The organism is Niastella sp. sgz303648, assembly GCF_059587045.1.
Genome location: NZ_JCAPSW010000001.1, coordinates 1,211,098 through 1,268,768, shown reverse-complemented (window position 1 = coordinate 1,268,768; position 57,671 = coordinate 1,211,098). Strand labels below are relative to the sequence as shown.

Here is a 57,671-nt window from a genome sequence, read left to right as displayed (position 1 = left end):
TGGAAGTAAGAGATTAATGATTAGGTTTAAGTAGTCGGGTTTTTCAGACTTCAGACCTCCGGCTTCCGACTTCAGAATAAATAGAAGAAACATCAACAAATAAGCAACAAATGTCCCGCGTAGCATTTAAGATGCAATTATTCAAAGGTCATGAGGCGGAATATAAAAAACGCCATGATGCATTGTGGCCCGAGCTGGAGCAATTGCTGAAGAAAACCGGCATCAGTGAATATTCTATCTTTCTTGACGAAACCACCAACAGCCTGATCGGTTTTTTAAAGATCGATAATCCGGTTGATCTCGACAGTTTACCCGCTCATCCCGTTATGCAAAAATGGTGGGCATATATGAAAGATATTATGGAAAGCAATCCTGATAATTCGCCGGTGAGTATTCCGTTGAGGGAGGTGTTTTACTTGGCGTAAGCAGGATGCACTAAGAAGGCCGAAGTCCGATGTCAGAAGTCGGAAGTCAGAAGCTCGTAATTGGAAGTAAGAGAATAATAATGAGGTTTGATTAGTCGGGTTCTTCAGACTTCAGACCTCCGACTTCAGACTTCAGTTTCTCAAACTTCGGATCTCAGTTTTTCAAAAAAACTTAAAAACGATTGTATGTTGATCGAGAAGTACAAAATAGACGAATACAACAATAGCGTTCTGAAAGAACATAAACGCCGGTTCGATTTTGTGGCCGAAGGCGTTTCGAACGCAGATGAAATAATAAAGAAACTCATCGCATTTCAGATAGCCATACCCAGCTGGGCGCTGGGAACGGGTGGTACCCGCTTCGGCCGTTTTTCGGGTGGCGGCGAACCCCGAACGCTCGAAGAAAAGATCGAAGACGTTGGACTGCTTCATAAACTGAACCAGAGCAGCGGCGCCATTTCATTGCATATTCCCTGGGATATTCCAAAGAACGCGCAGGCTGTTAAAGCACTGGCGGCTCAACACGGGTTGCGCTTTGATGCCGTTAACTCCAACACCTTTCAGGACCAGCCCGATCAGAAATTAAGTTACAAATTCGGCTCGTTGCAGCATGTCGATAAAGGCGTGCGCCAGCAGGCCATTCAACATAACATCGAAGTAATTAAACAGGGAGTAGAATTAGGTTCTGATTCTATTACCGTTTGGTTATCGGATGGCAGTTGTTTTCCCGGACAGTTGAATTTTCGCAAGGCATTTCAGCGTACGCTCGATAGCCTGCACGAAATATATGCCGCATTGCCCGACCATTGGAAAATGTTCGTTGAATACAAAGCCTTTGAACCGAACTTTTATTCAATGACAGTGGGCGACTGGGGCCAGTCGTTATTGTATGCCGGCAAACTGGGTCCCAAAGCCTACACGCTGGTTGACCTCGGACACCATTTGCCCAATGCCAATATTGAGCAAATCGTTGCCCTGTTGCTGAACGAAGGCAAACTCGGTGGTTTTCATTTCAACGATTCAAAATACGGCGATGACGATTTAACGGTGGGCAGCATCAATCCCTATCAGTTGTTTTTAATATTCAACGAGCTGGCCGAAGGAATGGATGCCCGAGGCATGAACCATGCCACCGACCTGGGCTGGATGATCGATGCCTCGCACAACGTAAAAGATCCGCTCGAAGATCTGTTGCAATCGGTAGAAGCTATTAAAATTGCCTATGCGCAGGCATTGCTGGTTGATGTAAAAGCACTGGCAGCCGCACAGGAGACTAATGATGTAGCCAAAGCGCAGGAAATTTTGCAACAGGCTTACCGCACCGATGTACGCCCGCTGGTAGCCGAAGCAGGATTACGGGCAGGCGCCGCTTTACATCCGTTGCAATTGTTCCGTCAGTTAAAAGTAAGAGATCACTTAATAAAAGAACGTGGCGCGAAAACTGTAGCCACAGGATTATAAAACGGTTACAAGTTACTGGTTCCAGGTTTCAGGGTACATCTGTGGTTTCCCTGTAACTTGTAACCTGCAACCTGCAACTTTTGTACTCATCCACGATGAATAAAAATTCCGTCATAGCAATATTCGACATAGGTAAAACAAACAAAAAGTTGTTCCTGTTTGATGAACACTACAACATAGTGCTCGAAAAAACGGAACAGTTTGATGAGATTACCGATGAAGACGGAGATGCCTGTGAAAACCTGACAGCGCTCAGCCAATGGGTAAATCAATGTTTACAGGAGATATTTTTTAATAAGAAACTGCGCATACATGTATTGAATTTTTCAACCTATGGCGCCAGTTTTGTACACATCGACCGCGAAGGCAAACCGGTAACGCCTTTATACAATTACCTGAAGCCCTATCCGGCACCGTTACAGGAGGAATTTTATCCAAAGTATGGCGGTGAAATAGCTTTTTCAATTCACACGGCATCGCCAACACTGGGCAACTTGAATGCAGGCATGCAATTGTACCGCCTGAAACAACAGAAGCCCGAACTATTCGATCAGATACGCTATTCGCTGCATTTGCCGCAATACCTGAGTTACCTGGTTACCGGCAGGGCCTATTCTGATATTACCAGTATTGGTTGTCATACCGCTTTGTGGAACTATCCACAGAATCATTATCACGAATGGATATACCGCGAAGGGATCAATGAAAAGCTGGCTCCTATTTTTCCATCAGATCAGCTGATGTTTTCGCAATGGCAGGGCCATGCCTTATTAACCGGCGTTGGTTTGCACGATAGTTCGGCAGCGCTGATCCCATACCTGTTTTATTTTACCGAGCCGTTTGTGCTGATATCAACAGGGACCTGGTGCATCAGTTTAAACCCATTCAATCAAACAAGGTTAACCTATGAAGAACTGCAGCAGGACTGTTTGTGCTATATGGAATATCGCGGCAAACCCATAAAGGCTTCGCGCCTGTTTGCCGGATATGAACATGAGCAACAAACGAAAAGGCTGGCGGCACACTTCAATGTATCGATAGACTATTATAAAACAGTAGCATTTGATGCAGCATTGCTGACAGGTACAGCATCGGTTGCCGGGGTGTTGTCTGATGCCAAAGCCGGAAAAACCGCTATGGTACAGGGTTCTGTCTTTGGCGCACGCGACCTGGGCAGCTTTGCTACGTATGAAGCGGCCTACCATCAGTTCATGAGCGATTTAATGAACCAACAGATAGCCTCGCTAAACCTCGTTTTGAATAATAGTCCGGTTAAAAAAATATTCGTTGATGGCGGGTTCAGTCGTAATCCGATATACATGCAGTTGCTTGCCAATGCATTTCCCGGTCATGAAGTGTATGCCGCCTCTATGGCGCAGGCATCTTCACTGGGCGCTGCTTTGGCTGTACACAATGCCTGGAATAAACAAATCGCTTCGCCGGAGCTGATTGATTTGAAATTTTATAAACCGGCAGGCAGGCAACTGGCAATAGGCAATGGGCAATAGGCAATCCTTCGACCCGCCAACAGTCGGGCTGGCTTCGCTCAGGACCAAAGGCAATAAGCAAAAAGCAAAATATCCCGATAAGCGACCGGGAGACAATAAGCAATCGTTTAAGAAGTATGCGACCTGATGTCTATCGGGTCGCATTTTTTTTACTGAACCGGTACAATTTTTGTGACAGGATATAGTATTATTGCATAGTATCATAAGAAAGCAAAAAAGTTTTTCCCGCCGCGATTTACCAATCTTTCTCTTACTATTTCCTTACTATTCTCTTACTATTGTCTTGCTGCTGCCTTACTAATAATAGGGGATAACCGGGAGGCATATAGGGGGCATATAGGGGGCATATAGGAGTCATCTACGGGCGTAGTACGGCCCTGATACAGATAGGCTGCGACACATAGACATATCAGGAAGAAAAGTTTGAAACATTTAACGGGTTTGTTAATGGTGTGATGTATGATTATAAGAAAGACATGTTTTATCATACATGGGTAACACCCCAGTGCGGATTTAAGCTGGGATTAATTAAAATAAAAACAGAGTAGGTAACCGCCTGGCCAATACAGAGCGGTTTTTCTTTTTAAAGAATGATCAGTACATTGCCACTGCAGGATAGAACAGGATGAGCAGGATATGATGTGGAAGTAATTTTAACTAACAGGCAAATGATTGACTATTCACCATTCACCATTCACCATTCACCATTGACGATTCCCGTATGAAGAAAACGATTCAGACATTACTTTTCATCTCCGCTTCGCTTACTGCAGCCGCCCAGGTACCACAAAAACCGGGCAACGATGTAACCGCTCCCTTGCACGCTTTACAACCCGATTACCCCGTGCCCTATGGCGCCATGCAGGCTCAGGATATTAAAAAAGTGCTCGACAAAGTTTATAATTACCTCGATGCCGTTACTCCTGCACAAATGATCAACCGGCAAACAGGGCAGCTGGTAACCGATGCCTCAACGTTCGATACGGCATATGGTATTAAACCCGGCGATTTCAGGTTAACGGCCTATGAATGGGGTGTTACGTACAGCGGCATGTTGCTGGCTGCCGAAACCAGCGGCGATACACGGTACACCGATTATGTAAAAAAACGCTTGTCGTTTATTGCGCAATGGGTACCGGCCATCAAAAAGAAAGTGGCCGATGGTACCTTAAAAGGCAATTACGTATTGCGGCAACCCATTGATCCGCATGCGCTGGATGATGCCGGCGCTGTATGTGCAGCCATGATCAAAGCCACCAGGGCCGGTGTTAACAACGAGCTGCGCCCATTAATTGATAATTATATTAACTACATCAGCAATAAAGAATATCGTTTGCCCGATGGAACGCTGGCGCGTAACCGCCCGCAAAAAAATACATTATGGTTAGATGACCTGTACATGAGCGTGCCGGCGCTGGCCCAAATGGGAAAGCTAACCGGCAATACAAAATATTATGATGATGCAGTGAAACAGATCCGTCAGTTTGCACAACGCATGTTCGATAAAGAAAAAGGATTGTACATGCATGGCTGGGTTCAGGGTATGGAACCGCATCCTGCTTTTTACTGGGGGCGCGCCAATGGCTGGGCTATAATGGCAACTGTTGAATTGCTGGATGTACTGCCCGAAAATCATCCCGGCCGTGCCTTTGTGTTAGATCAGTTGCGTGCGCATGCCAAAGGACTGGCTGCATTACAATCAGGTTCGGGCTTCTGGCACCAGTTATTAAATCGTACCGATTCATACCTCGAAACATCTGCCACTGCTATTTATGCCTATTGTATTGCGCATGCCTGCAACAAAGGCTGGCTCGATGCGGCGGCTTATGCGCCCATGGCCATGCTGGCCTGGAATGCAGTGTCTGCTAAAGTAAATGAAACAGGTCAGGTAGAAGGTGTTTGTGTTGGCACCGGCATGGCCTTCGATCCGGCATTTTATTATCACCGTCCTGTAAATGTATTTGCCGCACATGGTTATGGACCGGTGCTGCTGGCCGGAGCCGAAATGCTGCGTCTTGTAAAGAACGATTCCTTTAAGATCAATGATAGTTCGTTACAGTACTACAAATGAAATTTTTTGATTTCGGGATTTAGAGATTTATGGATTTAAATCACAAAGTCTCAAAATCCCGAAATCCCGAAATCTCAAAATCATTCAGGTAATTCCTTATCAATGAAAGTACTTTTCACAACAATAGTATCAGGCACTCTTTTTCTCACAACCAATGCCCAACAAACTGCCAGCTTCAAATTCGATTTCGGTACAGGCAAAGCCTCCAAAGGATATATAGCGGTTACGCCATCAACAACATTTTCATATAACACTGGCTATGGTTTTGATAAAGGTTCCGAAGTAAAGGCTGTAAACAGAGGCGGTAATAAACCGGTTATCAGTGATTATATAACCGGTGACAAGCCCTTTTATTTTTCAGTAAAATTACCCGATGGCAACTACGATGTAAAAATTATACTGGGTGATATTAAAGGCACATCTGCCACCACCGTGCGGGCTGAATGCCGCAGGCTGATGCTGGAAAATATAAGGACCCAATTGGGAAAAGTAATAACCACATCTTTTACGGTACATGTAAAAGACAGTTTGATCAGAGATGATCATAATACGGTTGTAAATCATGTGCGGCTGAAACAACGCGAGGTAACTTATTTGCACTGGGATAATTTGCTTACTCTTGAATTTAATGATTCGCTGCCTAAGATATGCGCCCTTGAAATAACACCCAATACAAAAGCTACTACTGTTTTTCTGGCCGGTAATTCAACCGTTGTTGATCAGGACCGCGAACCATGGGCTGCCTGGGGACAAATGGTGCCGCGTTTTTTTCAACCCGGCGCCATTGCAATAGCCAATTATGCCGAGTCGGGCGAAACGCTGAAAGCATTTAAAGGCGAACGGCGACTCGATAAAATATGGAGCATGGCTAAACCCGGTGATTATTTATTTATTGAATTTGCCCATAACGATCAGAAGCCCGGCGGCAACCACCTCGATGCGTTTACCACCTATAAGCAAACCGTAAAGGAATGGATTGCCGAAGCCCGCAAAAGAGGCATCACACCCGTATTGGTAACTTCCATGCACCGCAGAAATTTTGATTCAACCGGTTATATCATAAACACATTGGGCGATTATCCCGAAGCCATGCGGCAAACTGCCCATGAAGAAAACGTAGCCGTGATTGATTTGAACGCCATGAGTAAAACACTGTATGAGGCATGGGGGCCTGAGCAATCACTCAAAGCATTTGTGCATTATCCGGCAAATTCATTTCCCGGTCAGGACAAGCCTTTGCAGGATAATACCCATTTCAGCCCCTATGGCGCTTATGAACTGGCCCGCTGCGTAGTAAAAGGAATGATGGAAGCGAAGCTGCCGATCACCAAATACCTGATAAAAGACGCCATTTCGTTTGATCCGGCGCACCCCGATCCGCTGCAAAACTGGTATTGGCCATTAAGCCCATCGGCCGGCAGTACAAAACCCGATGGAAATTGAAAGAGGTCCTGAGCGGAGTCGAAGGACAGCATAAAGCGTACCGAGCGTAGTCGAGGTGTGCGCAGGACCTGCCCATGCGCATTTCGACTACGCTCAATGCCTGAGACATCCGCCCTTCGACTACGCTCAGGGCTTGCCTTTTTGACATTTTTATTATTACTTTGACCCGCATATTATATTGCACATTGATTTTCAGCGGGTTTGTAACCTGCCGGCTATTTGTAATATAATAATGTGATACTTATACCGTTTTTTTATATAGTAGAAAAAACACCCATTCAATATCTTATATCGCAATATGAAAAAACACATACTTGTTTCACTGTGTGCTGGTTTGTTTGGAATAGTACAGGTTAGCGCACAAATCAAAGTAGTCAATCCACGCTGTGAAAACCTTCCCAATCCTGCCGGCATCGAAACCCTGCAGCCCCGTCTCAGCTGGCAATTGCAATCAACCGCGCGTGCCATATTACAAACCCGTTATCGTATAATCGTTTCTGATGATTCGGTACAGGCGGCTCTCAATACCGGTAACGTGTGGGATACCAAAGAAGTGAACAGCGAACAATCATTATGGGTTCCCTATGGCGGTAAGCCGCTGCAACCGTCGAAGACTTATTACTGGAAAGTACAGGTATGGGATAACCAAACCACCGCCTCGGCATGGAGCGAAGTTGGTTCGTTTACAATAGGGTTGTTGCAATCATCTGACTGGAGCAATGCCCAGTGGATCGGTTTCGATGAACTGGACCCTTCGAAACGGTATGTGCCTGGCGTGCATGCACCCATGAAAAGAAAAGAGTATCAAAACGTGGTAAGCGGTAACCATACCCTGCCCATTTTGCGTAAAACATTTGCAGTAAGCAAGCCGGTTAAAAAGGCAACTGCCTTTATCACCGGTTTGGGCCAATACGAACTGCACATCAACGGTGCAAGGGTAGGTGATCGCTTCCTAAGCCCCGGCTGGACCAACTACGATAAACGTGTTTTATACAATACATTAGATGTTACCCCCCTGCTTGCCAACGGCAACAATGCCATTGGCGTTATGCTGGGTAATGGCTTTTATAATGTACCGAACGACCGGTATCGCAAAGGATTGATCGCCTACGGCAATCCGAAAATGATCATGAAGCTGGTGGTAGAATATACCGACGGAACAAAAACAGAAGTAATAAGCGACAATACCTGGAAAACAGCGCAAAGCCCCATCACTTTTTCGAGTATATATGGTGGTGAAGATTACAACGCCAACCTTGAACAGGATGGATGGGATAAAGCAGCATTTAACGATGGCGCCTGGAAAGCAGCTATGGTTGTAAAAGCGCCTGCCGGTAAACTAATGGCAGAACCTGGTACAGCTGTTAAAGTGATTAAAACCCTGCCTGCCCAAACAGCAGTTAAGGTGAGTGACACCAGTTACCTGTTCGATTTTGGACAGAATGCCAGCGGTATTATTAAGATTAAAATAAAAGGTCAAAAAGGACAAACCATAAGATTTTATCCCGGTGAGCTGATCACAAAAGATAAAGGCATCAATCAAAAGGCTTCGGGCAAACCATACTATTTTTCATATACATGTAAAGGTACAGGTGTTGAGGAATGGGAACCCCGATTCTCCTATTATGGCTTCCGTTATGTAGAAGTGGCCGGAGCATCTCCCGACAGCATGCCCGACAAAAGAATGAAAGCCCAACTTACGGAACTGAAAATGGAGCATACATCAGAAGCTGTTTCAATAGGCAGGTTTGAGTGCAGGGATGATATGATCAACGACATTTATTCATTGATCGACTGGGCCATTCGTAGCAACCTGCAAAGCGTGGTAACTGATTGTCCGCACCGCGAAAAACTCGGCTGGCTCGAGCAAACCTACCTGATGGGCGAATCGATACATTTTAATTATGATGTATACGAGCTGTATAAAAAGCTGGTAGCCGATATGATGGCCGATCAAACGCCTGAAGGACTGGTGCCCGACATCGCTCCGGAGTTTATACAATTCGACGACGGTTTCCGCGATTCACCGGAGTGGGGTAGTGCATCGGTGATATTACCCTGGCTCATTTATCAATGGTATGGCGATAAAACCGTAATTCAGAACGCCTGGCCCATGATGACCAAATACGTAGCTTACCTGAAAAGTAAGGCGAACGGAAATATATTATCACATGGTTTGGGCGACTGGTACGATCTGGGACCCAAATTTCCCGGCATTGCACAGTTAACGCCAAAAGAATTAACCGCTACCGCTATATACTATTACGATATTAAGTTGCTGGCGCAAATGTCCAAATTGCTGCAAAAGCCTGCCGAGGCCGGCCAGTATACCGCGCTTGCAGCAGAAGTAAAAACAGCCTTCAACAATAAGTTCTATGATGCATCAAAAAAAATATATGCAACCGGCAGCCAAACAGCCATGGCCATGCCTTTATGTGTTGGCCTCGTAGATGATAATAATAAAGCAGGTGTGATGGATGCATTGAAGACCGAACTTATCACCAATGAAAGTGCATTGACCGCCGGTGATATAGGCTTTCATTTTCTCGTAAAGGCCTTAACCGATAACGGTGCATCGCAAATGGTATATGATATGAATAGCAGCGATAAGGTACCCGGCTATGGTTTTCAGGTGAAAAAAGGCGCCACCGCATTAACCGAATCGTGGGCTGCCCTTGAAGAAGTGTCGAATAACCATTTAATGCTGGGCCATGTGATGGAATGGTTTTTCAACAGTGCGGCGGGTATTAAACAGGAAGATACTTCTGTAGCGTATAAAAATATTGTCATCAATCCCGAACCGATCATTGGTTTGGATAAAGGCAATGCCACATTCCAGTCGCCATACGGAAATATTTACAGTGAGTGGGACCACCAGTATTCTTTCAGGGTATTTACCATTATTATACCGGCAAACACAACGGCAACGCTCTATTTGCCTGCGCCGCCCGATAAAACCATACTCGAAAGCAACACGCCAATGGCCATGCACCGCGAAATAAAACCGATGGGAAATGTAAATGGCAGAGCAATATTCAAAATAGGATCGGGTAAGTATAAATTTATTATTCGTTAAGGGTCCTGAGCGAAGTCGAAGGGGTTTTTATAGTGTCCTGAGCGGAGTCGAAGGATCGCAGGACCGAAATACAATCTTACAGGCGTGTCGCATTTCAAAACGCGACACGCTTTTTTAGTTCCCTGAAACCTGTAACTTGCAACCTGTAACCTGTGTAACCTGTGTAACCTGTGTAACCTGTAACCTTCAACTATGTCAACAACCATCCTCGTTCCCGCAGGCGAAATGCAGCTACTCTTCAATAACATTTTACTCAAACATGGATTTACGTTCGACAGGGCTTTGCAGTGCGCCGAAATTTTCACTGCCAACAGTGTAGATGGCGTTTACACACACGGCGTAAACCGGTTTCCGCGCTTTGTAGAGTATATTCAAAAAGGTTTTATCGATATACATGCGGTGCCTTCATTAAAACATCAATGGGGCGGCGTGCAACAGTGGGATGGTAATATGGGCCCCGGTGTGTTGAATGCGGTACATGCCACCAATAGCGCCATGCAGCTGGCGCAACAGAACGGCATTGGCTGTGCAGCACTGGCCAATACCAATCACTGGATGCGGGGCGGTACCTATGGCTGGCAGGCCGCCAAAGCCGGTTTTGTTTTCATAGGCTGGACGAACACCACCAGTTTGATGCCCACATGGGGAGCTAAAGACAATAAACTGGGTAATAATCCGCTCGTAATGGCGCTGCCTTATAACAACGAAGCTATTGTGCTTGATATGGCCATGAGCCAGTATTCGTTCGGGGCGTTGGAACTGGCCTCCATGAAAAATGAACAGCTGCCCGTGTATGGAGGTTACGATACCAACGGACAACTCACCACTGATCCGGCAGCTATTCGTGCATCACGCCGTCCGCTGCCTATAGGTTATTGGAAGGGAGCGGGCCTGGCCTTGCTGCTCGATATACTGGCTGCAGTGTTGTCGGGCGGTTTATCGGTTCATGAAATTTCACAAAAAGCAACCGAAATATCATTGTCGCAGGTGTTCATTGCGATCGACATCAGCAAGCTCGGCAATTACAGCGCCATTGCACAGGTGGTAGAAAACATCATAACCGATTATCACGGATCAATACCCGAAAATAACAAGCACATCACCTTTCCCGGTGAAAGGGTGCTGCAAACGAGGAAGAGGAATCTGGAAAAGGGGATACCGGTGGTAAATGAGGTGTGGGAGCAGATTCAGGGCCTGTAAGGTCAGGCGCCTGGTACAGGCCTTTTGATCATTCGTGTTTGTAGGGTTTAGTTATCCTCCAGCCTTTGCAACTGTTTTTCCATATAAAATCTAAAACTTTCGTACACCGATTCACCAGGCAACCATAATGCGAAATACCAGCATTCCCAATGAGCATTTTCAAGAGGTACCAATAATAATTTGTTCTTCCCGATGCCCGCCGATGATAGGCCTGGGATAGCACTTTTGACCTGTCAGGGGCCGGAAACCTACTGTTTATTAAATTGTCTACGACCTTGTATCTTTGTTATCTTACAAGTTTGACCCTTGCAGAAGCAGATATTTCCGTTACCCTGCAAGCCGGCCTCACCGGTTTATTTCACGGTCAACAGGTTCATATGGGTAGCAACGGCCATCCATTTATCATTTCTTTTTACATATATATCCTGGTAGCAGTTGTGCCCGATAATTTCTTTAATGCCTTTTTTCATAATAAAAGTTGTATAGGCAGTGAGAACCCCAACATTATCGGCAAGTATTCGTACATCAGAACTGTCGATGTTTATTGAAATGGTTTCTGATATGCTTAACAGATACAAAAAATCAGTTTTCGTCCATTTTATTCCCCTGGAATCTATATATACGTAGTCGTCTGCCAATAATTTACTCAGGGTGGTGGCGTCTTTTTTCGGGAGCGTGTTCAGCTTGTCCTGGTTAAGTTGTTTTAATGTTTCAATATCCTTGTTTTGTGCAAATGCGCTTTGAAGCGTTATGGCGAGTAAAAAGAAAAGCAATAGTTTTGTCATATAGGTTAAATTTTTAATGGTTGCAGGTAAACCGGGTCATTGGTGACCGTTACTAAATATACGAAATTGTCCTTGCTTATTGACCAGGCAAATAAATATTGCTCTGCCTGTTTGCTGTTCGATACACAAGCCCAAAACCGTATGTGCGCGATACTGTCTTTGGCCTGTTTTTTCAGAATTTTAAACGTAAATATTTTGCCGGCTTTACCGGTTTGATTAATTTCCTTAACCAGACAGTTGGTGGAACTTATAATAAATCCTCATGAAAAAAAACTGGTTTTACATGCTCTCTCCCTGCGTTTTGGCTGCTGTGGTTTGTCTTGTTGTATTTATCATCAGCTTAATTCAGATGAATAGTACAGATGGGTGGAGCATATTATATATCTATATGATTCTGCCGGTGTTAGTTTTTGTGATTATGATCGATGTTGCATTGAAGTTATTATTTAAAATGCCGGCAGGCTATATCTGGCTTACAGAAACGATAATTATTGTTCTTATCATGACTTTTTCTGATAAGATTTTAACTATAATATTTTAATAGTGAATAAAGTTTTGCTTTTCTGCCTGGCAGTGGTTGTATTTTCTTCCTGCAACAACAGTTCAGGCAATGATAACTCCGGTAAACCGGTTAAAAAAACAACTCCTGTTATCAATTATTCAGTAAAGCGGTATCTGCCGCACGATACTACATCCTATACCGAAGGATTATTGTTTCATAACGGCGCTTTGTTCGAAAGTACCGGCTCTCCGCCCGATCTGCTGCAAACCCGGTCGGTGGCTGGCCCGGTAAACCTAACCTCGGGTAAAATCGATGCAAAGGTCGAGATCAACAGAAGCTATTTCGGCGAAGGCGTCGTATTTCTGCACGATAAACTATACCAGCTAACTTATAAAGCCAAAAAAGGTTTTGTATATGATGCCAAAACTTTCAAACTGCTCGATTCGTTTCCTATAGCCAGCGCCGAAGGGTGGGGGCTTACAACCGACGGTACCAGTTTGATCATGAGCGATGGCACCAGCAACATCAGCTATCTGAACCCAACCGATTTTAAGGTTGTCAAAATACTCCGTGTAACAGAATTGAGCGATCCGGTTTTGCAGATAAATGAGCTGGAGTTTGTAAACGGATTTTTGTATGCCAATATTTATACTACAAGTAACATCATTAAAATAAATACCCAAACCGGCGAAGTGGTTGGCCGCCTCGATTGTACTTCACTCGATCAAAAAGCAAGGGACCGCTTCCCCGGCGCCATGGAAATGAATGGCATTGCATGGGACTCAACAGCACACACTTTTTATATCACCGGAAAAATGTGGCCCAATATATATGAAATAAGTTTTCCCCATTAAAGCGAACAGGAACGGAATTTGGTTTCATAAAGGAACAGACGGATGGTGTGATATTAGTTTAATTCTTAATTTAATCACTATGAAACCTTACCAGTTTCTGTTCCTGATTGTGAGCGCATTGGTTGCCTGTAACCGGAGTAGCAAAAAGCCGGCTCCCCTTCCCATTCAGGCGCCACCTGGTTTAGCCAATATTGCCAACCAGGCAGGCATGGAATCGTTCGACGAATTCAATTCTAAATTTCACTCCGACTCATCCTTCCAGTTATCAAGAATAAAGTTTCCCATCGGCGGTCAATGTGTTAATGATCTCGAGAATACCACCTGGTCAACCAAAAACTGGGAATTTTTAAAAACACCCGTGAGCCTTGACGTAGATACGCTCGATTGCAGACACAGTCTTACCATGACCGATACGCTTGTTACGGAAAAATTCTGGATAGATCAAAGCGGCTTCAAGGTTGAGCGACGGTTCAGACTTAAAAATGGTAAGTGGTTTTTGGTGTACTATGATGACATTAACATGTAAACAGCTAATCTTATTTATAAACCTTCACACCATTCACCCATGCGAAACAACTGGCCTTTTTTAGTAGCGGCTTCCTTACTCAACTCCTTACTGGTAACAGGAGCATTTATTGAATTTAAACTGCGCGGCGTTTCAGCTATTGAGCCGCACTATTCGGGAACCAATGTGGTTCAAAATTATTCTATCAACAACGGACTGTTAGCCGCCGGTATGTTTGTATTAACCTTTCTGCTCATTACTGCCATCATTGCCATTTCAAAACTGGTTACAGGCGTTATTGCAAAACTGCACGCGTTCAATAAAAGTCTTGCCAGTGCACAGGCCGCACCCAACCCCCTCGAAGCATTACATTAAAATCAGTTGCCAGATACCGGTTACCAGTTGCCTGTTACAGGTTGCAGGTTTCAGGTTACAAGGCATAGCTCTGGATCTTCAGTCTTAACAACTTTGAATTAAAGCACAGTTAATTGGTAACCGCTAACTGATAACTGGTATTCGGCATCTGGTATCCGGTAACCGGAAACTGGTATCCGGCAACCTGCAGGACGCCTCAGGATAGCTGCGCTCTCTATAACCTTTACTTTACAAGGTCTTAGATTGCTATGCCCATGATCAAGCGGTTGTTTTTATTAAGAACTTGTATACTTATTTTTATTGCCTGTAATACAATTGGTAAAGGAACAGCGCAACAGGCCATTGTACAGCAAAAAGCATCCTCTTTCAGTAATAAAGAGCCTGACTGGACCCGGAAAACAGGCGCCCGCAAGTTCCCTTCATCCCAAAAAACAGTCAATGTAAGTCAATACGGAGCGGTAGCCGACGGGCAAACCCTCAATACCAAAGCCATTCAGGCAGCCATTGATGCCTGTGCGAAAGCAGGTGGTGGCAAAGTTATTTTTTCACCCGGCAGTTATGTAACCGGCGCCCTGTTTCTTAAAAGCAATGTGCAGCTGCAGATCGATAAAGAGGTTGAACTGCTCGGCAGTCAGCATTTTGCCGATTATCCTGAGATCAATACCCGCATTGCCGGTATTGAAATGAAATGGCCTGCTGCTTTGATCAACGTTATTGATCAAAACAATGTAGCCATTACCGGCAATGGCGTCATCAATGCCCGGGGTAAGTTTTGCTGGGATAAGTATTGGGCCATGCGAAAAGAGTATGAACCAAAAGGATTGCGCTGGATCGTTGACTACGATGCCAAACGTGTTCGCACCATTCTGGTACAAAACGCTACAGATGTTTCATTGAAGGAAGTAACTATTAAAAATGCCGGTTTCTGGACAGTGCAACTACTGTATTCAAAATATATAACAGTTAACGGAATAATAGTGCGCAACAACGAAGACGGCAAAGGCCCCAGTACCGATGGGGTTGATGTTGATTCTTCGTCGTGGGTGCTGATCGAAAACTGCGATATAGATTGTAACGACGACGATTTTTGTTTGAAGGCCGGACGCGATTACGACGGATTGCGCGTGAACCGTGCAACCGAATATGTAGTGATCCGTAATTGCATTGCCCGCAAGGGTGGCGGTTTGCTTACCCTCGGTAGTGAAACCAGTGGTGGCATACGCCATGTATTTGCCACCGGTTTGCACGGCAAAGGCACCGGCAATGGATTGCATATTAAATCGGCCACTACCCGTGGCGGTACCATTGACGATATTTATTTTCAGAATATACAAATGGACAGTGTAGGCACTGCTTTTCAGTTTACCATGAACTGGAATCCTTCGTATAGCTATAGTACCTTACCCCCTGGTTATAATTATGATTCGTTACCGCATCACTGGAAGGTAATGCTCACCAAAGTAGAGCCTGCCGAAAAAGGCATACCGCACTTTAAGAATGTTTATGTTTCTGATATAAAAGCTGTGGGCGTTAAAAAAGTGATCAATGCAGCTGGACTAAAAGAATCGCTTTTAGAAAATTTTCAATTTATTAATGTAGATATACAGGGCAATGCAGCCGGCGCCGTGAGCTTTGGAAGCGGCTGGGTGTTTGATAATGTAACGATTAAGGGGGCAGATGGTGCACAGTTGCAGGTGACGAACTCAGTTGGAATGAGTTTATAGTTTATTGTTTATGGTTTATTGTTCTTTAGTTCAGGCAATCTGAGTTCAATCAATTTTATTAAAATGAAAAAAGTATTCAATAGTTTGCTGATAATAAATACTGCATCTGATCAAATTGCGGCAGCAACCATAAACCACAAACCCCGTCCGACCGGGTCATCCGGGCGGGCACAAACCAGAAACAAAATAACCTGCCTCATCTGCACATTGCTTGTTTATATAACTGCTCCTGCGCAACGTCAGATGGAATTCTTAAATCGCGGCCTTGTAGCCATGCCCGACGGAAAAGGCGCTATTTTTGTAAGCTGGCGTTTACTGGCAACAGATAGCAATAATATTTCTTTCAATATTTACCGGTCGGTCGATGGCGCCAAAGCGGTGAAAGTAAATGCAGCGCCTGTTACAGCAGTTACATCGTGGTTAGATGAAAAAACAGACTCTGCCAAAACCTATACCTACCAGGTAGCTGCCATTGTAAACGGCAAGGAACAAAAAGATACTCGCACTTATACCGTAAAAGCCGGCGCACCCGCCTATATTTCTATTCCGTTAAAAACGCCTGAAGGATATACGCCCAACGATGCCAGTGTGGGCGACCTCGATGGCGATGGCACCTATGAAATTATATTACATCAAACCGGCCGGGGAAAAGATAACTCTCAGGACGGTTTTACCGATCCGCCCATTATTCAGGCGTATACTTTAGACGGCAATTTTTTATGGCAGATCAACCTCGGTAAAAACATTCGCGAAGGAGCGCACTACACGCAGTTTATGGTGTACGACCTCGATGGCGATGGCAGGGCCGAAGTAGCCATGAAAACGGCCGATGGCACCATCGACGGACAGGGCAAAGTAATCGGCGATTCAACAAAAGATTATCGCAACAGCAAAGGCCGTATTCTTGAAGGGCCCGAATACCTCACTGTTTTTGATGGCCGCACAGGCGCAGCCTTATATACTACCGCTTATGTACCATCGCGCGGTAAAATCAACGGATGGGGCATTGGACGTACCGATAGCTATGGCAACCGGGTTGATCGCTTTTTGGCCTGCGTGGCGTATCTCGATGGGGTGCATCCAAGTCTGGTCATGTGCCGCGGTTATTATGGCCGCACCGTGCTAGCCGCCTGGGACTGGCACGATAACAAACTCACACAACGCTGGGTATTTGATACCGATAAAGGAAATGCCGCTTTCGCCGGGCAGGGCAACCATAATTTAACCGTTGCCGATGTGGACGGTGATGGCAAAGATGAAATTGTATACGGACAAATGACGGTTGATGATGACGGTAAGGGATTGTATACAACGGGAATTGGTCATGCTGACGCGCTGCATGTTTCGGACCTTGACCCTGAAAGACCCGGTCTGGAAGTGTTTTCAACACAGGAACGTTTCGATGATGCCGGCGCCAACTTCAGGGATGCAAAAACCGGTGAAGTGATCTGGAAGAAAGCATCAGTGGCAGCCGGTGAAGATGGCGAAGGTCCGGGTCGTGCGCTGGCGCTTGATATCGACCCGCGCTACAAAGGCTACGAGTGCTGGGTGGCCGGCGCCGGTATTACCGATCTGTTCGATTGCAAAGGCAATAAAATATCAGATAAAACGCCGCCCTGTAATATGGGCATCTACTGGGATGGCGATGTGCTGAGCGAAATATTGAACGGTACATTTGTTTTCAAATGGAATTATACGAACAGTACTATGTGGCGCATGTTCGATGCAAGGGATTTTAATTGTGAAAAGAATAACGGCACCAAATCAAATCCCTGTTTGTCGGCCGATATACTGGGCGACTGGCGCGAAGAACTGATCTATCGAACAAAAGATAACAGCGAGCTGCGCATTTTCACCACCACCATTCCTACAACATATAAGTTTTATACTTTAATGCAGGACCCGCAATACCGGCTGAGTATTGTATGGCAGAATGTGGCTTATAATCAGCCCCCGCATACCGGTTTTTATATGGGCGAAGGCATGAGCATGCCCCCTCGCCCGAATATAACTATTATCGAAAACAGATTGAATAACAACAATGCAAAAAATAAATAGCATGATTACTTGTCCCCCTCGCCGAAGACTGTTCCGTTTGTTCATCGCCGGCAGTCTGCTGATTGTATTTTCGTCTTTTGTATTATGGAAGTCCGAAAAACCCGTTTTATACATTATCGGCGATTCAACGGTTCGCAATGGCGATGGATCGGGTAAAGACCAGTTGTGGGGCTGGGGAAGTTTGATTGCAGCCAGTTTTGATACTACACGTATTCAGGTGCAGAACCATGCCATTGGCGGAAGAAGCAGCCGTACTTTTATAACCGACGGCCGGTGGGACCGCATACTCGAACGCCTGAAAGCCGGTGATTATGTAATTATGCAGTTCGGGCATAACGACAGCGGTCCGCTCGATGATACAGCCCGCGCCAGAGGTACCATTAAAGGAACCGGAGACGATTCGGCCGCAATTTATAACCCCATTCGAAAAATAAACGAAGTAGTGCATACTTACGGGTGGTATATGCGTAAATACATCAGTGATGCCAAAGCAAAAGGCGCTGTGGCCATTGTATGCTCGCCGGTACCGAGAAATGAATTTAAAGAGGGCAAAACCCAACGCGCCAATGGCAGCTATGGTAAATGGGCCGAAGAAGTAGCTACAGCCGGTAATGCGTTCTTTATTCCTTTAAACGACCTGATTGCCGACCGGTACGATGCGTTAGGGGCTGATTCGGTAAAACAGTTCTTTCCAAAAGATCATACGCATCCTAATAAAGAAGGATCACAGATAAATGCTGAAATGGTTGTGAAAGGCATTCAATCTTTAAAAAAATGCGACCTGAAAAAATACCTGAAGTAATAATGATGATAAAGATGTTTTCTTCGTGCCATAGGCACATAATGTCGGTAGAAAGAATTGTGGCAAATGTTTTGCCGTGCCGTAGGCTCGGAACCGGGGGCCGGGACAAACGTAGTCTTTTTAAAATCATGACATTTGCGCTAATAATATGCGCCCCGGTTATCAGCAATGCCCAATCCCTTTCCCTCGCCGGTAACTGGTTGTTTCAGATCGATCGTAACGATGCAGGCATCGGCGAGCGGTGGTTCAGCAAAAAATTAAACGACAATATACAACTGCCCGGCTCCATGCTCACCAATGGAAAAGGCGATGAAGTAACCCTTCAAACAAAATGGACGGGCAGCATATACGACAGCAGCTGGTATTTTAATCCGCGTATGGCAAAATACCGGCAGCCCGGCAACCTTAAATTCCCGTTCTGGCTTACCCCTTCAAAATATTATACCGGCGCGGCCTGGTATCAGAAAGAAGTGACTATCCCTGCTAACTGGAAAGGCAAACATGTTGAACTGTTTTTGGAAAGATGTCATACCGAAACCACAGTGTGGGTCGATGATAAGGAAACCGGTATGCAAAACAGTCTGGTAGCGCCGCATGTATACGATCTGTCATTATACCTTACACCCGGCAAACATACCATTACCATTCGCATCGATAATCGAATAAAAGAGATCAATGTAGGGCCCGACTCGCATAGTTTAACCGATCATACCGAAGGCAACTGGAATGGCATTATTGGTAAAATAGCGTTGAATGCTATGCCTCCTGTATGGGTACACGATGTACAGGTATATCCCGATGTAGCCAATAAAAAAGCGTTGGTGCAGCTGACAATTAAAAGTATGCAGGTGACAGAGGGAAAAATTTCAGTAAGTGCAAAATTATTTAACAGCACAGCACAACATATAGTGCCTGCAGTAAGCCAGTCGTTTACTGCCAGTGGCGATACGGCAAAACCGGCTGTGTTGCAAATAGAGTTACCCATGACGGAAGCATTGCAGTTGTGGAATGAATTTAACCCGGCCTTGTATACTCTGCACGTAAGGGTTGAAACGAACAAAGGCACAATGCACGAAAAAGATATTCAGTTTGCCATGCGTGAATTTAAAACGCAGGGTACCGGCTTTGTGGTCAATGGCCTTCCTGTTTTTTTACGCGGAACGGTTAACAACTGCGAATTTCCGTTAACCGGTTATCCGCCTATGGATGTTGCATCGTGGGAACGGTTGTTCAATACCGCCAAAGCGCATGGATTAAATCATATACGTTTTCACTCCTGGTGCCCGCCCGAAGCGGCCTTTATTGCGGCCGATAAAACCGGCTTTTATTTACAGCCCGAAGGACCCGGTTGGGTAAATCATGGCACCTCATTAGGCGATGGCCGTCCGGTAGACAATTATATGTACGAAGAAACCAACCGCATGGCAACCTGGTATGGCAATTATGCATCTTTTTGTATGGAAGCACCGGGAGGCAACGAACCGGCCGGCCGTAACCAGGTAAAATTTTTAACCGCGTTTATTCATTACTGGCAGGCGAAAGACAAACGCCGGGTTTACACCGGTGCTTCGGTGGGCAACAGCTGGCCGCTGGTGCCCGATAATGAATATATGGTAAAGGCAGGAGCCCGCGGATTAAAATGGACGGGCGCCCGCCCTGAAAGCGATTCGGATTATTATGCCGCCATAAAGAATTTTACGGTACCTTATGTGGTGCACGAAATGGGGCAGTGGTGTGTGTTTCCCGATTTTTCTGAAATAAATAAATACACCGGTGTTTACAAAGCCAAAAACTTTGAAGTGTTTCAGGAGGACCTTGCAGAACATGGTATGGCGGGTAAGGCAAAACAGTTTTTAATGGCCAGTGGTAAACTGCAGGTATTGTGTTATAAAAATGAGATAGAAAAAACGTTGCGTACAAAAGGACTGGCCGGTTTTCAGTTGCTCGGTTTACAGGACTTTCCCGGTCAGGGTACGGCGCTTGTAGGCATGCTGAATGCCTTATGGCAAAGCAAACCCTATGTAACTCCGCAGCAGATAAAACGCTTTTGTAATGCTGTAGTGCCTTTGATACGCACGCCATCGTTCGAGTACACGAACGATGGTACATTTACTGCCGAAGTGGAATTGTTTAATTATGGCGGCGGTGAATTAAAGAATACAGTCATCAACTGGGTATTGAAAGACAGTACCGGCAAAGGAATCGCCAATGGATCGTTTGATAAAAAAGATTATCCGCTGGGCAATTGTTTACCGGTTGGTAAAATTGAATATCCCTTGGCATCCATAAAAACAGCTACCCGTTTAAATCTCGATATTTCCGTGGCGGGTACATCGTATGGCAACGACTGGAACATTTGGGTATTTCCGGCATCAGTACCCGAAGTAACGAATACGGCGAATGTATATTATTGCGATAGCCTCGATTCAACAGCCACCGCCCTGCTGCAAAACGGCGGTACGGTATTTTTGCAGGCAGCGGGTAAAATTTTGAAAGGAAAAGAAGTCGTGAGTTATTTTACACCGGTTTTCTGGAATACCAGCTGGTTTAAAATGCGCCCTCCGCATACGCTGGGTATTTTATGCGATCCCAAACATCCGGCCTTTCATGATTTTCCGGCTACGTACCACAGCGATTTGCAGTGGTGGGATATTGTAAATAAAGCACAGGTCATGCATCTCGAAGATTTTCCAACAGGTTTTGAACCCGTATTGCAACCCATCGACACCTGGTTCATGAACCGTAAGCTGGCATTGATACTGGAAGCGAAAGTTGGTAAAGGAAAACTGTTGATGTGCAGTGTTGATCTGAAAAATAACCTCAGCAACCGTCCGGCTGCGCGCCAGTTATTGTATAGTTTGCAAAATTATGTACAATCAAAAGCCTTTAACCCTTCATCAACCGTGGAGTTGTCAGCCATACAAGCCTTATTCACGCAACCCTCGCGCGAAACCTGGAATGCGTATACCAATGGAAGTCCGGATGAATTAAGACCGAAAATAAATTAGTTTATGGTTTGTAGTTTATGGTTTGTAGTTGCTGCCGCAATTTGATCTGGTCTTGTATTTTTCTAACCTCTTTAAAATTTACAATATTGAAAGCACTTTTTACATTTATATCTATTAATTGTAACGATCTGAAATAAACAGGGATAGATCGGCCGGATGAACCACAAACTACAAACCACAAACCAGAAACATTGTTATGTTCCATAAAAAAGCACTTCTCTTAATAACAGCGATATTTATTCTCATAGGAGGATTTGCGCAAAAAGCGCCATCGAAAAAAGATGTGTTGAACGTAATGCGCCTTACCAACCAGTACTTCATGAACAAATGGCCCGATGCCGGAAAAAGCATCGTTACCAATACGGAACGCCCGAGCAATATCTGGACGCGCGCCGTTTATTATGAAGGCTTAATGGCGCTATATGCCGTCGATAAAAAGAAGGAATACTATGATTACGCGGTTGACTGGGGCGCCAAACACAATTGGGGGCTGCGCAGCGGTATTGAAACACGCAATGCCGATAACCAATGTTGCGGACAAACCTATATCGACTTATATCATATCGATAAAAAAGAAGAACGCATAAAAGATATCAAAGCATCGATCGATGCGATGAAGGCAACCGAAAAGGTTGATGACTGGACCTGGATAGATGCCCTGGAAATGGGCATGCCGGTGTTTGTACGGTTGGGCGTTTTATACAACGACACCAGCTACTTCAGCAGGATGTATGAAATGTACTCCTATACCAAATACAAACAGGGCGATAAAGGCTTATACAATGCTGCTGAGCACCTGTGGTGGCGCGATAAGGATTTTGATCCCCCTTATACAGAGCCCAACGGTAGCAACTGCTATTGGAGCCGTGGCAATGGCTGGGTGGTAGCCGCGCTGGTGCGTGTGTTACAGCAATTGCCAAAAACAGATGCCCACTATAATGAATACCTGCAGGACTATAAAGATATGTTGCAGGCATTGCTTCCCATTCAACGTACAGATGGCTTCTGGAATGTGAGTTTGCACGACAGCACCCATTTTGGCGGTAAAGAACTAAGTGGTACCGCTTTGTTTGTGTATGGTATGACCTGGGGCATCAACAATAATATGATCGATAAAAAAACATACTTGCCCGTTGCGCTCAAAGCCTGGAATGCCATGGTAACCGATTGCGTACATGCCGATGGTATGCTGGGTTATGTTCAGGGCACCGGTAAAGAACCAAAGGATGGACAACCGGTTACCTACGATCATATTCCCGATTTTGAAGATTATGGCCTGGGCTGTTTTTTGCTGGCAGGTAGTGAACTATATAAGTTTAAAAGGCATCTCCCGTAGGGACATAATGTCGGTAGAAAAGAAAAGGTCACAATTATGGAAACCATCCCGAAGGGACGGAACATTGTATAAACGATAGAGTATGAACAGAAGATTGTTGTTGTTTGTTTTTTGTGTTATCAATGCATTCGTTATTGCAGCGCAACAACCTGCGGGCAGTTATCAGAGTGGTTTTAAAAGAGAAGACAACCGTTTTTACTTCACCAATACCAACAGCAAAGTAATCATTGAGTTTTGTACGCCATCGGTGTTCAGGGTGCGAAGCAGCTGGAACGGAAATTTTTCGGGTAACGAACCCTGGATGGTTGTTCAATATAAATTTGCCCTGGTACCGGTAACTACGCAGCAAACAGCAACTCAATTTGTGTTCAGTACTTCAGCGCTTCAGGTGAAGGTGAACAAAAATCCTTTTCGCATTGAAGTGTATGACAGTAAAGGAACGTCGCTTAGCGCCGATAACCAGGGCATGTACAAAAATGCCGATACCATCGGCTGTGTAAAAAAACTAACAGCCGATGAACATTTCTTTGGATTTGGCGAACGCATGGATTTCCTTGATCGCCGTCAGAAGAAATTAACGTTGAATGTTGGCCGCGGTAAAGGATTGCCGCACATCATAGGCGCTTATAATATACTTGAAGCCAATTATTGTCCCATTCCTTTTTTCATGAGCACAAAAGGATACGGCATTTTCTTTCATAATTCATTTCCCACCCGGTGGGATATGGGCGCTTCACAGCCCAACAGCTATTCCTTTGCGGCCGATGGGGGAGAGCTGGATTATTATTTTATCTACGGCCCTTTGTTTCCTTCGATACTGGGGCAATACACTTCGCTCACCGGGCGTTCGCCATTGCTGCCGCAATTTGCGCTCGGTTTGCACGTGGGCACGTACAGTGGCGGTACCTGGGGATATGAACAGCTTACATCAGATGAATATGTGATTCAACTGGCAAAGAAGCTACGCGAAATGGGCATCCCTGCCGATCTGTTATGGCTCGACAGTACCTGGCGCATCTTTGGAAAAACGGGCGGCAAAGGCGCCACCTCATTTGAATGGCGCGAAACATTCAAAAATCCCGCTGCCATGTTCGATAGCCTGTATGCGCAACATTACAGCATGGTGGGATTGCATTTACGACCGCGTTTCGACAACGGCAGCCGTATTAAATTACTTGATACCGCACAGCAATTAAAATACACCTATCCCGAAGGCAATTATGCCGGTGAATTTGTAAACTTCTTCGATAGTAATGCCGTAAACTGGTGGTGGCAGCATGGTGTGATGCGGGTAGCTTCAATAGGGGCGAAATTCTTAAAAACCGATGAAGGCAGCGCCTTCGGCGCACTGGCCAATGAAAGCGAAAAAACAGGTCCGCAGGGAAAAGATATTCCTTCGCTGCACAATGTATTTCCTGTCGCTTATGCCAAAGCGCCCTACGAAAAATTTCAGCAATACAACAAACTGCGCGGATTGAACCATACACGCGAAGGCTATGCGGGCATTCAGCGCTATCCTTTTATTTTTGCGGGCGACTGGCCCAGTGAATGGCAATATTTTCCGGCGGTAATTACAGCCGGTTTGAATATTGGCGTTAGCGGTGTTGGTTACTGGACGCACTGCATGGGCGGCTTTGAACACAATGCCGATCCTGAATTGTACATCCGTTGGGTGCAGTTTGGTATGCTGAGTCCGCTGGCGATGGTGTTTGGTATGGACCATCCCGGTTATAAGGAACCCTGGAATTATGGCAATGATGCCCTGCGCAATTTTAAAAAGTATGATTCACTGCGATATACCTTGTTGCCTTATTTGTACAGCAATGCTTATACGCAGTATAAAACAGGCATGCCATTGATGCGGGCGCTGGTATTGCAATACCAGAATGATGAAAATGTATTCAATATTGCCGATCAGTATATGCTGGGCAATAATATCATGGTTTGTCCGGTTACTACCAAAGGGGCGCAAACCCGGGCCGTTTATCTGCCACAGGGTAACTGGTATAATTATTTTACCGGAGAACCGGTTAATGGAGGCCGTTACCTGAATGTATTAACGCCGCTCGACACGCTGCCTGTTTTTGTAAAAGCCGGCAGTATTATTCCCACGCAACCGGTAATGAAATATGTAGGGGAGAAGCCGGTAGATGTAATTACGCTCGATGTATTTCCGGGTGCTGCCGGTAAATTTGAATTGTATGAGGATGATGGAAAAAGCCTGAATTATAAGAAAGGTGAATTTGCTGTTACAACAATGAACTATGCAACAGATAGCGGTGGGCATGTAATTAAGATCAGTAAACCGGTGGGTGATTTTACGCCTCCTGCTCATAGCTGGTTGATAAAATTGCACGTGGACTTTAAACCAATGGATGTTATAGAAAATTATCATCCTGTGAGCAAAGTAACTTCAGAAAATGACCTTGATACAACTGCCGGATGGTTTTATGATGAAGCAAAAAAAGTGTTATATATTAAAACAGCTGCCGGTAATAAAAATGATCTGGGGATTAAGGTATATTAAGTCATTTCCATATCGTCCTTATACGTGTGTGAAAATCAGCGGTTTCAATACAGCAAAAGTAAAAAATGTAATCGTTTGCGGTTCCGGTCAGGGTATTGTAAAATTTAACTTATTTGGGTATTTTAGTATACGCGTGCACGTTTCTGCTGGCAAAATCAATAATATAAACTTAAATTCACATGCTATACAGGTTTAGCCTGCAAAAATGCATGAAAACAAGAACAGTGCATAATAACAAGAAGCATGTACGAAATTGCGTGATCCGGGATTTTAGAATGTTATTGATTAGTGTCAATTAATTTGATTTAATGTGACTTATCAAATTATGCACAATATTTTTGAGGCATAACGTTAATACCTAAACTCATTAATTAATACCCTAACACTGCCCTGGCTCCTATGACAACTAAAACCATAATCAGGCTAATTGCTGTATCACTCGCAGTACTTTTCTTTTATGCTGCTGTTGGTAAGCTCGATAAGTACGATCTTTTTCATTTGCAGTTACAAAAATTTTCGTTTTCAATACCTTTTATACAACAACAACCCTGGCTGGTACCAGTAACCGAATTACTGATTGCCGGTTTGTTATTGCTGCCGTCATATCGTGTTAAGGGACTATTCTTCTCGCTTTTTTTACTTAGTATATATACGATCTATCTCGCATGCATGCTCGATAATAGGTATGATCTGCCCTGTAATTGCGGAGAAGTACTGCAGTCGTTTTCGTTGCGATCACATATTATTTTCAACTTCGTTTGTGTTTTTATAACAGGCGTTGGAATTGTGCTTTGCGGAAAAGTAATGCAACCCCCTGTTACCAATAAAAGATTTCCTTTCGTTCGCCCTTATTACAAACCAGCTGATAAAGCCGTCGGGAGGATGAATTGAGAAAAGTCAGGAAGCCCGGAAGTCAGAAGTCGGAAGTCAGAAAAGCCAAAAAGACAATATTGTCAGAAATAATGGGAAAGATGACCCATGAAAAACAAAAAGTCCGAAAGAAGTTACCTCTTTCGGACTTTGCTTTATTCTTACTTCCTGCTTTTGCCTTCCGTTTTCAGACTTCAGACTTCAGACTTCGTGCTTACCAGAACTTCACATACAACGCAGCCAGCAACATTAATGTAGTTACAATTAATGCAATGGTGCGGGGCTGTAATTTGAACAGGCTCGAATCGAGAATAAATGCTTTTGGATTTACTTTCGGACCGGCTAAACTGATACCAACCATGGTAGCTACCGTAAAGAAGAACGACCATCCCATATTGATCAGGAAGGGGATTTCTGTAACGGTAAGTACTTGTCCTTTCTCCATTTTCTGGTATTCGTAAGCGGTGTATAACCAGGTTTCTTTACCAAATAAATCAACGGCATAGTTGTTAAAGAAGATGGCCAGCGCAAATCCTAATACCACACCTACCACGGCAGCAGTGCCGGTGGTACGCTTCCAAAACATACCCAGAATAAACATGGCGAATACACCGGGGCTTATAAAGCCGGTATATTTCTGAATAAAGGTAAATCCGCCTTCACCACCAATGCCCAGCAGGTCTTTCCAGGTAAAGAGGATAGCGACGATCATGGCTGCCACCACGGTGAAACGGCCGGTGATCACCAGCTTCTTTTCATTGGCTTCTTTATTGAAATATTTTTTATATACATCAAGCGTGAAGATGGTTGAAATACTGTTTGCTTTACCAGCCAGCGATGCAACGATAGCGGCGGTAAGGGCTGCGATACTCAATCCTTTTAAACCCGATGGCAAAAAGCCAAGGATGGCTGAATAAGCGCCGTCTTTGCCGCCACCGAAACCAGGAAGGTGGTTATTCTTGTACAACACAAAAGCGGCAATACCGGGCAACATTACGATTACAGGCATCATTAATTTCAACATACCGGCGAATAAAATACCGGTACGGGCAGTTTGTAAATCGGCGCCCAGTGCGCGTTGGGTGATATATTGGTTGCAACCCCAGTAGTTGAGGTTTACGATCCACTGGCCGGCAAAATACATGGCAATACCGGGCAACACCACCCACTTCTGAATATCGAGGTTCAGCGGCGTATTAATGGTGCCTGTAGTGGCCGCCGGTCTTGGCAATATCATTTTAAAATGTTCGGGCGAATCCTGCATCAGCATTTTAAAACCTGCAATGGCATCTTTACCCAGGCCAAATCTTTCGCTCACCACGGTTAAGGCGAGATAGGTTGTTGCCAAACCACCCACTATCAATACGGCTACTTGAATTACGTCGGTATAACCGATCACTTTCATACCACCGAGCGTAATTATCAGCGAAAACACCGCCAGGCCAATCATGATGGTGTGTAATATGGCCTGATACTGCGCCGAATCGTGGGGCACATCCGAAATCAGACCCGATATGGCGGTAGCGCCGAGATAAAGAATAGATGTAAGGTTTACCAGTACATACAGGAATAACCAGAAGATGGCCATGATCAGCGCCACCGTTTCGTTATACCGCGTTTTTAAGAACTGCGGCATGGTGTAAATGTGATTTTTCAAATACACCGGCATAAACCAAACTGCAATGATGATCAAAGCAATGGCTGCAATCCATTCATAGGCCGCTACGGCTGTACCTACAAAAAAACCTTCGCCACTCATTCCAATAAATTGTTCGGCAGAGATATTCGACGCGATCAGCGAGGCTCCGATCGCCCACCATGTTAAGGAACCTTCGGCCAGAAAAAAAGCCTTGGAATCATGTTCCTGGCTCTTCCTTTTTCTGTATACATAATATCCGTAACTGGCTACCAAAATAAAATAGAGCACGAAAATGACATAGTCGACTGTAGCAAGCGTATTCATAGCGGCCGCAATGTTTTGTTTGAGTTGGTTGTTTAATTTATTTAGTTCAGCAGCGAATTGCGCTTCGGCGTTTTTCAGCGCAATCTGCAGCTCCTTTGACGTTGTTCAGGATTCAAAGGAGCTGCAAGATGTGAAATTATTTTTAAATAGAATGACGATAATACAAATCATTCCACCTGAGCTGGTTTTTAATATCGTATAAATTGGAATTTTTGCCAATCAATACGTACTCGATGCCGGCCATTTCAGAAAAATCTTCCATGTGTTCGGCAGTTAAGTTCTGACTGTAGCAGGTATGGTGAGCGCCACCGGCCAGTATCCACGCTGCGCAACCTGTTTTCATGTCGGGATAGGGTTTCCATAATACACGCGCTACAGGAAGTTTTGGCAAACTTTCGATAGGATCTACTGCCACTACCTCATTTACCAGTAACCTGAAACGATTGCCCATATCAACGATCGATGCATTAATGGCAGGGCCCGAAGCCGAATTAAAAACAAGGCGTACGGGATCGGCTTTACCGCCAATACCGAGTGCATGTATTTCGCATGAAGGTTTTCCGTCGGCAATCGAAGGACAAATTTCAAGCATATGGGCACCCAGCACCAGCTGGTTGTTGGGATCAAAATGGTAGGTGTAATCTTCCATAAAAGAGTTACCGCCTTTTAATCCGGTGGCCATTACTTTCATGGAGCGTACGAGGGCTGCGGTTTTCCAGTCGCCTTCACCGCCAAAGCCATAACCTTCGGCCATTAAGCGCTGTGCTGCAATACCGGGCAGTTGCACCATGCCGTGCAGATCTTCAAAAGTGTCGGTAAAACCTTTAAAATTTCCTTCCTTTAAGAAGTTACGCAGGCCCACTTCAATTTTAGCGGCTTCGCGCAGTGAACTGTGGCGATCGCCGCCTTTACGCAGGGGAGCGGCTACAGCGTAAACTTCTTCGTATTCAGCAACCGTTTTTGTAATGGCGCTGTCGCTAACGTCGTTGATTCGTTTTACGAGATCACCAACACCGAAGCCGTTTACCGAATAACCAAATTTCAGTTCAGCCTCAACTTTATCGCCTTCGGTAACTGCTACCTGGCGCATGTTATCGCCGAAACGGGCAAAACGGGCATTCTGCCAGTCGTTCCAGCCGGCGGCGGCGCGCATCCAAACGGCCAGGCTATTTAAAACTTCAGTATCCTGCCAGTGGCCTACCACAACTTTGCGGTTCAGACGCATACGGCTTACCATAAAACCAAACTCTCTGTCGCCATGGGCGCTCTGGTTCAGGTTCATGAAGTCCATATCTATATTGCTCCATGGAATATCTCTGTTAAACTGGGTATGCAGGTGCAATAAAGGTTTATGCAACACTTTTAAACCACCGATCCACATTTTGGCGGGGGAGAAGGTGTGCATCCAGGCGATGATGCCTATACAGGTGGGGGTAGTATTGGCTTCTACGCAAACCTGGTAAATTTCCTCCGGCGTTTTTACCACCGGTTTAAATACTACGCGTACAGGTATCGATGCATCTTTATCGAACGACCTTGCGATCTGCATAGAATGGTCGGCAACCTGTTTCAGCGTTTCTTCGCCGTACAGGTGCTGGCTACCTGTTACAAACCAAACTTCCAGTTTTTTCAAATCTTCCATATGTCGGTTTTTTTGTCGTGAATGGTCAATGGTGAATGGTCAATCGTTCTTACCATACACCTGCTATTTTCCAATTCACAGCATGCTATTTTTAAATTGATTGAAATGTTTATTAGTTAAAATATACGGTGAATAATCATTGATCATTCACCATTCACTATTGACCATTGACCGTATTATTGCCCGTAGTAGGCATTTTTCCCATGCTTCCGCTGCCAATGTTTATTGATTAAGGCATCTTTTAACCGTGGGGCAGCCGGATTGATCTGCTCGGTTAAATAAGCCATACGCGCTACTTCTTCCAGCACTGCGGCATTGTATACGGCTTTATCGCCATTCTTTCCCCAGGCAAACGGAGCGTGATTGCCTACCAGTACCATTTCAACCTCTTCGTACGATAATCCTTTTTCGTTAAAGCAATTGATGATCTGGTAACCGGTTTCGTATTCGTAGTCGCCTTTGATCATGTCGTCGCTCATGGGCGGTGCACAGGGAATATCAACGGTATTGTGATCGGCATGGGTGGTGCCAAAGATGGGAATATCACGTTGCGCCTGTGCCCACGCTGTTGCATAAGTGCTGTGCGTGTGTACGATAGCGCCGATCTTATTCCATTCTTTATACAATACCGCATGTGTTTTGGTGTCGCTCGAAGGACGCAGATTACCCCTCACAATGTTGCCGTCGAAATCAACGATCACCATTTTATCGGGCGACAGGTCTTTATACGGCACACCGCTGGGCTTAATGGCAAAAAGCCCCAGGTTACAGTCGGCTACGCTAACGTTACCAAAGGTGAATAATACCAAACCCAGTTCAGGCAATTGCATATTGGCTTCGTAGCATGCCTGTTGAATATCTTTATACTTGCTCATTGCTTTTCTTGTTTCAGGTTACAGGTTGCAAGTTACAAGGAACTCTCCCTGTAACCTGAAACCTGTAACTTGTAACCTGTATTTAGTTTGACAATACTGCTTCAGTCGATTCTTTTGCTTTCACTGTGCTTTCAATAAATCCACCGAGGCTCTTATATTTTTTATATCGCTGAGCATACAGCGCTGTTTTCGTTTTATCGGGATAGTAAGTGGCATCGAAGCCCTGGCCCATGGCATTCATGGCGTCTTCGGCCTTTTCGTAAATACCGGCGGCGGTGGCGGCAAACATAGCGGCGCCCAGTGCGCAGGTTTGTTCTGATTTATGAATGCGGATAGGCATGTTCATAACGTCGGCCATCATTTGCATAATGAACGGCGATTTTTTAGCCACGCCACCCAGGCCGATCAATCCTTTTACCGGCACGCCTTCCTGGTTAAACCTGTCAACAATGGCTTTGGCGCCAAAACAGGTTGCTTCTACAATAGCGCGGAACATGCGTACGGCATCACTACCGAGGTTTAAGCCGGCGAAGGCGCCTTTTAATTCCTGGCTGGCATCGGGCGTACGGCGGCCATTGAACCAGTCAACAGCCAGCTCGCTGTTTTCGTCCCAGTGTAAGGCGGCGGCCTGTTTGCTTAGCTCAGGAATTAGTTTGTCTATTGTTTCGTTGATAAGGGCTTTTGCTGTTTCGCCGTTGATTAAAGTCGATTGGGCCAGTACATTTTGAAGTGGCCATGACAGCACCTGCCGAAACCAGGCGTAGGCGTCGCCGAATGCGCTTTGGCCGGCTTCCATACCCATCATGCCGGGCAGTACTGATCCCGGAACCTGTCCGCAAATGCCTTTTACCAGCTTACCCTGTACTTCCTGCAAAGGTGCTACCAGCATATCGCAGGTTGAAGTACCCATTACTTTACTTAAATGGTAGGGTTCAATTTGTCCGCCAACTGCTCCCATGTGGGCATCGAAAGCGCCTACACCGATTACTACATCGGTCGAAAGGCCCAGTTTAGCGGCCCATTCTGTACTCAATGTACCGGCTGCTTTATCGGAGGTATATGTTTTTGTAAAGAGTCGTTTCGTGAAACCCGCTAATAACGGATCCAGTTCTGCAAAGAAATCATCGGGTGGCAGGCCGCCGAACTCCTCGGCCCAAAGGGCCTTATGACCAGCTGAACACACACCGCGTTTCATGTCTGCAGCCTTTTTCCCGCCGGTTAATACAAAGGGAATCCAGTCGCAATGTTCAACCCATGAATAACAGGCTTTGCGTACGGCCGCATCTTCGCGCAATATGTGCAGCAATTTGGCCCAGAACCACTCGCTCGAGTATATACCACCTACATATTGCAGATAGTTGATATCGTATTTTTCTGCATGTGCATTTATGGCGGCGGCCTCAGGAACGGCTGTGTGGTCTTTCCACAGCACAAACATGGCATTGGGATTTTTTTCAAACTGCGGCAACAGGGCGAGGGGAGTGCCGGTTTCATCAACGGCAACCGGTGTACTACCTGTAGTGTCAACCGAAATAGCCCTGATGTTGGCGGCTACCGTAGGGCCTGCCTGCTGTAAACAACTGATAATGGTTTGTTCAAGTCCCTCGAGGTAATCGAGCGGGTGCTGCCTGAACTGGTTTACTGCGGGGTTACAATACAAACCGTCTTTCCAGCGGGGATAATAAAATACGGCAGAAGCTACTTCCTGTCCGTTCGCTGCATTGGCGATGATCGACCGCACCGAATCAGTGCCATAGTCGACCCCTATTACATAGTTTTCTTTTTTCATATCGGCAATTAAAACAGATAAAGTGTTTTATTGACAACCTAATTTCTAAACAAAGGTCGGTATTCTGTACTTATAAAACATGGGTCAGAATCAGGTCCTTTCAATTTCGTGTCAAAATAACACTTAATAGATGAATGCACAAAAAATACTTTCTTCTACAGGGCCCAATGTATACAGGTTAACCTTTATTTGTTAAAAATGCTAATGGCTTTTAGCAAATTATAGCTAAGAGTATCAATGAGAATAAAGAAAAAAGGATAAAGGCAACGGGCAATAAATGTGTTCCCGGTTACCTTATACCGGCTTTCCCCAAATGCGTAGTAGGAACCGGTTACCGGCAACAGGTACCGTGATGGGTACGGCCGCCAGCCGGTTTATAGTTGAAGTGATAAAAAGCCAAAGGCAGCAGCAGGAGAGTATGGCTATAGAATTGTCTTTTTTACACTCACAGGTCAGTCCGCATTTTATGTTCAATGCCCTGAACAGTATGGTGTCGCCGGCACGAAAAAAATCCGATCTGCCCGAACCGGCTTTGTTAAAGATGTTGAACCTGATTCATTATATGCTGTACGATTCAGACGAAGAAAAGGTAAGCCTGGAAAGGGGGGGATTACATAGGCAGCTATATCGATTTGCAAACAATGCGTTTTGGCGACAGTGTAAAAATATTGTTTATGGTATAGCCCGGTAATTATTCCCATGCCATTGAGCCGATGTTGCTGATCCCATTAGTGATTTTTATAAGGAAGAGTTGATGAAGACAATACAATAGGTAAGGTGAATGGAGCGTAGTTGTGCCACACTTCGAATGTGTGGCACAACTTTGATTGCTGTTTGCTAATTGCCGATTGCCATTTGCCGTTTACCGGCCCTGCCTGCTTTATATCCTTTCACCGAGTAATACAAAATATACAAATAACACGGCAGCATACATATGAAAAAGGCAATGTGATTAGGTATGTTCAGTCCGTCTTTGTTTTTCAGTGTAGCATACAATACCGGCACAACGGCGGCCCCGGCAATACCCATCACCAACAGGGCCGATCCTATTTTGGTAAATTTGCCCAATCCGTCGATGGCCAGTGGCCAGATGGAAGGCCACATAAGCGAATTGGCCAGTCCAAGCAGGGCAATGAACGTGATGGCGGTATATCCTGAAGTGAAATAAACAACAACAGAGAAAATAATTCCCAGTATAGCAGATAACCGCAATGCAAACTGTTGCGAAATAATTTTAGGTATAGTAAACACACCGGCAATATATCCCACCAGCATGGCTATCAGTGTAAAGGTGGTGAAGTATTTTGTTTCGTCGAGCGGCATGCCCATCGTTTTGCCATAAACGCCGATGGCATCGCCGGCCATTACTTCAACCCCAACATATAAAAAAATGCACAGGGCGCCAAGCAGTGCATGCGGGAACTGCCAGATGCTTTTTTTGTTGCCACCGGCAACTGGTGCATTATCAGCAGAGTTGCTTTCTGTTTCAATTTCGGGCAGCGGCGATTTCAACAACATAAATGCCAGCACTGCCAGTACTATTGCAAGAATAATGTATGGATTGATAACACGGGCTGCGAGCTCATTCAACAGTTGCTCTTTTTGAGAAATGGCGGTGGCAGCCTTGATCTTTCCTTCCAGTTCAGTGGCATTGCTTAATAAAATGGTGCTTAATATCAGCGGACTGATAATCCCTGCCGTTTTATTGCAAATACCCATTATGCTGATTCGTTTGGCGGCGCTTTCAATGGGGCCGATGATACTGATATATGGATTCGAAGCTGTTTGCAACAGGGCCAGTCCCATGCCCTGAACGAACAATCCGGTTAAAAACAAACCAAAGCTTCTGTCTCTGGCTGCGGGAATAAATACAATTGAACCAACGGCCATTACCAGTAAACCTAACGCCATGCCCTTTTTATAACCTGTTTTTTGTAATATGAACGATGAAGGAATGGCCAGAAAGAAGTAGGCCATGTAAAAAGCCGACGTTACAAAAAATGCCTGCACGTCATTTTCGAGCTGGCAAACAAGTTTCAGGAATTGTATCAGACTGCCGTTGAGCCAGGTTACAAATCCGTAAATGAAAAACAAAAAACCGATGATAAAAATAGCAGTAGCATTGCTACGTGTAACAGGCGTGGGAACAACCAAAGATTTAGCAGTTGACATATTAAATTGTTGAAATGATTTGATTGAACAAGGCCGACTTTGCCATATACTTTTGTAACAGCACCACCTGGTTTTGGGCCCTTACCAGGTTATGCCCTTCGTAACGGGCACCGTAATATACATCATTGTTCAGATGATCGGTTAAAAAACGCAGGGCTTGCATATAGATCATAAACTGACCTGAATATACAAAATGCGCTTTTTCGGTTTCCGTTAATTCATGCTTCAATTCGCCGATATAACCTTTGGCAATGGCTTCAAAGAAATCGTCGCGAACCTGTATTTTATCAAAATCCTTTTCTTCTTCATTGGCAGGTGATAAATACGTACGCATCATATCGCCCACATCGCTGATAAAATAACCCGGCATTACGGTGTCAAGATCAATAACACATAATCCTTTGCCGGCATCATCAAAAAGTACGTTGCTTATTTTGGTATCGTGATGAATAACCCGTACCGGAAAGCCCGGATTTTTTTTAACCGATTCGTACACCTGAACAATGTTTTGTTGCAGCTGCAAATAAGTGATCAAAGGGCCGCATTCCTGTATTCGTTGCACATTGCCTTTGGCCAGCGCCTCGCTGAATTGACGGTACCGCAGCGGCAAATCGTGAAACTGCGGAATGGTTATTTTTAAAAGACTGGTATCAAAACCACTCAGCAGCCGTGTAAACAAAGCAAACTGACGGGCGGCTTCAAAAGCCTGTTCGGGTGTATGCAATACTTCAACTGAATGCGATTTGGGAATAAAAGGAAAAAGACGGAAATACCGGTTATTGTCATCTATATACAAATCGTTTTCTGAAACGGTTGATAAAGCGCCCGCATACAGGTAATCAGGGTAATGCTTTTTTAAATAATTACCAATGTTGCGGATATTCAGGGCTATGTCTTCGGGATGTTTAAAAACAGCTGTGTTGATCTGCTGCAGAATGAAACAGGGTTCCTGTGCCGTGTTGATGATCTTCCAGGTATGGTTGATCAACCCATTGCCAACAGGTTGTATGTTGTAATGGTCGGGGTTTAAGCCGTAATGAGTTAGTATATTGTTGAACATGTTTTGTAAGTCGTGAAGCTCAAACTTACTGCGTAACAATTAAAAACAAACACGCAAACGGTTGTGCCATTTTTGACCACGATTTTAAGCGATTAAACAGATTCGACGCGCCGGGGTATTTGCAAATTTCTACTCTGATTATTGCGAATTTGTCGTGTAAACCCATTAATCGTTTAAAATCCAGGTTAGTAATATATGAAGGTGTGACCCGGCAAAACTCGCCTGGTTTCTAATTGTGGATAACCAATATTTAGTAAAATGTTCCATCATTTCAGTAAAACCTGACATTGATGCCCCTGGCTATTTTGCGTAGCTTGGCACTTTAAAGCGTTCAGTGTTGGTTATTTAGCAAAAGCAGCAAGGACGAGGCGTGCCACGTATGCCGCCATTGCCTTTGTATTCACAATGGGCGATCGCGGCCGGTTAAATTACCTGAAGCTCTCATAAGCGACTGTCTCAACCAGCGTGGCACGTCTTTCCATTAACCCCGGATGCTTTACAACGAAGCTCTGTACAGGCATTATTTGTTAATCGCTTGTAAAACAAGCCCTTTAACCAAAAACGATTGTTAAATTCAGTTGCATGTATGAAAAAAAATATATTCATTTACGTTACCTGCACCAAACTGCACCGGCAGTTACAGCCTACTTGAGTTAATAATGGCATCTGGCCTACATTTTTATTATTCTCAAAAACCTTATTGTCGATTTTATTACAACTTCTAAATCCTGTATGGGTATTAATAAATATTTTGAAGAATTTGATCTGAACGAAAAACGGTATACCGGTGGACGAACAGTTACCGAAACCGATATTGTTATTCATGCAGGACAATCGGGTGATTTCTTCCCACATCATATGGATGAAGAATGGTGCAAAACGCAACCTTTTAAAAAGCGCATTGCACATGGTACGCTCATTTTTACCATAGCTGTTGGATTAACAGCCGGCGTAATTAATGAAGTGAGTATGACTTACGGGTATGACCGTATCCGTTTTATAAAACCTGTTTTTATTGGTGACACTATAAAGGTTACTGTCACTATTACAAATAAAAAAGACCATAAGAAACCCGGTTTGGGTTTGGTTACCGAACTGGTTGAAGTATTTAACCAGCAAAATGAATTGGTCATGTTGTGCGACCATGTTTTACTGGTTCAAAAAAAAGAAAGCTAAATAATATTATTTCTGATTTTGAGATTTGTTGATTTTGGGATTTAACTAAATCAAAAAATCCCGAAATCAAAAAATCAGCAATAAAAGTGCTATGTCTGAAATTGTTTTGAATGGAATTACCTGGGGCCACAGCAGAGGCATAACACCACTGCAGGCCGCTGCCCAGCGCTTTATGGAGTTGCATCCGCACATTACCATACACTGGAAAAAAAGAACATTACAGGAGTTCGCCGATTACCCATTGGAAAAACTGGTACATGATTATGATTTACTGATTATCGATCACCCCTGGGTAGGTTGCGCTGCTGCCACGCAAAGCGTATTGCCGCTCGACAGGTATTTGCCATCTGACTACCTGTTGAACCAGCTCCATAATTCAGTTGGCGCTTCGCATATAAGTTATAATTATGAAGGTCATCAGTGGGCATTGGCCATTGATGCCGCTACGCCGGCCGCAAGTTACCGGGCCGATCTGTTACAACAGCATCTGCCTGTTCCCGAAACCTGGGAAGAGGTGATGGCCCTGGCAAAAGACGGAAAAGTGGCCATACCGGCCATTCCCATAGATGTGCTGATGAATTTTTATATGTTCTGTATTGCCTTTGGCGAAGAACCGTTTACAAAAACCGGCGAAGTAATAAGCAAAAATACCGGCATACAGGCCCTGCAAAGCATGCGCAGCCTGTATTCACGCATCGATAAAAAATTATTTCAGTGTAATCCTATACAGGTGGCTGAATTAATGACCACCACCAACGATTACTGGTATTGTCCTTTTGCCTATTGTTATTCAAATTACACCCGTACGGGATATGCGAAAAACCTGTTGACCTATGCCGATCTGGTGCATTTTGGCAAACAGCGTCTGCGTAGCACCATTGGCGGAACAGGCATTTCGGTATCGTCGTTCACCAGACATAAAAAAGAAGCGGTAGACTTTGCCGCCTGGGTTTGTTCGGAAGAATGCCAGAGTACATTGTATGTACAGCATGGCGGACAACCGGGCCACGGAAAAGCATGGACGAATATTATGGCCAACCTGTTAACCGGTAGCTATTTTCAAACGGTATTACCGGTGATGAAGAATGGATATATGCGTCCGCGTTATAATGGTTATCTTCATTTTCAGGACCATGCCGGTACACCGGTTCAGCAATATTTGATGCATGGCGGTAATCCTGAGGATGTATTAAAAGAAATAGACCGGATTTATCAACATAGCCTTGCTGGCGAAAAAATGAGCTTGTCGTTATGAGCAGATTGCCTTTGGAGGGATTGCTGGTGCTGGAATTCAGCCAGTATTTATCAGGTCCGGTAGCAGGGTTGCGACTGGCCGATCTCGGTGCGCGCGTTATTAAAATCGAACGTCCGCAGAGTGGCGATGCAGGTCGCCGTTTGTCGATCAAAGACCTTTGGACCGATGAAAGTTCTTTATTATTTCATACCATCAATCGAAATAAAGAAAGTTTTACGGCCGATCTGAAAAATGCCGACGATCTGGCCCTTGTAAAAAAGCTGATTGAAAAGGCCGATGTGCTTACACACAACTTCAGGCCCGGCATTATGGAAAAAGTGGGATTGGGATATGCCGAAGTAAAACGAATCAATCAACGTATCATTTACGGTGCTATTAGTGGTTATGGTAAGGAAGGGCCCTGGAAAAACAGACCGGGGCAGGACCTGCTGCTGCAATCGATGAGCGGACTTGCCTATACCACCGGCAATGCGAAAGACAATCCCATGCCATTTGGTTTGGCCATAGCCGATAACCTGTGCGGTTCGCAACTGGTGCAGGGAATACTCGGCGCCCTTATACGCCGGCACAAAACAGGTACAGGGGCATTGATCGAAATAAGCATGCTTGAATCGCTGCTCGATTTTCAGTTTGAACTGTTGACTACTTATCACAGCAGCGGTTTGCTGCCCGAACGCAGCAGCATCAATAATGGACATCCGTTACTGCATGCGCCTTATGGAATTTACAATACAACCGATGGATATATAGCCATCGCCATGGTAAATATTAAGCAACTGGCTTTAGCAATAGATTGTGCAGCAATGTTGAATTTTGACCAGAAAGATGCTTTTAGTTTACGCGATGAAATAAAAGCGGTGCTGGCAAAGCACCTGTTAACGCAATCATCATCACACTGGTTGCAAAAGTTACATGCCAATGATTTGTGGGCTATGGAAGTGCTGGATTGGGAACGGTTAACAAAGCTTGAAGCATACAAGGTTTTGCAAATGGAGCAAACCATCAATAGCCATGGAAAAAGCATTACCACCACCCGTTGCCCGATACGCATTAATGGTGAAAGGATTTTTTCGCCAAAACCGGCCCCGCAATTAGGGGAGGATAATGAACGAATAATTGATGAGTTGATAAACAATAGGCAGTAGGCAATAGGCCCCGCAAAGAAAGCGTTAAGCGTTTCGCATTTAGGTTCGGCGTTCAGCGTTTTACATTAAGCGTTCAGCGTTTAGTGTTCAGCGTTCAGCGTTCGGCATTTAGCGTTCAGCGTTTAGCGTTCGGCGTTCAGCATTAAAATAGAAAAATGAAGCCATTACAGGATATAATAGTAGTTGATTTCAGCCAGTTTTTATCGGGCCCTTCGGCCGGATTACGACTGGCCGATATGGGCGCGCAGGTGATCAAGATCGAGAGGCCCGGTACAGGCGATATCTGCCGGCAGTTGTATGTTTCTAATGTAATGATCGAAGGAGAATCGACCATTTTTCATGCTATTAACCGCAATAAACAAAGCTATGCTGCTGATCTGAAGAAAGAAGAAGACCTTGAAAAAGTAAAGAAGATCATTGCGCAGGCCGATGTGCTGATGCATAATTTTCGTCCCGGTGTAATGGAAAAACTGGGGCTTGATTATGAAACCGTAAAAGCTATTAATCCGCAAATCGTTTATGCCGAAGTAAGCGGCTATGGCGATGAAGGTCCGTGGAAAGATTTGCCGGGGCAGGACCTGTTGCTGCAGGCTGTTTCGGGTTTAACCTGGTTAAGCAGTAACAGAAGCGATAGTCCAACCCCCATGGGTGTTGCCGTGGTAGATATTTTTGCCGGTACGCATATTGCACAGGGCATATTGGCCGCTTTGTATCAACGCGCCATTACCAACGAAGGCAGTCTGGTGCAGGTGAGTATGCTCGAGTCGATACTCGACTTTCAGTTCGAAGTGCTTACCTGCTTTTACAACGACGGCCGCGAATTACCGGTGCGCAGTGAGGTAAATAATGGCCACGCTTATTTATCGGCTCCCTATGGAATTTACAAAACTGCCGATGGGTACCTGGCGTTGGCCATGGGTAACATTACCCAGCTGGCCACTTTATTGCAATGCGACCCGCTTCAACATTTTACCAATACCGCCGAGTGGTTCGTGAAGCGCGATGAAATAAAAACTATACTGGCCGGCCATTTGATGGCCCGTACAGCCGATGAATGGTTGTCGGTGCTGGAACCTGCAGATATCTGGTGTGCCAAAGTAATGGATTACGACAAACTGGTGAAGGAAAGCGGTTACCTGATGTTGAACATGGAATTAAAAGTTAAAACCAGTAACGGGCTTTCGATAACCACCACCCGTTGCCCTATAAGAATTGATGGAGAAATTTATACCTCCGGCATCGGCGCCCCGTTGCTCGGCGAACATAACGAACAGATTGACGAACAGTTTGGATTGACGTCGTCAATCGTGAATCGTGAACCGGCAATTCGTTCCTGATTTATCACTCCGTATCTCATTGAACTGTTAATTTTCTTTCGGTATTCGATTTTTGTTTTTGGTTCTTGTACCCTGGTATTTGGTTCATGTGATTTGGTATTTGGTTTTTGTGCCATATACCTTATGCCTTGTTTCCTGTACCTTGCGCCTTGAAACGTGTTACCTGAGCTTTGCGCCTTGTGCCTTGTTTCTTGTGCCCTGTAACTTGTATCTTGTGCCTTCCTAAAGCGATTGCCTATGGAAATGATCGACACCCATGTTCATGTATGGAATTTTGAAAAAGCTGAATATGCCTGGTTAAAGAATGACACTTCCATTCTTAACCGCAGTTATCATATTGAAGAGTTGAATGACGACCTGCCAAAAGCCGGTGTAACCGGCGGTGTGCTGGTGCAGGCTGCCAATAATTTTGAAGATACCAACTGGATGTTACAGGTAGCCGGTACAACAGGATGGATAAAAGGTGTTGTAGGCTGGCTGCCATTGATGGAACCTTCGTTCACCGCTACCGTCCTCGCAGCGTATTCAGACAACCGTTATTTTAAAGGCGTGCGCCATCTTATACATGATGAGCCCGACCCGAAATGGTTGTTACAGCCAACCGTAATACAAAGCTTATCGGTATTGGCAGCGTATGATGTTCCCTATGATGTAGTAGGAGTAACCACCGAACATTTACGATCGGCGCTGCAGGTAGCTGATAAAGTGCCCGGATTGCGTATGGTGCTCGATCATATGAATCAGCCACCCATTGCAAGCGGCGCCCGGTTTGGCGAATGGGGCGAATTAATGAAAGAGGCAGCAAATAATAAGAACATTTTTGTAAAAATATCGGGTTTGGGTACTGCTGCTAAAAAAGGTTCAGCATGGACGGCAGGTGATATACAGCCCTATATTGAGTTTGTGCTGCAACATTTTGGCGACAGCCGTTGCTGTTGCGGCGGCGATTGGCCGGTATCGTTACTGGCAAGTGAGTATTCATATACCTGGCAACAATATAAAACCGTGTTATCGGGTTTATTGAACGAAGCAGCATTGGAAAAAGTGCTGAGTTCAAATGCTGTAAGGATTTATAATTTGTAAAACGCTGAATGTAAAACGCAAAAGGCAAAACGCAAAACGCTGAACGCTGAACGCTGAACGCAAAACGCTGAATGCTTAAAGGTCACGGTTGGTATTTGCCGTTTTACGTTTCACGATTGACCATTCATCATTCACAATTCACCATGGAAGTAATTACCGGTGTATTATATCATTCTGTGGGTGCCTCCTGTGCTGCCATGTGTTATACGCCACAGCGTAAAGTAGCGCATTGGTCGTGGCAAACGTACTGGCTGGCGCAGGCTGCCATATGCTGGTTATTGTTGCCGGTGATCATAGCATGGTTCACCATACCCAATATAACGGCTGTATTGCATGAAGCGCCTGCTGCTGCCATGTTAACAACCTTTTTGTTGGGCGTAGCCTATGGCATTGGCGGAACGGCTTTTGGCATGGCCATTCGTTATGTAGGGTTTTCGCTTACCTATGCTATTGCGGTGGGTATTTCGTGTGTGTTAGGAACGTTACTGCCACCGCTGGTTCATGGCGAACTAAGTTCTTTATTTGCACAAAAAGGATCAGACCTTATAGCAACAGGCATTACCGTTGGCGCGCTGGGCATTGCATTATGTGGTGTAGCCGGCAGGTATAAAGAACGGGACCTTGAAATAAATAAAAAAATCGGTCATAATTTTTCGCTGGCAAAAGGATTGCCGTTGTGTTTACTGGCAGGTATACTATCAGCTGTATACGGATTTTCGATCGATCAGGGAAAGCCCATTGCCGACATAGCAGAAAAATACGGCAGCGGTAATTTTAAGATCAATGTAGTGTACATATTCTCCAATACCGGCGCCTTTTTGTCGACGCTCATCTACTGCCTGTACCTGCATCGCAAACAAAGTACTTTTGGTGAGTACAGGTTGCAGGCGGCAAACAATGATCGTGGACGCGGTAAACAAAATCAAAATGGCAGGGCGCAGTTGCTGATCAATTTTATCATGGCTATACTAACCGGTATACTATGGTATTCGCAATTCTTTTTTTACGGGTTAGGACATGTGCGCATGGGCAAATACCAGTACAGCAGCTGGGCCATACATATGATCATGCTGGTGCTATTCAGTTCAGTAACCGGCCTGGTGATGAAAGAATGGATTGGCTGCCGCAAAAAAACAATTAGTATGCTGGTATTAGCGCTGATCGTTTTAATTTTGGCCGTTCTTGCGTTAACGTATGGAAACGTCCTGAGCGAAGTCGAAGGATGATTTTTACAGCTCCTGAGCGTAGTCGAAGGGGTGACTCCAAACTACAAACAAAAAATGGCTCTGAATAAAAATACGACCCCCATCATTATAATTGGCGCAGGGGGTATTGTAAATGATGCTCACCTGCCGGCTTATAAAATGGCGGGGTTTGAGGTAGCAGGTATTTACGATGTGAGCCGGGATAAGGCATTGGCCACTGCACAAAAATTTAATATACCTGTTGTTTTTAATAGCCTTAAAGAGGCTGTTCAGCAAGTGCCTGCAGAAGTTGTATTTGATGTGGCCGTTCCCGGTACCGAATTGCTGAAAGTATTGCATCAGCTGCCTGCGGGAGCAACCGTGTTGATGCAAAAACCAATGGGAAGTGATTATAGCGAGGCAAAAAAAATTCTGCAGTATACACGGGAGCAACAAATGATTGCAGGTGTAAACTTTCAGTTACGCTATGCCCCTTTTATAAAAGCTGCCCGCGAGTTGATGCAGCATGGCCTGCTGGGCGAACTGTGCGATATTGAAGTGAATGTAAATGTATTTACGCCCTGGCACCTGTGGACGTTTTTGTATGAATCGCCAAGGGTTGAAATTTTATACCACAGCATTCATTATATCGACCTCATCAGGTCGTTTTTCGGAAATCCTGCAGGCGTATACGCCAAAACGGTAAAACATCCGACTATGAGTCAGCTCGCTTCTGTTCGCAGCAACATTATTATGGATTATGGCAACAGAATCAGGGCCAATATACTAACCAACCATTGTCACTATTTTGGGCTGCAGCAGCAACAATCATATATAAAGTTCGAAGGAACAAAGGGCGCCATTAAAATTGAATTAGGATTACTGAAAAATTATCCGAATAGCGTACCCGATAAATTTGAATATATAACCACAACCGGCAATAATCACGGTGAATGGAAAACAATGACCATTGCAGGAAGCTGGTTCCCGCATGCTTTTATCGGAAGCATGGAACAATTATTACGCGCAGCAGCAAAGCAAATTGAAAAGCCCGATAATTCGGTAGAAGATTGTATTCATACCATGGCCTGTGTTGAAGCGGCGTATTTATCAAATGAAAGAGGAGGGGTGAAACTGAGTGAGATAGAAGGGCAGTAAGCAACAGACAATTGACGATCCATACTTGTTATATGAAAAATTTAACCTAACGATAAACCCTAAATTAATCATATACATCGCAGCGCGATAAAAATCTCATATTCTCAATGAAAGGCTTTTTTACATTGGTGTTGTGTGTGGCTTTTGTTTATCCGGTTCATGCAAACCATATCCATGAAAACAAAAAGGTTACTGTTATTTCGTCCAACTCATCTCCCAGAATACAATATGGTACCGAAAAACTGGTAGCGGCATTAAAAGCTGCCGGTTATAAAGTATCAGTTTTATCAGCTCCGGCTGCCGCTGATCAAAATGATAGAGTGATCATTGCCGGCAATTATGCAGATGCGCTAATTAAAAAAGCAGCTGCAACATATCATCTTCAACCCGATACAACCGGTAAAGAAGGATTCTCCATAAAAGGCAACGACAAGGCGGTGATCATTGCCGGTACCGATGCTTCGGGCACTTTATATGGATGTATGGAACTGGCAGAACGGATAAGCGTTCAAAACACCATTCCTGCAGCACTTTCTGTAACCGACAAACCCGAAATGGTATTACGTGGCGCCTGTATAGGTGTACAAAAACCTGTTTATCTTCCGGGAAGAACGGTGTATGAATATCCCTATACACCTGAAACATTCCCGTGGTTATACGATAAAGCGCTTTGGATAAAATACCTCGATTCACTTGCCATCAACCGCATGAACTCGCTGTACCTGTGGAATGGCCATCCGTTTGCGTCGCTGGTAAGAGTACCCGATTACCCATATGCTGTTGAAGTAGATGATGCTACTTTTAAAAAGAATGAAGAAATGTTTCAATTTCTTACTGAGGAAGCTGACCGCAGGGGGATTTGGGTAATACAGATGTTCTATAATATTATTGTATCGAAACCATTTGCCGAAAAGCATAATATTAAAACGCAGGACCGCAACCGGCCCATTATTCCGCTGATAGCCGATTATACCCGCAAATCAATTGCAGCATTCGTTGCAAAATATCCCAATGTAGGGCTGATGGTGGCATTGGGCGAAGCGATGGAAGGTGTAGGGCAGGATGATGTAGACTGGTTCGTTAAAACAATTATTCCCGGCGTGCAGGATGGATTGAAAATGCTTGGCAAAACCGAAGAACCACCCATTGTTTTACGTGCCCACGACACCGATGCACCGAGGGTTATAAAAGAAGCATTGCCTTTGTATCACAACCTGTATACCGAAGCAAAGTTTAATGGCGAAGCGTTAACAACCTATACACCACGGGGCCCCTGGGCCGAACTGCACCGTACATTGAGCCATATAGGTTCGGTACAAATTGAAAATGTGCACATACTCGCCAACCTGGAACCGTTCAGGTACGGCTCGCCCGACTTTATACAAAAATGTGTGCAGTCAATGCATTCGGTATATGAAGCCAACGGATTACACCTGTATCCGCAGGCATCTTACTGGGACTGGCCCTATACAGCAGATAAATCGAACAAACGGCTGTTAGAGATTGAGCGCGACTGGATATGGTACAGAACATGGGCGCGTTATGCCTGGAATTGTAACCGTAACCGGCAGCAGGAAGTAGAATACTGGAGCGGTAATCTGGCAACGAAGTTTGGTTGCAATATGGCACAGGCAAAAAATATTCTCGAAGCCTATGAACAATCGGGCGAAATTTCGCCCAAGCTGTTAAGGCGGTATGGCATAACCGATGGCAACCGGCAAACGATGACGCTCGGAATGCTCATGACGCAGCTGATCAATCCACGCCGCTATAATTTATTTACCCTATTGTACAATTCAGAAGGGCCCGAAGGAGAAATGATCATTGAGTATGCCGAAAAAGAAGCCAAAGGACAACCACATATCGGAGAAACACCACCCCAGGTAGCCGATGAAGTAATGGTACATGGCAATAAAGCTGTAATAGCCATTGAGCAGGCGGCGCCGTACGTAACTAAAGAGCGCCATGAGTTTGAACGGTTAAGAAATGACATGTATTGTTACCGGGCAATGGCCAACTTTTATGCGTTTAAAGCAAAGGCGGCATTACAGGTATTGCAATATAAATATTCGCACAAGGTAGCTGATCTTGAAAGAGTGGTTCCTTTGTTGCAAACCAGTGTGGATTATTTTAAAGAGCTGGCGGCGCGTACCGATACCACTTATTTATATGCCAACAGCATGCAAACGCAGCAGCGAAAAATTCCGGTGAATGGAGTAAATGCCAAAAATAAAACCTGGCGCGAATTGTTACCCTATTATGAACAGGAGCTTCAAAATTTGATAAGGCATATCGACGCATTAAAAAAGCAGGGTGGGGTAACCGGTGTAATAAATATACAGCCCTTAAAAAATGCACCGGTACAATGGCTAAGCAGTGAAAAGACGTACACACTGCAAAAAGGCGCTATAGTTAGCACCGATACCGGAATAGTTATAAGAGAAGTGCCCGCATTTTTAGCCGGATTGCAGGCAGTGCAGAGTAATTACAAAAGGCAAATACACGAAGGTACAGTAGTAAATTTTCGCACAGCAGGTGCTGTGAAATTATTGGTAGCATACTTTGCACAAAAAAATCCTGCTTATTTACCCGAGCCGCAGCTCGAAATAGATGCAAGCGCCAATGATTACGGGCAGGCAGAAGTGAAAGTGGCCAATGCACTGGCGATAGATAATTTTCCACCAATAAATATTCACACTTATTCTTTTCAACCCGGTACACATACGCTTACTTTAGGAAAAGGGGCATGTTTATTGTTAGGCTGTATAAATGAATCAGAAACATTGCCCGTGATGGATGCCGGTATAAAGGCAGCCGAAAATGCCGGTGCTCTTGACTGGTTATTCGAGTAACGATTACCATAATTATAATAAATGTAAAAGGGACGTTTACAATACGGTAAATGCCCCTTTTTTATATGTTATTTTGACATGAATTATTTGTTTGATGTAAAAACTGGCACAAAAACATTGATTATTGTATTTCTAAAAATACTATATGTACATGTTTATATATAACAAATAACAATAATTTTATCTAATTACCGGTGCATTATTAATAATATTTATTTACAATATGGTAAAAGTATGTTATAGCGCATAGAGATGTGCGTTTACGAGATAGTAATATATTCCATCATTTTAGTAAAAGATGACATTGTTTAGCTGACGCTGCCGGTGTTTCTTGTGCACCATTATGCAATATCCTGGAAAACAACATCCACCCCAACTCTATGCACGTAGTGTATGTGCGCGTAATTCCTTGGTTAAGAATTGCTCCTCTCAATTGTTAATATATAAATCTTAAACAACTGTTGTATGACTGGTAAACCGTCCTTGAAATGCCTGATGATGGCGTTTTTAATTCTGCTTAATTGCTCGTACCTGTTCGCACAGGAGAGAGTTGTTACCGGCAAAATCAAAGACCCGCAGGGCAATCCATTGCCCGGGGTGAATGTAAATGTGTGGGGCACGCGAATAAGTGTCACCGCCGACGTAGCCGGCTCTTTCCGCATCCCGGTATCCTCTGAAAATTCTGTATTAGTTTTCAGCTTTGTAGGCTTTTTACAGAAGGAAGTAAAAGTAGGAACCGATTCAACATTTAATGTAGGCATGACCTACGACAATGCCGACCTTGATCAGGTTGTGGTAGTAGGTTATGGTACTTCAAAAAGAAGAGACCTTACCGGTTCCGTGTATTCGGTAAAACCGGGTATGGTAACAGGTACCCCAACCTTTAATGCGCTGGAAGCCTTACAGGGTAGAATACCCGGTATGGATATCACTCGTTCAGGCGGTAATGCCGGTGCTGGTGTAAATATCCAGGTTCGCGGTAACAGAACGATCAGCGGTACCAATAATGGTCTCACTGGTAGTCAAAGCTCTCCATTATATATTATTGATGGTTTTCAGGGTGGTAATATTGGCGACCTGAATCCCAATGATATTGAATCGGTGGAAGTTTTAAAAGATGCCTCTGCTACCGCCATTTACGGATGGATGGGCGCCAATGGGGTAATCATTGTTACTACTAAAAAAGGAAAAGATCGTCCTAGAGTTTCTTATAATGGTTATTATGGCGTAAATGGAAGCGCCCAGTACCCTAAAGGAAGATTAGGAGAAGATTATATAAAGCTGAGAAGAGAAGCCTGGCGTACGGCAAACGGAAGCTACCCTACCGATGATGCGGTAATGTTTACCGATCCCGGTGAAGCCGATGCTTTAAAGAACAATCAGTGGGTTGATTGGTTGGATCTGGTATTGCGAAACGGCATTATGCAAAGCCATACTGCTTCTATACAATCCGGTGGCGATAAATCGAAAGTATTCTTTTCTACAGGTTATTATAAAGAAGATGGCCCATTGCGTGGCAATGACTTTTCGCGTTATAATGCCCGTTTGAATTATGATCAGCGTATCAGCAATATGTTCAAGGGAGGTTTTTTGAGCCAGATAACATGGACGAACACAAATGGCCGACAGGATCCTATATCTGCTGCTGCTTCTGCTGTTCCATTGGGAAAAGCATATAACGATTCAGGGGTTGTTAATCTGGTACCATTAGCAGGTGGAACCAAGGCGAGCGTATTGGGCGATGAATTGCCCGGTGCTTACAAAAACAATTCAATCAGGGGTAATGTAATTGCCAATGCGTATTTTGAAATAACACCCATAAATGGTTTGTCACTCCGAACCAATTTTGGTACCACGGTGTCATTTAGCAGGAAAGGTATATACCAGGATTCTCTGTCATTTTCCAATTTCAAGGGCCGTAACTATACATCGGTACAAAATGACTTTAACAGATTTTATAACTGGGATAATATTTTAACGTTTACCCGTAAAATAGCAGATCATTCAATTACGCTTACCGGTATAACCAGTTATACGCAATCAGATGCCGAAACGGAAAAAACAGAAGGATACAGGCAATTGTCGGGGGCTCAATTATGGTATAACCTCGCTGCTACGGAAGGAACCAGTCGTCTGGCTTCGTCAAATTTAACAAGGTTTAACACCATGTCATACGCTGGCCGCCTTAACTATTCTTTTAAAGGAAAATACCTGTTAACGGCATCAATACGTGCGGATGGTGTATCGCGCCTGGCGCCTGGCCATAAATGGGATTACTTCCCGAGTGCAGCTGTTGGCTGGAATATTCACCAGGAAGATTTTATGTCGAACCTGCTGTTTGTAAACAACTTTAAAGTACGCGCCAGTTATGGTATAGCTGGTAATGCCACCATTCCTGCTTATAGTACCCAAAATGGTGTATATGTGCCCTACTATCAACAGGGTTTTGGCAATGTACAGGTGCCGATATATGCTTTCAATACAGTCATAGGAAATACAAATCTTAACTGGGAGAAAACCGCTACTGCCAACGTAGGACTTGATTTTGCTTTTTTCAAAAGCAGAATATTTGGTACACTGGATATGTACAAGGGAAAAACTACTGATGTGATACTGAAACGTCCATTACCACAGTCTACAGGTATAGCGAATGTTTATCAGAATGTAGGTGAAACTGAAAATAAGGGTATTGAATTAGCTATTTCATCAATAAATGTTAGTACCCGCGATTTAAGATGGACAACTACATTAACCTATACCAAGTCGAGCGAAAAAATTACCAAACTGATCGATGGTAATGATATATATGGCAGCCCCATTGAAAGCCAATCATTGTTACTGGGCCGTCCGGTGAATTCCTTTTACAGCTGGAAGAAACTGGGTATCTGGCAAACTGCAGAAGAAAAAGAAGCAGCTGATTTGAAATTTGGTACCGGTTCCTTTAAGCCCGGCGATATCAAACTGGCTGATTTAGATGGTAATGATACTATTAATTCCAAAGATTATACTTATCTGGGATCAACCGTTCCCAAATGGTTTGCCGGTTTCCAGAATACATTTACCTATAAAGGATTTGAAGTAAGCGTTTATATGTTTGCCCGCTGGGGTCAAACCATCGAAGCTAAGTTCATGGGCCGTTACAATCCCGATGGTAAAGGAAATGGTCCTGCTAACTTTAATTACTGGACCCCCGAAAATCCTACGAACGATTTCCCACGTCCTAAATGGGGAACTGCCATAGGTAACATAACAGGCTATCAAACTTTGAATTACATTGATGGCTCCTATTTTAAAGTGAAAACAGTAACCGTTGCCTATACTTTACCTATGTCGGTTAGCAGAAAAGCATATGCAGAAAAAATACGTATATACGCAACAGGCAATAACGTGCTCACCCAGGCAAAAAACAAATTGCTTAAAGATTATGATCCTGAAAGAGGTGGCGATGAGTCGGCTCCATTGACTCGTCAGATGGTAATAGGTGTAAACGTAGATTTTTAATTTATTCTTTATCCAAAAACTAAAGCCTTTTATGAAAAAGTTTAAATATATATCATATGCTGCGATAATATTAGGCGTTACATCCATCACTTCGTGTAATAAGCTGGATGAATACAATCCGTCTGGTGTTACTGCTGAAACAATATGGTCAACCCCACAGGGTTTTATAACTGCCGTTAATGAGGCATATGTACAGCAACGTGCCTGGTATGGTAAGGAAGACGGAATGTTTATGGGTGAAAGCGGAACAGATTTATGGTACAATACTGCCAAGGCTTCTTATGCAAAAGAGATAACACAGTATCAGGCTTTAACGCCTGCCACACCAGGAAACCCTAATAAAGGTTTATGGAAGCTCATATGGATGGGCGTTAACCAATGTAATGCCGGTATTAATCGTATTGATGGGGCCGGATTTACAGATGTTAATGAAAAAAACAGACGTTTGGCCGAACTTCGTTTTTTAAGAGCCTTCTATTATTGGCACATTGTTGAAACCTGGGGTAATGTAATGCTGCGCACTACAGAAACACAGGAGGTACTGTTAACTGCTCAGCGTAGTACCATTCCCGCGATCTATGATGTTATTATTGGCGATCTTGAATTTGCGAAAGATAATTTGCCCATTAGCTGGGGATCGAGTTTATCTACTGAGTTCAGTCGTGCTTCGAAAAAATCAGCCATGGGATTGCTGGCGAGGGTTTATTTGAGCAGAGCATACTATGGTGATGCCAATACCTGGTTTACCAAGGCAAAAGATATGGCCATGGAAGTTATCAATAATGCAGGAACTTTAGGAGCATCCCTGTGGACCAATTATGCTGATATATGGCTTCCGGCAAATAACAAAATCAATAAAGAGGCATTATATACCATCAGCAACTCAACTGTTAATCTCCAAAGTAATTATGATGGAAACGGCAACAGGGCGCACCTGTGGTTTTTGTCGAGGTACAGTAATAAGCCAGGCATGCAAATGGATTTTGCTAATGGAAAAGACGATGGTCAGAAATTAATGCCTACACGGTACCTGTTGAATCTTTATGAGGATGCTGATGCCCGGTATGATGGATCGTTTCAGGAAACATGGATTAATAATAAAGGGACTTATACCTGGGATACCGCTATGTGCAGAACATGGGGTAAGGATACTAATTTCGTAAAAGGTCAGGTAGTGACGTTAAATTCCAGCGTTGCCCTTAAGTGTGTAAGAGGTGTTGTTGCTAATAAACAAACCCTGCCATATGTTATATATGACCAGGATAGTATTTACAATACGGACGGTACCATTAGAGGTACCAGCGTACAAAATTTTCCGGCGCTTAAGAAATTCATGGATCCTAACAGGCCTACCTTGACCAAAGAACCTGGTTTTGCTGATATATTTGTTATACGCCTGGCCGAAATGTACCTTATAGCCGGGGAGGCCTATTTCAAATTAGGTGATAATGTGAATGCTGCAGCACAGATTAATGAGATCAGAAAAAGAGCTGCCAAAACCGGCAGACAAAGTGATATGATTGTAACACCGGATAAGATTACCATGGATTTTATTCTGGAAGAAAGAGCCCGGGAACTGGCCGGTGAACACCTGCGTTGGTTCGACCTGAAGCGTACTTTAAGCGGCGCTGATTTTGTTAAGCGTATTACGACATATAACCCGGATATTACCGGTGTGCGTGATTTCCATCGCCTGCGTCCTATACCTATTGATGAGTTAACGACATTGGTAAATGCAAAAGAATTTGGTAATAATCCTGGTTACGACCAGCCGTAAACTGAACAACAATCGAATTTCAAATAGTTACTTATCCTCTGAAAGTGTAATCCGGTACCCCGGGCCGACTCTGTCGGCTTCGGGGACAGGATGAAAAAAGTATAGCCACAAAACTCAAAACACAAATATCACATAGCAGTAATTTGATCTAGTAACTTTGAGTCATGGAAGAACAAGAAAGTCCCGCCGCGAGGCGGGATTTTTGTTTTAATATAGCCATGTGCTTCAGCGTATAACCACATTTCACTACGTTGGTAGCAATTGTAGTTTGTGCGAGTATAGTTATTTTGTTTAATGCAAGGAGGTTTTTCTCCTGATAATAATATTGGTGTACGTTAGTTTTGCACAATCTCGGTTTGTCGCAGCCTGCCACAGCGGCCCCTTACAGAACCGCTGGCATCATTTGCCGGCAGCAGTTTTGCTGTGGGCAAAGGCGCCGATTTATCAACCATCACTAATTTGCAAACCGGAACTGAGATCGTTAACTTTATACCGCAGCATACAGAGCAGTCGACCCGGGCAAAGGCCTATCTGAATTACATTCTTTTTGATGAGCAGTTTAAATATGTTAAAGGCGATGTTGATCCGGTACAGGCCAATGGCGGTTATAAACTGCACGATATATTGCAGATAGAAGAATAAGCTGATCTTCAACTCATGAGGAAAAAATTGTTAGAGAAACAAAAAAACCAAATGATGTCGAACAATTTTATTGTAACTATAAAGAATCAATTGAAATGATTTGAGGATGATTTACATCAGTTTGATAAATTGCTTATTGACCATTCTAAAGACAAGGCAACGGAAAGCTCTGTTTGGAAGAATTTGATAGCCTTGAATAAAAAATATCCTGCAAATACTTTAGTTCTTATGAGGTTGCTGGATTTTATGCAATTAGTTAATGATACTAAAATTTTAAGTCTTTATTCATTGAACGATATACGCGTTCTGTTTAATAAGTTGTCTGATATATTTAAAGACGACCTTGAAATTAATGTAGAAATGTATTATTATACGAATAATGTAATTGGTAATGAAAGTAAGGCATTGGCAGAATTAAATAAATTTAAAAAATACATTTCGAAGAAGCTTCCGAAGTAAAAAGCAGCGGACATAAATAACGTAGAAAAAATCATCACTAATTCTTTAAACGTTTTTGGATTATTTTTATATTCCAAAACAGATGCAATAATGTTTGTTGATGAATGTAAAAAGGAAAGCATACCTGTTTTAGGAATTGATGGTTTTTATATTGGTGAATTTAAAACACAGCCAAGCCTGGAAAATAGCATTGATTTGTTCAAAGATACTATTGGCGAACATGTTTTTGAAAAGGCCATCAATTTTTAAAAGAACGAAATGAAAAATTGTATTTTGAAATCGTAACAGCTTGAACTCCTATGGACGCGACTTTAACACCAAAATGGATTGGCGGATTTTTCTATTGGATCGTCACGGGATTTAGAGGCAAGCTCGGAGATCAGTTTGATGAAAAATACGCAAGCAGAAATTTTTGGACCGGGTATGCTCTAACCATGGTTGCGCTGGTGGTAGTTATTTATATTTTGATTAAAGTAGAAATAAAGTATCAGCATGCCGGTGACTCTGCCACAAAGAATAATAAAAATTTAAATGAACATGTCGCCGGAAAAACAGAGCTGAATGACGAATTGAAAAGTATTATGGCAGAGTACACCCATAAAAATTGACTACAGCATTTCCATTCCGCTCACAGATGTTGGTATTGGCGTCAGCGTGGTAATTAATAAGGATGGTAAAATGAAGTTGTCCCAAGATGAGTTTTTCACTTCCCCTTCCTCCCTTTCTTCTCCACCAACTTCCCCTCCATAATTTTCAATGCGCCTCCTTTTACTATTTGTTGAATTCCATCCACCATTTTGTAAAATATAATACCGGTTGTCATAAACAAACATTGCCCCGGTACGGCGTTGAGCTGGTGTTGCAAACAAACCGGTTTCACCGTTTTGTTATTAATTGGCAACAGAGGAGTGGTATAGTGCAAGTCATTCTTAAATTGATATTTTGTGAAATCAATGGCTGCACCGCCTGATACAATTTTGAAATGAGTGGCGCCGGCAGGCGATTTAATGTGCTTTTTGGGAATAAACGATGGAATCGTTACCTGCATAGATCCGTTTTCTGTATTGATGACGCCCTTGCACTTCACACGTAGTACTTTTGCCAGCATTACATTGCTGTTAAATTCGAAACCTGTCAAGGCTGCACACAGGCTGTCGGCTGCGGCCACACGCTCTCCACGACCATGCCGGGTATCAGATTTTACCACTTTTAGCAATATGCGGTTCATCCGGCCGTTTAACCATACATTTGTTACCGGCTTTAGCAGTATGCGAAAAGCCCATCGCACTGTAGTAGCCGCTTTCACAGCGGTCTTAAATTCTGCAGCGTTCTCGCGCGTGCGTGCAAATCGCTCACTCCTGAGCACAGTTTTTCGGTCCGGTCCGCTTTTTTCTTTGGCAATATACCCAAAGTCATTTTTTAAATAGGTAACCTCGCCCATGGACCCTGTAAGTGGATGTGTACCCGCCTGCTTTGCCATGATAATCGTTTTTTTAAAGTTACATCATTCCTAACAGTATGGGCAATACGTTAATAAATATTTTGTTAAAAACTATTATGTGTGAGTGGTACGCCAAAGCCCTGTCAGGAAGCCTTTCTCTGGTATAAATATCAGCACCGTATCACATCCATATCTGCGACATAGCTGCCCCATAGTGAACCCATATTATCAGTAAAAAATAAGTAAGGCAATAGTAAGAGAATAGTAAGGGAATAGTAAGAGAAGATCATTGAATTTGTGGCAAAACGGGGAGTAAAAATAAAGTTGTTGATATGTGTGTTGAATAGTCCATACTTTTGTTTAAACACCTGATTAAAGATAAATAAAAGTATAGAACTTTTAAAATTAATTACACATACTGCACAATTAGTGCACTGTTGCAATTTTCAACATTATAAACAGCTAATCTATTTTGCCAGTTTAATCAGATAATTTATTTTAACACCGCATTTGACCAATGAAACCATTATCCGATTCCTGATAACGTATTAACCAAACCTATTATACCAACCTTATCGAAAATGAACTTCAATTCCTTTGTTACCCTCGTTATTAAAAACCTGCGATTTTTACTTTTTGTTTTTTCGCTTATTTTTTCCGGTGCAACTGCTTTTGCCCAAAAACCTCAATTCAAAATCGACTGCAACCATGCCGGCCCTTCCGAATCGGTGGTGGCTGAACCGGGATATATTCCCTGGACGCTGCCTGCATCCGTCCGTGATACAGCCACGTTGTTGCTGAATGGGGATGTCAAAATTACGCTTATTCGTAAAGGGCCTTATGGCGATAAGTTATCTACCAACTGGTACAAGGCGGCTGTTCAGGCGCCTTATTATAGCCGGCTCGTGGGTGATGGCATCAGAGTAAATAACGGAAATGCGGGCGCGCAGATCGAAATGCGCATCAGCGGGCTCCCTGCCGGCCGGCATAGTCTGCTCACTTATCATAACAATGAAGACCCTCCGGGCTACTATGCTCCTATAGATATTTACCTGAATGGTGAAAAGAAGATTGATAACCTCGCGCTGAGTGTTCGTGAAATTGTTCCGTCTGATGTGGTCACGGCTTATTTGTATGTCGATGCTGTGCCCGGTAAGGATGTGGTGGTGCTGTTTGCGGCTGATACAACTACCGGCGCAGGGAATAAAAATTTTACGATCAATGGTATTGAAATCAATACGCCCGATCCAAAGGTGCAGGCGAAGTTGCCAATGCCGCATCACGCCGATGAACATGTTGATGCTGATAATGGATCGATAACGCTTTCCTGGACAAGCCCCAAAGGCGCTGTTGCCAGCCGCATTTATATAAGCACCGATTCGGCTACAGTGGCGGATGCTACTGAAAAATCGCCCTGTTATAAAGGCCGGCAAACAGCTGTTTCGTATAAGGTAACTAACCAATATAGCATGAATACCTACTACTGGCGCGTTGATCAGGAATATGCCGACGGAAAAATTATTCCCGGTAATGTGTGGTATTACCGCCCGCGCCAGCTGGCATATAGTGATGCAGAAGGCTACGGCCGTTTTGCACGCGGCGGCCGTGGCGGCAAAGTGGTGCATGTGACTAACCTGAACGATGCCGGACCCGGCAGTCTGCGCGAAGCGATTGTGAATAATGTTGGTCCGCGTACTATTGTGTTTGATGTGTCGGGACTTATTACGCTTGCCGATCGCGTAACCATAAGCGATAATTGTATAACCCTTGCCGGACAAACAGCGCCGGGGAAAGGTATCTGCGTTCGAGGCGCTCCTTTTGGCGCCAGCGGTAACGATCTTATCATTCGCCACATCCGGGTCAGGGTAGGAGGACCGGCTACTACCGACGGCATGGGGCTTATCGGTGATCATTGTATAATTGACAATTGTTCAGTAAGCTGGACGATCGACGAGGGCTTCAGCTCACGATGGGGTAAAAACATTACCGTGCAGCGGACCATGATTGCCGAAGCATTGAATATGGCCGGACACAAAAATTATCCACCGGGTACTTCGCATGGATATGCAGCAACGATAAGCGGCAACGTCGGCAGTTTTCATCATAACCTGCTGGCGCATTGTTCGGGCCGCGTATGGAGCCTGGCAGGCCGGCTCGATAACAATGGTTATTATGTGGGCAAGCTCGATATCAGGAACAACGTGGTGTACAACTGGAACACACGTACAACAGATGGCGGCGCTTTTCAGGTGAACTTCGTAAACAATTATTACAAACCCGGTGCGGCTTCTACTCTCTTTTTTGCCTTAACGGCCCAGCACGAAGGTGTGGGTATGGGTACCCAACAATGTTATTTTTCCGGTAATATAATGCCCGGTCATTTCGATGAAAGCTCTCAGATAAACGGTCGCCGTAGTGTGATCACCAATGGTGAAAAAGTAAACTATGAAACTTTTGTAGATACGCCTTTCTTTAAATCCTATATACAAACGCAAACGGCCCGCGATGCTTTTAAAACAGTATTGTCGAACGTGGGCGCCAACCAGCCTGCGATCGATGATCATGATATTCGTGTGATCAGGGAAACGGCCGATAGCACTTATACATATACAGGCAGTGTAAGCGGATTA

The 57,671-nt window shown here is 44.2% G+C and carries 41 protein-coding genes (1 of these 41 running past the window's edge); 33 read left to right on the top strand and 8 right to left on the bottom strand.

The features are described 5' to 3' along the window. Positions 1-110: 110 nt before the first annotated feature. From rhaM to yiaK, 7 genes are all read left to right on the top strand, one after another. Entirely contained in the window at positions 111-425 is a 315-nt protein-coding gene (rhaM, locus tag AC59IL_RS04385) for an L-rhamnose mutarotase (protein WP_496550867.1), read from the top strand. Between the two features lie 186 nt (positions 426-611). After that, positions 612-1,886 carry a sugar isomerase gene (locus tag AC59IL_RS04380; protein ID WP_496550866.1) on the top strand — a complete coding sequence of 425 codons (1,275 nt, stop codon included), beginning with the start codon at positions 612-614 and terminating at the stop codon, positions 1,884-1,886. Positions 1,887-1,981: 95 nt separating this feature from the next. Further along, positions 1,982-3,394 carry an FGGY-family carbohydrate kinase gene (locus AC59IL_RS04375; protein ID WP_496550865.1) on the top strand — a complete coding sequence of 471 codons (1,413 nt, stop codon included), beginning with the start codon at positions 1,982-1,984 and terminating at the stop codon, positions 3,392-3,394. 721 nt (positions 3,395-4,115) lie between these two features. Next, complete coding sequence (locus AC59IL_RS04370; RefSeq protein WP_496550864.1) at positions 4,116-5,465, top strand: glycoside hydrolase family 88/105 protein; 1,350 nt, start codon at positions 4,116-4,118, stop codon at positions 5,463-5,465. Positions 5,466-5,567: 102 nt separating this feature from the next. Then, positions 5,568-6,908, top strand: a complete 1,341-nt coding sequence (locus tag AC59IL_RS04365) for a rhamnogalacturonan acetylesterase (protein WP_496550863.1) — start codon at positions 5,568-5,570, stop codon at positions 6,906-6,908. A 298-nt stretch (positions 6,909-7,206) separates the two neighbouring features. Next, entirely contained in the window at positions 7,207-9,984 is a 2,778-nt protein-coding gene (locus AC59IL_RS04360; RefSeq protein ID WP_496550862.1) for a family 78 glycoside hydrolase catalytic domain, read from the top strand. Between the two features lie 192 nt (positions 9,985-10,176). After that, complete coding sequence (gene yiaK, locus AC59IL_RS04355) at positions 10,177-11,184, top strand: 3-dehydro-L-gulonate 2-dehydrogenase (RefSeq protein ID WP_496550861.1); 1,008 nt, start codon at positions 10,177-10,179, stop codon at positions 11,182-11,184. Positions 11,185-11,537: 353 nt separating this feature from the next. On the opposite strand, the gene AC59IL_RS04350 is transcribed toward yiaK, so the two are convergent. Then, on the bottom strand, positions 11,538-11,969 hold the full coding sequence (locus AC59IL_RS04350) for a nuclear transport factor 2 family protein (RefSeq protein ID WP_496550860.1): 432 nt from the start codon (positions 11,967-11,969) through the stop codon (positions 11,538-11,540). 262 nt (positions 11,970-12,231) lie between these two features. Here AC59IL_RS04350 and AC59IL_RS04345 point away from each other — a divergent pair, with 262 nt between their 5' ends. The 11 genes from AC59IL_RS04345 (at position 12,232) to AC59IL_RS04295 (ending at position 26,551) form a co-directional block, all read left to right on the top strand. After that, positions 12,232-12,510: a hypothetical protein gene (locus AC59IL_RS04345; protein ID WP_496550859.1), complete on the top strand. Its 279-nt coding sequence runs from the start codon at positions 12,232-12,234 to the stop codon at positions 12,508-12,510. A gap of 2 nt (positions 12,511-12,512) precedes the next feature. Then, positions 12,513-13,325 (top strand): glutaminyl-peptide cyclotransferase, encoded by an 813-nt coding sequence (locus AC59IL_RS04340; RefSeq protein WP_496550858.1) that lies wholly within the window; start codon positions 12,513-12,515, stop codon positions 13,323-13,325. A gap of 79 nt (positions 13,326-13,404) precedes the next feature. Beyond that, positions 13,405-13,851: a hypothetical protein gene (locus tag AC59IL_RS04335; RefSeq protein WP_496550857.1), complete on the top strand. Its 447-nt coding sequence runs from the start codon at positions 13,405-13,407 to the stop codon at positions 13,849-13,851. A gap of 39 nt (positions 13,852-13,890) precedes the next feature. Next, the gene (locus tag AC59IL_RS04330; protein ID WP_496550856.1) at positions 13,891-14,205 is read left to right on the top strand and encodes a hypothetical protein; all 315 of its coding nucleotides are present in this window, start codon (positions 13,891-13,893) and stop codon (positions 14,203-14,205) included. 248 nt (positions 14,206-14,453) lie between these two features. Next, entirely contained in the window at positions 14,454-15,929 is a 1,476-nt protein-coding gene (locus AC59IL_RS04325) for a glycoside hydrolase family 28 protein (protein WP_496550855.1), read from the top strand. Between the two features lie 63 nt (positions 15,930-15,992). Continuing rightward, positions 15,993-17,987: a rhamnogalacturonan lyase gene (locus AC59IL_RS04320; RefSeq protein WP_496550854.1), complete on the top strand. Its 1,995-nt coding sequence runs from the start codon at positions 15,993-15,995 to the stop codon at positions 17,985-17,987. Between the two features lies 1 nt (position 17,988). Then, positions 17,989-18,789 (top strand): rhamnogalacturonan acetylesterase, encoded by an 801-nt coding sequence (locus AC59IL_RS04315; protein ID WP_496550853.1) that lies wholly within the window; start codon positions 17,989-17,991, stop codon positions 18,787-18,789. A gap of 128 nt (positions 18,790-18,917) precedes the next feature. Then, complete coding sequence (locus AC59IL_RS04310; RefSeq protein ID WP_496550852.1) at positions 18,918-21,797, top strand: exo-beta-1,4-galactosidase; 2,880 nt, start codon at positions 18,918-18,920, stop codon at positions 21,795-21,797. 196 nt (positions 21,798-21,993) lie between these two features. Then, positions 21,994-23,133: a glycoside hydrolase family 88/105 protein gene (locus AC59IL_RS04305; RefSeq protein WP_496550851.1), complete on the top strand. Its 1,140-nt coding sequence runs from the start codon at positions 21,994-21,996 to the stop codon at positions 23,131-23,133. A gap of 82 nt (positions 23,134-23,215) precedes the next feature. Then, positions 23,216-25,660, top strand: a complete 2,445-nt coding sequence (locus AC59IL_RS04300) for a glycoside hydrolase family 31 protein (protein ID WP_496550850.1) — start codon at positions 23,216-23,218, stop codon at positions 25,658-25,660. Positions 25,661-26,059: 399 nt separating this feature from the next. Next, positions 26,060-26,551: a MauE/DoxX family redox-associated membrane protein gene (locus AC59IL_RS04295; protein WP_496550849.1), complete on the top strand. Its 492-nt coding sequence runs from the start codon at positions 26,060-26,062 to the stop codon at positions 26,549-26,551. A gap of 193 nt (positions 26,552-26,744) precedes the next feature. On the opposite strand, the gene AC59IL_RS04290 is transcribed toward AC59IL_RS04295, so the two are convergent. From AC59IL_RS04290 to AC59IL_RS04275, 4 genes are all read right to left on the bottom strand, one after another. Beyond that, the gene (locus AC59IL_RS04290) at positions 26,745-28,493 is read right to left on the bottom strand and encodes a sodium:solute symporter family transporter (RefSeq protein WP_496550848.1); all 1,749 of its coding nucleotides are present in this window, start codon (positions 28,491-28,493) and stop codon (positions 26,745-26,747) included. 142 nt (positions 28,494-28,635) lie between these two features. Next, positions 28,636-30,135 (bottom strand): L-arabinose isomerase, encoded by a 1,500-nt coding sequence (gene araA / locus AC59IL_RS04285; RefSeq protein WP_496550847.1) that lies wholly within the window; start codon positions 30,133-30,135, stop codon positions 28,636-28,638. A 176-nt stretch (positions 30,136-30,311) separates the two neighbouring features. Continuing rightward, positions 30,312-31,010, bottom strand: coding sequence for an L-ribulose-5-phosphate 4-epimerase (locus AC59IL_RS04280; RefSeq protein ID WP_496550846.1), 699 nt, complete (start codon positions 31,008-31,010; stop codon positions 30,312-30,314). 82 nt (positions 31,011-31,092) lie between these two features. Continuing rightward, positions 31,093-32,799 (bottom strand): ribulokinase, encoded by a 1,707-nt coding sequence (locus AC59IL_RS04275; RefSeq protein WP_496550845.1) that lies wholly within the window; start codon positions 32,797-32,799, stop codon positions 31,093-31,095. A gap of 313 nt (positions 32,800-33,112) precedes the next feature. On the opposite strand from AC59IL_RS04275, the gene AC59IL_RS04270 reads away from it, so the two are divergent. After that, complete coding sequence (locus AC59IL_RS04270; RefSeq protein WP_496550844.1) at positions 33,113-33,490, top strand: histidine kinase; 378 nt, start codon at positions 33,113-33,115, stop codon at positions 33,488-33,490. 146 nt (positions 33,491-33,636) lie between these two features. On the opposite strand, the gene AC59IL_RS04265 is transcribed toward AC59IL_RS04270, so the two are convergent. Next, positions 33,637-34,971: a sugar MFS transporter gene (locus tag AC59IL_RS04265; protein ID WP_496550843.1), complete on the bottom strand. Its 1,335-nt coding sequence runs from the start codon at positions 34,969-34,971 to the stop codon at positions 33,637-33,639. A 1-nt stretch (position 34,972) separates the two neighbouring features. Beyond that, the gene (locus tag AC59IL_RS04260) at positions 34,973-36,031 is read right to left on the bottom strand and encodes a phosphotransferase enzyme family protein (protein ID WP_496550842.1); all 1,059 of its coding nucleotides are present in this window, start codon (positions 36,029-36,031) and stop codon (positions 34,973-34,975) included. Between the two features lie 732 nt (positions 36,032-36,763). Between AC59IL_RS04260 and AC59IL_RS04255 the strand changes: the two genes are divergently transcribed. The 13 genes from AC59IL_RS04255 (at position 36,764) to AC59IL_RS04195 (ending at position 54,208) form a co-directional block, all read left to right on the top strand. Then, a complete protein-coding gene (locus AC59IL_RS04255) occupies positions 36,764-37,207 on the top strand; it encodes a MaoC family dehydratase (protein WP_496550841.1) in 444 nt (147 codons plus the stop codon). Positions 37,208-37,298: 91 nt separating this feature from the next. Then, entirely contained in the window at positions 37,299-38,462 is a 1,164-nt protein-coding gene (locus tag AC59IL_RS04250; protein WP_496550840.1) for an ABC transporter substrate-binding protein, read from the top strand. Continuing rightward, positions 38,459-39,607 (top strand): CaiB/BaiF CoA transferase family protein, encoded by a 1,149-nt coding sequence (locus AC59IL_RS04245; RefSeq protein WP_496550839.1) that lies wholly within the window; start codon positions 38,459-38,461, stop codon positions 39,605-39,607. The genes AC59IL_RS04250 and AC59IL_RS04245 overlap by 4 nt, the downstream gene beginning before the upstream one ends. Positions 39,608-39,762: 155 nt before the next feature. Beyond that, a complete protein-coding gene (locus AC59IL_RS04240) occupies positions 39,763-40,944 on the top strand; it encodes a CaiB/BaiF CoA transferase family protein (protein ID WP_496550838.1) in 1,182 nt (393 codons plus the stop codon). A gap of 237 nt (positions 40,945-41,181) precedes the next feature. After that, positions 41,182-42,027 carry an amidohydrolase family protein gene (locus AC59IL_RS04235; RefSeq protein WP_496550837.1) on the top strand — a complete coding sequence of 282 codons (846 nt, stop codon included), beginning with the start codon at positions 41,182-41,184 and terminating at the stop codon, positions 42,025-42,027. A gap of 71 nt (positions 42,028-42,098) precedes the next feature. Continuing rightward, positions 42,099-43,253, top strand: coding sequence for an L-rhamnose/proton symporter RhaT (locus AC59IL_RS04230; protein ID WP_496550836.1), 1,155 nt, complete (start codon positions 42,099-42,101; stop codon positions 43,251-43,253). 54 nt (positions 43,254-43,307) lie between these two features. Continuing rightward, a complete protein-coding gene (locus tag AC59IL_RS04225; protein WP_496550835.1) occupies positions 43,308-44,369 on the top strand; it encodes a Gfo/Idh/MocA family protein in 1,062 nt (353 codons plus the stop codon). A gap of 107 nt (positions 44,370-44,476) precedes the next feature. Continuing rightward, positions 44,477-47,221 (top strand): alpha-d-galacturonidase, encoded by a 2,745-nt coding sequence (locus tag AC59IL_RS04220; protein WP_496550834.1) that lies wholly within the window; start codon positions 44,477-44,479, stop codon positions 47,219-47,221. A 465-nt stretch (positions 47,222-47,686) separates the two neighbouring features. After that, positions 47,687-50,722: a SusC/RagA family TonB-linked outer membrane protein gene (locus tag AC59IL_RS04215; RefSeq protein ID WP_496550833.1), complete on the top strand. Its 3,036-nt coding sequence runs from the start codon at positions 47,687-47,689 to the stop codon at positions 50,720-50,722. A gap of 31 nt (positions 50,723-50,753) precedes the next feature. Continuing rightward, on the top strand, positions 50,754-52,499 hold the full coding sequence (locus AC59IL_RS04210; protein WP_496550832.1) for a RagB/SusD family nutrient uptake outer membrane protein: 1,746 nt from the start codon (positions 50,754-50,756) through the stop codon (positions 52,497-52,499). A gap of 459 nt (positions 52,500-52,958) precedes the next feature. Beyond that, positions 52,959-53,141: a hypothetical protein gene (locus tag AC59IL_RS04205; protein ID WP_496550831.1), complete on the top strand. Its 183-nt coding sequence runs from the start codon at positions 52,959-52,961 to the stop codon at positions 53,139-53,141. Between the two features lie 549 nt (positions 53,142-53,690). Further along, on the top strand, positions 53,691-53,849 hold the full coding sequence (locus AC59IL_RS04200; protein WP_496550830.1) for a hypothetical protein: 159 nt from the start codon (positions 53,691-53,693) through the stop codon (positions 53,847-53,849). 50 nt (positions 53,850-53,899) lie between these two features. Further along, positions 53,900-54,208, top strand: a complete 309-nt coding sequence (locus tag AC59IL_RS04195; protein WP_496550829.1) for a hypothetical protein — start codon at positions 53,900-53,902, stop codon at positions 54,206-54,208. Between the two features lie 95 nt (positions 54,209-54,303). On the opposite strand, the gene AC59IL_RS04190 is transcribed toward AC59IL_RS04195, so the two are convergent. Continuing rightward, positions 54,304-55,080 (bottom strand): hypothetical protein, encoded by a 777-nt coding sequence (locus tag AC59IL_RS04190; RefSeq protein WP_496550828.1) that lies wholly within the window; start codon positions 55,078-55,080, stop codon positions 54,304-54,306. A 542-nt stretch (positions 55,081-55,622) separates the two neighbouring features. Here AC59IL_RS04190 and AC59IL_RS04185 point away from each other — a divergent pair. Beyond that, positions 55,623-57,671: the 5' portion of a hypothetical protein gene (locus AC59IL_RS04185; protein ID WP_496550827.1), read on the top strand. Its footprint extends 501 nt past the window's final position; the window shows 2,049 of its 2,550 coding nt (coding positions 1-2,049); its start codon is at positions 55,623-55,625; its stop codon lies off the right edge, out of view.

Excerpts from the sequence above, each read along its gene's own strand:
- rhaM (WP_496550867.1), top strand. The coding sequence starts at position 111 with ATGTCCCGCGTAGCATTTAAGATGCAATTATTCAAAGGTCATGAGGCG.
- AC59IL_RS04380 (WP_496550866.1), top strand. The coding sequence starts at position 612 with ATGTTGATCGAGAAGTACAAAATAGACGAATACAACAATAGCGTTCTG.
- AC59IL_RS04375 (WP_496550865.1), top strand. The coding sequence starts at position 1,982 with ATGAATAAAAATTCCGTCATAGCAATATTCGACATAGGTAAAACAAAC.
- AC59IL_RS04370 (WP_496550864.1), top strand. The coding sequence starts at position 4,116 with ATGAAGAAAACGATTCAGACATTACTTTTCATCTCCGCTTCGCTTACT.
- AC59IL_RS04365 (WP_496550863.1), top strand. The coding sequence starts at position 5,568 with ATGAAAGTACTTTTCACAACAATAGTATCAGGCACTCTTTTTCTCACA.
- AC59IL_RS04360 (WP_496550862.1), top strand. The coding sequence starts at position 7,207 with ATGAAAAAACACATACTTGTTTCACTGTGTGCTGGTTTGTTTGGAATA.
- yiaK (WP_496550861.1), top strand. The coding sequence starts at position 10,177 with ATGTCAACAACCATCCTCGTTCCCGCAGGCGAAATGCAGCTACTCTTC.
- AC59IL_RS04350 (WP_496550860.1), bottom strand. The coding sequence starts at position 11,969 with ATGACAAAACTATTGCTTTTCTTTTTACTCGCCATAACGCTTCAAAGC.
- AC59IL_RS04345 (WP_496550859.1), top strand. The coding sequence starts at position 12,232 with ATGAAAAAAAACTGGTTTTACATGCTCTCTCCCTGCGTTTTGGCTGCT.
- AC59IL_RS04335 (WP_496550857.1), top strand. The coding sequence starts at position 13,405 with ATGAAACCTTACCAGTTTCTGTTCCTGATTGTGAGCGCATTGGTTGCC.
- AC59IL_RS04330 (WP_496550856.1), top strand. The coding sequence starts at position 13,891 with ATGCGAAACAACTGGCCTTTTTTAGTAGCGGCTTCCTTACTCAACTCC.
- AC59IL_RS04325 (WP_496550855.1), top strand. The coding sequence starts at position 14,454 with ATGCCCATGATCAAGCGGTTGTTTTTATTAAGAACTTGTATACTTATT.
- AC59IL_RS04320 (WP_496550854.1), top strand. The coding sequence starts at position 15,993 with ATGAAAAAAGTATTCAATAGTTTGCTGATAATAAATACTGCATCTGAT.
- AC59IL_RS04315 (WP_496550853.1), top strand. The coding sequence starts at position 17,989 with ATGATTACTTGTCCCCCTCGCCGAAGACTGTTCCGTTTGTTCATCGCC.
- AC59IL_RS04310 (WP_496550852.1), top strand. The coding sequence starts at position 18,918 with ATGACATTTGCGCTAATAATATGCGCCCCGGTTATCAGCAATGCCCAA.
- AC59IL_RS04305 (WP_496550851.1), top strand. The coding sequence starts at position 21,994 with ATGTTCCATAAAAAAGCACTTCTCTTAATAACAGCGATATTTATTCTC.
- AC59IL_RS04300 (WP_496550850.1), top strand. The coding sequence starts at position 23,216 with ATGAACAGAAGATTGTTGTTGTTTGTTTTTTGTGTTATCAATGCATTC.
- AC59IL_RS04295 (WP_496550849.1), top strand. The coding sequence starts at position 26,060 with ATGACAACTAAAACCATAATCAGGCTAATTGCTGTATCACTCGCAGTA.
- AC59IL_RS04290 (WP_496550848.1), bottom strand. The coding sequence starts at position 28,493 with ATGAATACGCTTGCTACAGTCGACTATGTCATTTTCGTGCTCTATTTT.
- araA (WP_496550847.1), bottom strand. The coding sequence starts at position 30,135 with ATGGAAGATTTGAAAAAACTGGAAGTTTGGTTTGTAACAGGTAGCCAG.
- AC59IL_RS04280 (WP_496550846.1), bottom strand. The coding sequence starts at position 31,010 with ATGAGCAAGTATAAAGATATTCAACAGGCATGCTACGAAGCCAATATG.
- AC59IL_RS04275 (WP_496550845.1), bottom strand. The coding sequence starts at position 32,799 with ATGAAAAAAGAAAACTATGTAATAGGGGTCGACTATGGCACTGATTCG.
- AC59IL_RS04270 (WP_496550844.1), top strand. The coding sequence starts at position 33,113 with ATGCGTAGTAGGAACCGGTTACCGGCAACAGGTACCGTGATGGGTACG.
- AC59IL_RS04265 (WP_496550843.1), bottom strand. The coding sequence starts at position 34,971 with ATGTCAACTGCTAAATCTTTGGTTGTTCCCACGCCTGTTACACGTAGC.
- AC59IL_RS04260 (WP_496550842.1), bottom strand. The coding sequence starts at position 36,031 with ATGTTCAACAATATACTAACTCATTACGGCTTAAACCCCGACCATTAC.
- AC59IL_RS04255 (WP_496550841.1), top strand. The coding sequence starts at position 36,764 with ATGGGTATTAATAAATATTTTGAAGAATTTGATCTGAACGAAAAACGG.
- AC59IL_RS04250 (WP_496550840.1), top strand. The coding sequence starts at position 37,299 with ATGTCTGAAATTGTTTTGAATGGAATTACCTGGGGCCACAGCAGAGGC.
- AC59IL_RS04245 (WP_496550839.1), top strand. The coding sequence starts at position 38,459 with ATGAGCAGATTGCCTTTGGAGGGATTGCTGGTGCTGGAATTCAGCCAG.
- AC59IL_RS04240 (WP_496550838.1), top strand. The coding sequence starts at position 39,763 with ATGAAGCCATTACAGGATATAATAGTAGTTGATTTCAGCCAGTTTTTA.
- AC59IL_RS04235 (WP_496550837.1), top strand. The coding sequence starts at position 41,182 with ATGGAAATGATCGACACCCATGTTCATGTATGGAATTTTGAAAAAGCT.
- AC59IL_RS04230 (WP_496550836.1), top strand. The coding sequence starts at position 42,099 with ATGCTTAAAGGTCACGGTTGGTATTTGCCGTTTTACGTTTCACGATTG.
- AC59IL_RS04225 (WP_496550835.1), top strand. The coding sequence starts at position 43,308 with ATGGCTCTGAATAAAAATACGACCCCCATCATTATAATTGGCGCAGGG.
- AC59IL_RS04220 (WP_496550834.1), top strand. The coding sequence starts at position 44,477 with ATGAAAGGCTTTTTTACATTGGTGTTGTGTGTGGCTTTTGTTTATCCG.
- AC59IL_RS04215 (WP_496550833.1), top strand. The coding sequence starts at position 47,687 with ATGACTGGTAAACCGTCCTTGAAATGCCTGATGATGGCGTTTTTAATT.
- AC59IL_RS04210 (WP_496550832.1), top strand. The coding sequence starts at position 50,754 with ATGAAAAAGTTTAAATATATATCATATGCTGCGATAATATTAGGCGTT.
- AC59IL_RS04200 (WP_496550830.1), top strand. The coding sequence starts at position 53,691 with ATGTTTGTTGATGAATGTAAAAAGGAAAGCATACCTGTTTTAGGAATT.
- AC59IL_RS04195 (WP_496550829.1), top strand. The coding sequence starts at position 53,900 with ATGGACGCGACTTTAACACCAAAATGGATTGGCGGATTTTTCTATTGG.
- AC59IL_RS04190 (WP_496550828.1), bottom strand. The coding sequence starts at position 55,080 with ATGGCAAAGCAGGCGGGTACACATCCACTTACAGGGTCCATGGGCGAG.